The organism is Streptomyces sp. NPDC085944, assembly GCF_040686295.1.
Lineage (GTDB): Bacteria > Actinomycetota > Actinomycetes > Streptomycetales > Streptomycetaceae > Streptomyces > Streptomyces salinarius.
Genome location: NZ_JBFBJX010000009.1, coordinates 1 through 57,671, shown reverse-complemented (window position 1 = coordinate 57,671; position 57,671 = coordinate 1). Strand labels below are relative to the sequence as shown.

General features: G+C 70.4%; 47 protein-coding genes and 1 pseudogene (1 of these 48 running past the window's edge). 25 read left to right on the top strand and 23 right to left on the bottom strand.

Annotated features, from left to right (window positions below):
• On the top strand, nt 1-778 hold the end of the coding sequence (gene dcm, locus AB0P07_RS19275; protein ID WP_365552111.1) for a DNA (cytosine-5-)-methyltransferase. The gene continues 1,205 nt to the left of window position 1, outside the view; 778 of the gene's 1,983 nt are visible here — the last part of the coding sequence; its start codon lies off the left edge, out of view; it ends in the stop codon at nt 776-778.
• On the opposite strand, the gene AB0P07_RS19270 is transcribed toward dcm, so the two are convergent.
• On the bottom strand, nt 693-1,187 hold the full coding sequence (locus tag AB0P07_RS19270) for a very short patch repair endonuclease (protein ID WP_365552110.1): 495 nt from the start codon (nt 1,185-1,187) through the stop codon (nt 693-695). The two genes, dcm and AB0P07_RS19270, sit on opposite strands and share 86 nt — an antisense overlap.
• 55 nt (nt 1,188-1,242) lie before the next feature.
• Between AB0P07_RS19270 and AB0P07_RS19265 the strand changes: the two genes are divergently transcribed.
• Complete coding sequence (locus AB0P07_RS19265) at nt 1,243-1,431, top strand: AbrB/MazE/SpoVT family DNA-binding domain-containing protein (RefSeq protein ID WP_365552108.1); 189 nt, start codon at nt 1,243-1,245, stop codon at nt 1,429-1,431.
• A 19-nt stretch (nt 1,432-1,450) separates the two neighbouring features.
• Here the strand turns inward: AB0P07_RS19265 and AB0P07_RS19260 are convergent, their stop codons facing one another.
• From AB0P07_RS19260 to AB0P07_RS19230, 7 genes are all read right to left on the bottom strand, one after another.
• Nucleotides 1,451-3,460, bottom strand: coding sequence for an AIPR family protein (locus AB0P07_RS19260; protein WP_365552106.1), 2,010 nt, complete (start codon nt 3,458-3,460; stop codon nt 1,451-1,453).
• Complete coding sequence (locus AB0P07_RS19255; RefSeq protein ID WP_365552104.1) at nt 3,453-4,463, bottom strand: PD-(D/E)XK motif protein; 1,011 nt, start codon at nt 4,461-4,463, stop codon at nt 3,453-3,455. Before AB0P07_RS19255 ends, AB0P07_RS19260 begins: the two co-directional genes overlap by 8 nt.
• Nucleotides 4,460-7,243 (bottom strand): Z1 domain-containing protein, encoded by a 2,784-nt coding sequence (locus AB0P07_RS19250; protein WP_365552102.1) that lies wholly within the window; start codon nt 7,241-7,243, stop codon nt 4,460-4,462. Before AB0P07_RS19250 ends, AB0P07_RS19255 begins: the two co-directional genes overlap by 4 nt.
• A gap of 63 nt (nt 7,244-7,306) precedes the next feature.
• Complete coding sequence (locus AB0P07_RS19245) at nt 7,307-8,782, bottom strand: ATP-binding protein (protein WP_365552469.1); 1,476 nt, start codon at nt 8,780-8,782, stop codon at nt 7,307-7,309.
• Nucleotides 8,783-8,969: 187 nt separating this feature from the next.
• Nucleotides 8,970-10,517 (bottom strand): hypothetical protein, encoded by a 1,548-nt coding sequence (locus AB0P07_RS19240; protein WP_365552100.1) that lies wholly within the window; start codon nt 10,515-10,517, stop codon nt 8,970-8,972.
• A gap of 101 nt (nt 10,518-10,618) precedes the next feature.
• Nucleotides 10,619-12,517: a hypothetical protein gene (locus AB0P07_RS19235; protein ID WP_350889822.1), complete on the bottom strand. Its 1,899-nt coding sequence runs from the start codon at nt 12,515-12,517 to the stop codon at nt 10,619-10,621.
• Entirely contained in the window at nt 12,517-15,972 is a 3,456-nt protein-coding gene (locus tag AB0P07_RS19230; RefSeq protein WP_365552098.1) for a helicase-related protein, read from the bottom strand. Before AB0P07_RS19230 ends, AB0P07_RS19235 begins: the two co-directional genes overlap by 1 nt.
• A 728-nt stretch (nt 15,973-16,700) precedes the next feature.
• Here AB0P07_RS19230 and AB0P07_RS19225 point away from each other — a divergent pair.
• Together AB0P07_RS19225 and AB0P07_RS19220 are read left to right on the top strand one after the other, a co-directional pair.
• Nucleotides 16,701-16,979 carry a helix-turn-helix domain-containing protein gene (locus AB0P07_RS19225; RefSeq protein ID WP_365552097.1) on the top strand — a complete coding sequence of 93 codons (279 nt, stop codon included), beginning with the start codon at nt 16,701-16,703 and terminating at the stop codon, nt 16,977-16,979.
• 127 nt (nt 16,980-17,106) lie between these two features.
• Nucleotides 17,107-18,369 (top strand): site-specific integrase, encoded by a 1,263-nt coding sequence (locus tag AB0P07_RS19220; protein WP_365552095.1) that lies wholly within the window; start codon nt 17,107-17,109, stop codon nt 18,367-18,369.
• 405 nt (nt 18,370-18,774) lie between these two features.
• Here AB0P07_RS19220 and AB0P07_RS19215 read toward each other — a convergent pair.
• Nucleotides 18,775-19,245: pseudogene (locus tag AB0P07_RS19215) on the bottom strand (DUF6328 family protein); the annotation flags it as partial.
• Between the two features lie 800 nt (nt 19,246-20,045).
• Between AB0P07_RS19215 and AB0P07_RS19210 the strand changes: the two are divergent.
• Nucleotides 20,046-20,513, top strand: a complete 468-nt coding sequence (locus AB0P07_RS19210; protein ID WP_365552094.1) for a hypothetical protein — start codon at nt 20,046-20,048, stop codon at nt 20,511-20,513.
• Nucleotides 20,514-20,548: 35 nt separating this feature from the next.
• Here the strand turns inward: AB0P07_RS19210 and AB0P07_RS19205 are convergent, their stop codons facing one another.
• Nucleotides 20,549-20,908: an STAS domain-containing protein gene (locus tag AB0P07_RS19205; RefSeq protein ID WP_365552092.1), complete on the bottom strand. Its 360-nt coding sequence runs from the start codon at nt 20,906-20,908 to the stop codon at nt 20,549-20,551.
• Between the two features lie 283 nt (nt 20,909-21,191).
• Here AB0P07_RS19205 and AB0P07_RS19200 point away from each other — a divergent pair, with 283 nt between their 5' ends.
• From AB0P07_RS19200 to AB0P07_RS19180, 5 genes are all read left to right on the top strand, one after another.
• Nucleotides 21,192-22,730, top strand: coding sequence for a PP2C family protein-serine/threonine phosphatase (locus AB0P07_RS19200; RefSeq protein ID WP_365552090.1), 1,539 nt, complete (start codon nt 21,192-21,194; stop codon nt 22,728-22,730).
• Nucleotides 22,727-23,836 carry a cobalamin B12-binding domain-containing protein gene (locus AB0P07_RS19195; protein WP_365552089.1) on the top strand — a complete coding sequence of 370 codons (1,110 nt, stop codon included), beginning with the start codon at nt 22,727-22,729 and terminating at the stop codon, nt 23,834-23,836. Before AB0P07_RS19200 ends, AB0P07_RS19195 begins: the two co-directional genes overlap by 4 nt.
• A 24-nt stretch (nt 23,837-23,860) precedes the next feature.
• A complete protein-coding gene (locus AB0P07_RS19190; protein WP_365552087.1) occupies nt 23,861-24,262 on the top strand; it encodes an STAS domain-containing protein in 402 nt (133 codons plus the stop codon).
• A gap of 228 nt (nt 24,263-24,490) precedes the next feature.
• A complete protein-coding gene (locus tag AB0P07_RS19185; RefSeq protein WP_365552085.1) occupies nt 24,491-24,988 on the top strand; it encodes a MarR family transcriptional regulator in 498 nt (165 codons plus the stop codon).
• Nucleotides 24,989-25,618: 630 nt separating this feature from the next.
• Nucleotides 25,619-25,888, top strand: coding sequence for an ATP-binding protein (locus tag AB0P07_RS19180; RefSeq protein WP_365552083.1), 270 nt, complete (start codon nt 25,619-25,621; stop codon nt 25,886-25,888).
• A gap of 115 nt (nt 25,889-26,003) precedes the next feature.
• Here AB0P07_RS19180 and AB0P07_RS19175 read toward each other — a convergent pair whose 3' ends face one another.
• On the bottom strand, nt 26,004-26,684 hold the full coding sequence (locus AB0P07_RS19175) for a pyridoxamine 5'-phosphate oxidase family protein (RefSeq protein ID WP_365552081.1): 681 nt from the start codon (nt 26,682-26,684) through the stop codon (nt 26,004-26,006).
• Nucleotides 26,681-27,859, bottom strand: coding sequence for a globin domain-containing protein (locus AB0P07_RS19170; RefSeq protein ID WP_365552079.1), 1,179 nt, complete (start codon nt 27,857-27,859; stop codon nt 26,681-26,683). The genes AB0P07_RS19175 and AB0P07_RS19170 overlap by 4 nt, the downstream gene beginning before the upstream one ends.
• A gap of 389 nt (nt 27,860-28,248) precedes the next feature.
• On the opposite strand from AB0P07_RS19170, the gene AB0P07_RS19165 reads away from it, so the two are divergent.
• The gene (locus AB0P07_RS19165) at nt 28,249-28,674 is read left to right on the top strand and encodes a DUF6003 family protein (RefSeq protein ID WP_365552078.1); all 426 of its coding nucleotides are present in this window, start codon (nt 28,249-28,251) and stop codon (nt 28,672-28,674) included.
• 36 nt (nt 28,675-28,710) lie between these two features.
• Here AB0P07_RS19165 and AB0P07_RS19160 read toward each other — a convergent pair whose 3' ends face one another.
• The 3 genes from AB0P07_RS19160 to AB0P07_RS19150 form a co-directional block, all read right to left on the bottom strand.
• Nucleotides 28,711-29,877, bottom strand: a complete 1,167-nt coding sequence (locus tag AB0P07_RS19160) for a PP2C family protein-serine/threonine phosphatase (RefSeq protein ID WP_365552076.1) — start codon at nt 29,875-29,877, stop codon at nt 28,711-28,713.
• Between the two features lie 305 nt (nt 29,878-30,182).
• Nucleotides 30,183-30,836 (bottom strand): 3-oxoacid CoA-transferase subunit B, encoded by a 654-nt coding sequence (locus tag AB0P07_RS19155; RefSeq protein WP_365552074.1) that lies wholly within the window; start codon nt 30,834-30,836, stop codon nt 30,183-30,185.
• A gap of 2 nt (nt 30,837-30,838) precedes the next feature.
• Complete coding sequence (locus tag AB0P07_RS19150) at nt 30,839-31,624, bottom strand: CoA transferase subunit A (protein WP_365552072.1); 786 nt, start codon at nt 31,622-31,624, stop codon at nt 30,839-30,841.
• 192 nt (nt 31,625-31,816) lie between these two features.
• Between AB0P07_RS19150 and AB0P07_RS19145 the strand changes: the two genes are divergently transcribed.
• From AB0P07_RS19145 to AB0P07_RS19120, 6 genes are all read left to right on the top strand, one after another.
• The gene (locus tag AB0P07_RS19145; RefSeq protein WP_365552070.1) at nt 31,817-33,064 is read left to right on the top strand and encodes a substrate-binding domain-containing protein; all 1,248 of its coding nucleotides are present in this window, start codon (nt 31,817-31,819) and stop codon (nt 33,062-33,064) included.
• Nucleotides 33,065-33,068: 4 nt separating this feature from the next.
• A complete protein-coding gene (locus AB0P07_RS19140; RefSeq protein ID WP_365552069.1) occupies nt 33,069-33,866 on the top strand; it encodes an ABC transporter ATP-binding protein in 798 nt (265 codons plus the stop codon).
• Nucleotides 33,863-34,621, top strand: a complete 759-nt coding sequence (locus AB0P07_RS19135; protein ID WP_365552067.1) for an ABC transporter ATP-binding protein — start codon at nt 33,863-33,865, stop codon at nt 34,619-34,621. The genes AB0P07_RS19140 and AB0P07_RS19135 overlap by 4 nt, the downstream gene beginning before the upstream one ends.
• Nucleotides 34,621-35,508, top strand: coding sequence for a branched-chain amino acid ABC transporter permease (locus AB0P07_RS19130; protein ID WP_365552065.1), 888 nt, complete (start codon nt 34,621-34,623; stop codon nt 35,506-35,508). Before AB0P07_RS19135 ends, AB0P07_RS19130 begins: the two co-directional genes overlap by 1 nt.
• Nucleotides 35,505-36,632, top strand: coding sequence for a branched-chain amino acid ABC transporter permease (locus AB0P07_RS19125; protein ID WP_365552063.1), 1,128 nt, complete (start codon nt 35,505-35,507; stop codon nt 36,630-36,632). Before AB0P07_RS19130 ends, AB0P07_RS19125 begins: the two co-directional genes overlap by 4 nt.
• A gap of 268 nt (nt 36,633-36,900) precedes the next feature.
• Entirely contained in the window at nt 36,901-37,827 is a 927-nt protein-coding gene (locus tag AB0P07_RS19120; protein WP_365552467.1) for an alpha/beta hydrolase, read from the top strand.
• Here the strand turns inward: AB0P07_RS19120 and AB0P07_RS19115 are convergent.
• From AB0P07_RS19115 to AB0P07_RS19105, 3 genes are all read right to left on the bottom strand, one after another.
• The gene (locus AB0P07_RS19115; protein WP_365552061.1) at nt 37,820-39,814 is read right to left on the bottom strand and encodes a GAF domain-containing protein; all 1,995 of its coding nucleotides are present in this window, start codon (nt 39,812-39,814) and stop codon (nt 37,820-37,822) included. The genes AB0P07_RS19120 and AB0P07_RS19115 overlap by 8 nt on opposite strands.
• Nucleotides 39,815-39,989: 175 nt before the next feature.
• On the bottom strand, nt 39,990-41,393 hold the full coding sequence (locus AB0P07_RS19110) for an MFS transporter (RefSeq protein ID WP_365552059.1): 1,404 nt from the start codon (nt 41,391-41,393) through the stop codon (nt 39,990-39,992).
• A 195-nt stretch (nt 41,394-41,588) separates the two neighbouring features.
• The gene (locus AB0P07_RS19105) at nt 41,589-42,416 is read right to left on the bottom strand and encodes a 3-hydroxybutyrate dehydrogenase (RefSeq protein ID WP_365552057.1); all 828 of its coding nucleotides are present in this window, start codon (nt 42,414-42,416) and stop codon (nt 41,589-41,591) included.
• A 293-nt stretch (nt 42,417-42,709) separates the two neighbouring features.
• On the opposite strand from AB0P07_RS19105, the gene AB0P07_RS19100 reads away from it, so the two are divergent.
• Both AB0P07_RS19100 and AB0P07_RS19095 read left to right on the top strand, forming a co-directional pair.
• On the top strand, nt 42,710-44,170 hold the full coding sequence (locus AB0P07_RS19100; protein WP_365552056.1) for a PHB depolymerase family esterase: 1,461 nt from the start codon (nt 42,710-42,712) through the stop codon (nt 44,168-44,170).
• A gap of 153 nt (nt 44,171-44,323) precedes the next feature.
• On the top strand, nt 44,324-45,565 hold the full coding sequence (locus AB0P07_RS19095) for a hypothetical protein (RefSeq protein WP_365552054.1): 1,242 nt from the start codon (nt 44,324-44,326) through the stop codon (nt 45,563-45,565).
• Nucleotides 45,566-45,699: 134 nt separating this feature from the next.
• Here AB0P07_RS19095 and AB0P07_RS19090 read toward each other — a convergent pair whose 3' ends face one another.
• Complete coding sequence (locus tag AB0P07_RS19090; protein WP_365552052.1) at nt 45,700-46,749, bottom strand: LLM class flavin-dependent oxidoreductase; 1,050 nt, start codon at nt 46,747-46,749, stop codon at nt 45,700-45,702.
• Between the two features lie 316 nt (nt 46,750-47,065).
• Between AB0P07_RS19090 and AB0P07_RS19085 the strand changes: the two genes are divergently transcribed.
• Together AB0P07_RS19085 and AB0P07_RS19080 are read left to right on the top strand one after the other, a co-directional pair.
• Nucleotides 47,066-48,094: a glycoside hydrolase family 11 protein gene (locus AB0P07_RS19085; protein WP_365552050.1), complete on the top strand. Its 1,029-nt coding sequence runs from the start codon at nt 47,066-47,068 to the stop codon at nt 48,092-48,094.
• A 38-nt stretch (nt 48,095-48,132) separates the two neighbouring features.
• On the top strand, nt 48,133-49,149 hold the full coding sequence (locus AB0P07_RS19080; protein ID WP_365552048.1) for a polysaccharide deacetylase family protein: 1,017 nt from the start codon (nt 48,133-48,135) through the stop codon (nt 49,147-49,149).
• 115 nt (nt 49,150-49,264) lie between these two features.
• On the opposite strand, the gene AB0P07_RS19075 is transcribed toward AB0P07_RS19080, so the two are convergent.
• Nucleotides 49,265-49,603 (bottom strand): MazG-like family protein, encoded by a 339-nt coding sequence (locus tag AB0P07_RS19075; RefSeq protein WP_365552046.1) that lies wholly within the window; start codon nt 49,601-49,603, stop codon nt 49,265-49,267.
• A gap of 35 nt (nt 49,604-49,638) precedes the next feature.
• A complete protein-coding gene (locus AB0P07_RS19070; RefSeq protein ID WP_125632199.1) occupies nt 49,639-50,181 on the bottom strand; it encodes a DoxX family membrane protein in 543 nt (180 codons plus the stop codon).
• A gap of 121 nt (nt 50,182-50,302) precedes the next feature.
• Between AB0P07_RS19070 and AB0P07_RS19065 the strand changes: the two genes are divergently transcribed.
• Entirely contained in the window at nt 50,303-50,629 is a 327-nt protein-coding gene (locus AB0P07_RS19065) for a nuclear transport factor 2 family protein (RefSeq protein WP_102928549.1), read from the top strand.
• Between the two features lie 238 nt (nt 50,630-50,867).
• Here AB0P07_RS19065 and AB0P07_RS19060 read toward each other — a convergent pair whose 3' ends face one another.
• Nucleotides 50,868-51,737, bottom strand: coding sequence for an SDR family oxidoreductase (locus tag AB0P07_RS19060; protein ID WP_365552043.1), 870 nt, complete (start codon nt 51,735-51,737; stop codon nt 50,868-50,870).
• Between the two features lie 132 nt (nt 51,738-51,869).
• Here AB0P07_RS19060 and AB0P07_RS19055 point away from each other — a divergent pair, with 132 nt between their 5' ends.
• The gene (locus AB0P07_RS19055) at nt 51,870-53,552 is read left to right on the top strand and encodes an alkaline phosphatase D family protein (protein WP_365552041.1); all 1,683 of its coding nucleotides are present in this window, start codon (nt 51,870-51,872) and stop codon (nt 53,550-53,552) included.
• Here AB0P07_RS19055 and AB0P07_RS19050 read toward each other — a convergent pair.
• Nucleotides 53,539-54,588: a Gfo/Idh/MocA family oxidoreductase gene (locus AB0P07_RS19050; RefSeq protein WP_365552039.1), complete on the bottom strand. Its 1,050-nt coding sequence runs from the start codon at nt 54,586-54,588 to the stop codon at nt 53,539-53,541. The genes AB0P07_RS19055 and AB0P07_RS19050 overlap by 14 nt on opposite strands.
• A gap of 92 nt (nt 54,589-54,680) precedes the next feature.
• Here AB0P07_RS19050 and AB0P07_RS19045 point away from each other — a divergent pair, with 92 nt between their 5' ends.
• Entirely contained in the window at nt 54,681-56,087 is a 1,407-nt protein-coding gene (locus AB0P07_RS19045; protein WP_365552037.1) for a multidrug effflux MFS transporter, read from the top strand.
• A gap of 77 nt (nt 56,088-56,164) precedes the next feature.
• Complete coding sequence (locus AB0P07_RS19040; protein ID WP_365552035.1) at nt 56,165-57,211, top strand: serine hydrolase domain-containing protein; 1,047 nt, start codon at nt 56,165-56,167, stop codon at nt 57,209-57,211.
• Nucleotides 57,212-57,671: the final 460 nt, after the last annotated feature.

Below are 57,671 nucleotides of genomic sequence, written 5' to 3'. Positions count from 1 at the left end.
GGCTGCCGCGGAGGCCCTGCTGCCCGTGGTTGACCAGCAGCCGACCGACGGTGGACTCCAGCCCCACTGGCGCACGGTGCGAAGGGATCTGACTGCCTGGGCCGAAGCGCGGCGTGAGTCGGAGGACTGGTACCAACTTCCGGGCAAGCAGATGTCCGGCTTGCAGGCCGCCGTCGTAGCCATACTGTCCGGGACCCGGATCCAGCCCGCGCAGCTGGCGGAAATGGTTGAGGCCGTGCGGGGACAGACGTCCCTTAGCAAGGCCGCGCTCGAGACGCTTACTGCGGCGGCGCCCTCCGAGGCAGCGAAGGCCCGGGTCGCCCGGCTCACCGCGGTGATCGATCAGTCGAGCGTCTGGGCCGACGAGGAGAAGGTCCGCGAGCAGTTGAAGCTGAAGCCGGCTGAGGCGACGGTGTACCGGCTGCTGGTCGGCGAGGACCTCCTGTGGGTCGGGCAGGGGGCGCTGCGTGTGGCCGCCCGTCTGCACGGCAGTGATTCGGATCGCACGAACAGGCTGAGCGACGGTCGAGTGGATCTGGTTAAGCTCGTCGGAGCCGGCGAGGACGCGCCTCTGCGTATGGCGGCGCTCCGGCTCATCGGAAGCAGCTTCTGCCGGGCCAAGGAGCCGCTCTGCGAGGTGTGCCCCCTGAGCAAGTACTGCGTCGCCAGGGAGAGGGTCTCGGGCGACCTGTTCACGGACGCGTTGACCGGTACCCACGGACGGGAGACGGCGCCGACCCAGGCTCGGAAGCCCGTTCGCACAGCTGGGCGACGCTGAGCGCAGCGCGCTCGACGTCCGCCCGGATCTCGCACTCCCAGACACGGACTACGGTCCACCCGGCGGCCTCGGCTGCTGCGGTGTTCCGCTGGTCGCGCTCCTTGTTGGTCTCGATCTTCGCCTCCCACAAGGCGGCGTTCGGGCCGCGGAAGGTCTTCGGGCCGTGCACAGGACATCCGTGCCAGAAGCACCCGTCGACGAACACCGCCACGTCGTACCTGGGCAGGACGAAGTCCGCCGTGCAACGGGCAGCCACCTTGCGCTGTAGACGGAACCGGAGGCCGAGCCGGTGTACGGCACGCCGGAGGGCCACCTCCGGTTTCGTGTCGCGGGCGCGCCGACCACGCAGATGGCCGCTCAGCTCTGTGCTGACCCACTCCGCTCCCGTGGTGTCCTCACGTGCTGCCATGCCTCAGCCCCAGCCCGTCGTCGGCCTACGAGTGCGAGGGTGCCACACTCGTCCCATGCTTCGTGAACCTGCGGAACTCCGTGTCGACGATCAGGGCCGCGTCGAGCTCCCCATCGGCCTGCTCGCGGAGGCGGGCATCGCACCCGGGGCGGATCTCCTGGCCTTCAGCGACGGAGACGGACGGATCGTGCTCCGCCGCGCCGAGGACGCCATGAGGGACCTGCTCGCGCGCGGGGAGCTCTGAGGGCCGGGACGAGTCGGACCTACGGTCCGGGGACGAACCCGAGTGAAAGCGCCTCGTTGCGTGCGTGCAGTGCCTGTACCGCCTGCGGCTCGGGAACCTCCTGTTCGAGCTCGAGCCGCCGACCGACGTACTGCGTGAGCTGCCGCTGCGATGGATCCAGGTTGTGCGTCTCCTTCGCCCATCGCTCTATGGCGTACCACTCGTCCGCTGGGACCGACGTCACCTCGTCGCTCGCCCCGCGATCGCCTTCCGCTCCGCCCGCGAGGGCCTCGTCGTCCAGCGGGTGATCACGGAGCTCGGCCTTCAGAGCGTCAGGCACGGACCAGGGCACGCGGGAGACGGCGTCCCAGCAGGCGGGCTTCTTGGCCCACTCGCCCACGTGGTTGCCCTCACGTGGCTTGGTGACGACCCGCATGACCCGGGGACACAGATCGTCGATCGCGGCTTCGAGGGCCGACGAGACCCTCTGTTCACGCCAGATCCTGTCGAGATCGATGCGCTGTTCCGTGGCCAGCGCCAGACGGGCCATGGTGTAGGTCGTGATCATGCTCTTGTAGCTGCCCGCCTCGTGGTTCGCCGCGACGCGGTCGACTGCCTTGAAGAGGACTGCCATCGCGATCACACGCTGGCAGTAGCGGACGTCGACCCGAGGGGGCGCCTCGCCGATCCGGTCCATGAACGCGACGAAGTTCTTCTGTGCACCGCGGCTGACGCTGAACGGGAGGAGACTCCAGGAGTTGACGTACTTCGCGAGGTCCGCCTTTGTGAACTTCCGACTGGTCGGGTTGAGCTTCTTGAAGGCGCGCTGCTTCGCCGGTGTCCGGGCCTTGGCCACCTCGTCGGTGTACTGGCCGCGCGCCCTCTCGTAGAACCAGTGGGTCTCCTGGCCACTGCCGTCCGTCGCCGGCGCCCACAGAGATCGGGTGATCCGCTGGACGGCCACGTGGTACGCGTGGTTCGAGCTGAAGTCGACGAGCGTCACGCGGTTCTGGGTGTTGGAGTACTCGGAGATCATCGGGACGATCTCCGAGAGCCGCTCGGGAGAGACCTGCGTCAGCTTCATCTGGACGGCTACGTGAGACAGGTCGGCCTTGTCCCGGCTCGAGGCATAGTGCAACGAGGCCGTGGTCTGACCACCGTTCACCACCTGGAGTCCGTGCACCCGGGAGATGCTCGTGGGGGTGCCGTCCGGGCCGTGCACGAAGTCGACCTGGGACGCGGTCGCCGTGATGCCGTTGTTGTACGCCAGGAACCTGCCCGGTGAGTTCAGCAGGGTCTCCCTGATTCCCCGGTTGACCGATCCGCGGGCCTGCAGGAAGGACCGGACGTTCAACTCGAGGAGTCTGGTCCCGTACTCCCCGTACAGTTCGGCCAGTCTCTGGCCGGGGATCACGGCCATGGTCACCGAGTGGTCCGGCTCACTGCTGGGGGCCGAGACACAGGGCAGCGGAGGGTCGAACGAGACCACGATGGGCTCGCTGATGCTGCCGGACGTCTCGTGGCGGTGCAGCCGCGCCAGGTCCCATACCTCGTGGGTCACGGGAAGGCCGTCGAACTCGGTGGGCGGGAAGGAGGTGCTCGTGCCGACGCGGTTGCTGAGCAGGAAGAGCCGGATCCTCCGTACCTCGGTGAGCGCCTTCTCCACTGCCGCGCACATGTCGTACACGTCGAAGGACTCGTCGATGTGCTGACGCAGGCCCTCCCGGCACCGGCGGACGAACGTCAGCAGGCGCCTGAACGCGGTCTCCGCCTGCCCCTTCGTGAGTTTGGACTCCAGCGGGTCGAGGTCGAAGTCGGTCACGAAGAGGTCGAGGCACTCCCCGGAGTCCCCGATGCCGTATCCGTGCACGAGATGACCGTGGGCCGAGTGGTAGGCGGTGAACGTGTTGGACACGATGCCGGCCCGTTCCAGGTCCTCGAACACGCGCCGCGTGAACGCCTCCGGGGTGGTGGTCCCCTCGGCGTCGGCAGTGGCCTGGACGTCCGCGACGACGTCGTAGGCGTACTGGGACAGGTCGAGCTCAGGCATGCGGTCCCCCGATCAGTGAGGTCACCTCGTCGGTCGTGGCGCGATGGTGGTCAAGTCCCGAGGTGCTCACGTGGTACGAGCACTCACCGACCCCCTCGGGAAGATCTGTCTCGACGAGTCTCGGGAAATTCTCTCCCACGTGCCAGAAGCGCAGGTCGCGAACGGTGTAGCGAGGCTCCTCGTAGGCGGCTCGCTGGCCGGGGAGATAGCCGGCCTGCACGAGACGACCGTCGAAGGCGGCTCGGACGACAGGGCTTGTGAGCTGCTCGCGTATGCGGTCCACCAGGCGGTTCAGACTCTCTCCTGCTCCACCCCGCCGTTCGTCGAGCATCGCCAACGCCAACAGGAGCGCAGGCGTCCCGGCGTCGTCCAGCTGGCGCTCGCTGGCGATCCGGATGCTGCGGGGCCGTTTGGCGGTGCTGGCCTTCGCCTCGACGGCGACTCCGGGTAGCTGGAAGTCCTGGTTGGTTCCGCTCGGCCCCGTCCACGCGTCGACCGCCTCGGCCGGTCCGACGACGGGCAGGATGTGGTCGCGCAGCACCAGGAGCTCGCCGACAAGTCCACGACGGGCCTCAGGGCCGAGACCGTCTCTGCCGACGGCGCGAAGGAGGTCCTGCCACCGCTCGAACCTCTCCACCGCTGCTGTCAGGGCTGCTGCGGCCCCAGGGGCCTCTCGGACCGTGTCAGCCACGTCAGTGACGAGAGGGTTGAACACCTCGCGCAGCTCGTCGGCGGTGAGGACCACCTGGAGCTCGTACTCGAGACGTGACACGGCGCTCACGTTCATCTCCAGCCCGGCAGCGCGAGGCAGCTGGCGCACGGAGCGCACGATGTGGTCGGCGGAGCGGGCGTCCGCCCTGAGCACGAGCATGCGCTGCTGCGCCGGATGGGAGACGGAGAGGAAGACGTCCAACGGGGCGTCTGGGTGCAGGCGGATACGGGACCTGCCCGGGGCCCCCTGGGGTGCCTCCAGGTCACGCCACTCGGCTTCGGTGACGGTCACTCCCCGTCCTCCTCGTCGTCAAGGGCGTCAAGGCCCTCCTTCTGCCAGACGGCGTTGACCACGTACTCGGTGTCGGACTGGTGCTCGGAGCGAGGAAAGCTCACCTTGAAACCGACCAGGGGCGGCCGGGCAGGACCGTCCTCGGTCGCCGGCCGCTCGACCAGGTAGACGAGCAGCAGTGCCTGGTCCGCTCGGCGCTGCCAGCGGACGTGGTCTCCCGAAGGCGACTGGGGCACCCTCTCCCGCTTCTTGATGGCTGCGGCTTTCTGGGTCGCTTTCAGGGCGGCGTCCACCTGGTCGGGACCAAGGTCGAAGCGGTACTCGTCGGGAGGGCTGAGCAGTCGGCGGATCGTGTACCGACCGTCGTTGTCGACGTCGTTGAGCGCCGCGCGCTCCACAGGACCCAGGCTGTAACCAGAGATGTCCAGCGGGTCCTTGGCTGCTTGCTTGCCGACCAGGACAACCGTCCACTGCGGGAGCTCACCTACGGCTACGCACTGTTCGATGTACTTCGCGATGAAACGGGGGCGGACCCTTTGGGCCATGCGGTCGGTCTCGTAACGCGTGAGGAAGTCCACGATGGCGTCGGAGGGCACCTGCTTCCACGTCACGTTGGCCCCCGGTGTCGTCTGGTCGCCGGTGGCCAGGCCATCGAGTCTCCGGACGAAGTCTCCGAGTACTTTGAGGTTGTGTTCCGGGATCCCGTCGGAGACATTGAAGATCACCGTCTCCGGCCCCTCCCCGGAGTAGCTGAGCATGACCTTCGTACCCTGGCGCATCTTGTTGGCAGCCGTGACAGCGAGGCCCAGAGAGGAGGCGCGGACCTTAAGACCGAAGTACCTCGGACTGAGGTTCAACGCTGCCATTTCCTCGACCTCTCGACGCAGTTCGTCGGTCGCGGCGGTCACCTCGATGTACTTCGCCTGAAGATCGGGAGTGGTGTACAGACGGCAGAGATCCTCGTGCCCCGGCCGGTATCCGAACCAGCGTCCCATCTGGAGCAGGGTGTCGTACGTGCTGGAAGTGCGCAGGTAGTAGCTGACCGTCAGCCCCTCCAGCGTGAGACCCCGGGAGAGCTTCTGGCCTCCGATCGCGATGACCGAGAGACCGGTCCTGCGGTGCTCGTAGTAGTCGAGTGCGTCGCGGGAGGCGCCGTTGACCGTCTTGACCACGATCTTCCGTAGCGCGGGCATGAGCTGGCTCGACACGTCTTCCCAGGTGACGCGTCGGGCCTCGTCCGCGGGGAAGTGGTCCGTGGTGGGGACGAAGTCCCGCTCCCACAGGGCCCGGAACTCGGCCATGCGCTGCTGTGCCTGTCCGTACCGGTCACGGAGCGAGTCCACGAGGAGCCGCAGGTAGTCGTCCACTTGGTCGCGGACGATCCCTTGGACCGCCGTGAAGCGGGTGACGTGCACCAGCATGGAGTTGTGCACCTTCGTCTGTCCGCGCACCCGTCGTGCAGCGCTGGCGAGGACGAACGAGGCGATCGCCTCCCGGAGGGACCGCGGAAGGTCGTCGGAGGGTACGAAGGAGGATTTGTGCTTGGTCGGGATCCAGCTTTCGGCGTCGTTCACGGCACGTACGAGCGGAAGCGGGGGCACGTCCTCCTCGTCGTCGTTGTCGACCTGGAGACCGAACACCCTCTCCGGGCCCAGGTAGTTGGTCGGCGAGGGAAGGGTGCGGATAAAGCTGTCGGGGAAGAGGTCGGCGCCGAGTTCGGCGTGGTCGACGTCGGGGTCGATGTAGATGTTGGCGAACGGGGTGGCGGTGTACCCGACGTACGCCGACTTCTCGAAGCTCTTCATGAGCTCGCGGATCGCGCCGTTGGTCTTGGTCGGATCCGCGTCGGGATCGCGCTCGGTGTTGATGGAGGCGTTGTCCGCCTCGTCGTCGATGACGAACAGCGGGATGTCGCGTACGACCTTGTTCCCGCTCTCGTCCTCCGTGCCCTGGACCTCGGTCACCCACGTCCGCAGGTATTCGAGGATCTTCCAGTGCTTCTTGACGACGAGGACGACCGGAAAACGGCCGAGCGGGAAGTTGACGGCGTTGGCCGCCTGCCGGCCGAAGTCGCCCTTCTCGGAGCTGTTGGTGGGGGACGCGATGTCGAGCTTCTTGGCGCCCGGCATCCTTCCAGCGCCCATGAGACGGGACTTACCGTTCTGGTTGGACCGTTGTTGGTGCTGGGTGTCGAAACCCAGGAGCCCCTCGTCGAGACGTAGTTGGGTCTGGCTTCGGAGGTCGTTGTGGATGCCGGCGAGGATGACCACAAACTGGTACCCCGCGTCCACGGCCTTCGCGGCGAGTCCGATGTACTGGCCTGTCTTGCCCGACTGGACCTGTCCGATCACCAGGCCCGTCCGGCGCCACGAGCCGACACGGCGCGGGTCCTCGAGCTGGCTCAGGACCTCGTCCGTGCTCTGGTCCAGTCGGCGCACGACGAGCGGCGGGAGGTTGCGGACGTCCTCCAGGTAACGGCGGTAGCGTTCCCAGAAGTCCCAGGCCCGGTCGTTCTTGGCTTCGGGCAGCCAGGGCTCGTGTCCGCTGTCGCTTTCCAGTCCGGATGAGCCCTCCTGGAAGACCGCCGTCAGGACCTCGATCTCCTTGGCCAGCTGGTCACGGTCGAGGACCTCTCCCTGGCCGGCCAGCATCCCGAAGATGACGGTGACCGCGTTCTGCACCTCGTCCGGCGTCGGCTGGCGGTCCTGCGACAGTAGTGCGAGAACCAGGCGACGGGCCTTGGCAAGGGACTCGAGAGAGTCCTCGGGTGTGGAACTCACAGCAGACCTCCGGCTGGGCGGGAACGTCATGGGGCAGGCTAGGGGCGGGCACTGACAACGGGCTCACCCGTTCCAGAAGCCCTGCATCTGGTCGAAAGGGGGCATCGTCCGGAGGCGTTCGCGAGCGGCCGCAGGTGAGCGGCCGTCCGAGACCAGTGCCTCGTAGATGCGTTGTGCGACCTCCGTGGCCTCGGCGTCGGCAGGCCCGGGGCCCCCGAAGGGCTCGGGGTCGTCGCTGGTGTCAGTCTCGTGCATCACGCGCAGGGCGGTGACCGGCACCGTCTCCTCAAGCAGACGGATCAGGGCACGTACGTCATCCGAACCGGCACCGCCAGAGCGCAGAGCTGCCTTCACCAGAGGGTGGCCCCGGTTGATCCGGCAGGTGACCTGGTCGTCGACACGGCGAACGTTCCACGCGTACACGAGCGGATCCCCGTGTGTGCGCGCAGCGATCTGCCCCCGGTGTCGAAGCACGTCGGCGGCCCTTCTCCTGGCCTGCAGGGCGATGCGCCGTAGATGAGAACGCAGTGCGACGGGCGGGACGACACTGGACTTCCGGACGTCGACCCCCCATTCGGCATCCGTCTCGGCGGGGATGTCCACGGCGATCCGTGCCAGGTTGTACTTCTCCTCGCGGCGCAACCCGCGCTGTCCGAGCCAGTCACCGGCAAGGATCAGTCGGTCCCGGCGGTACACGTAGAACCCCTGCTGGTCGAGCCACCCACGCGGGCCGCCGGCCTTCTCGTACTCGTCCGGGGCGAGCCTCTGGGCGCTGGGGAGGACGAACGCTTCCACCCGTACGGAACCCGCTTCCAACCGCAGACGCTCGACAGGCAGCGGTTGTACGGACGGATGACGGGACAGGAACGGATCCCAAGGCTCGACGGGGCTGCCCGACACACGCAGGTTGCGACGTCGACTTCCGGTGAGGAACCTGCCGAAGACCATGCCCAGGTGGGACTCCGTGCGGGCGGCCTCCGCGTAGAACTGCTTCTGGGTCCGCTCGTCCTCCACCGTCACCGCGTCGACGTGGTAGCCGTTGAGGCGCCGCCACAACACGACGGTGCCGTGGTCCGCTTCACCTCGGATCCTGTCGAGCAACTCGCTGGTCGTCTCGTCAGCGCCGCGTAGCAATCGCCACTCGCCCGACCTCTCGACGACGTCGAGGTCCCACGTGCGCACGTGCCATTCGCCGGCGGTGGCGGTGGCGACGGTGAGCTGCCGGGCCTGTGAGAACGAGGCTGACTTGAGGCCGACGCCGAAGCGGCCCAGATCCGTTGCGCTTCGGGGCGTCGCAGGGCCTCGCGCGGCCACGGTCATGGCAGTCACGAGCTCGCCGGCGGTCATCCCGGCACCGTCGTCGGCAACGGCGATCCAGGAGTCCTGCCCGGCCCAGGTGAACTCGACGTCGATCGTGGACGCACCCGCGGAGATGCTGTTGTCCACGAGATCCGCGATGGCGGCAGGCAGGGAGTACCCGAGCGAACTGAGCGAGGCGACCATGCCCGCCGGCTCCGGAGCTGCTATGTCGTACGTCACGCCGAATATCCAGCCTGTTTCCGGTTTCTGATACTGGTTGCGATTATCCACGTATGCCGTTCGGTCCCTGAGCGGGTGGTCGAGTGGGGTGTCCTGCCGACGCGAGGCCACGTGCAGGTTCCATACGCCTCTTCGTGTGCTGCGGAAAGGTGCCGCGGCTTGTGAAGCGACAGAGGGTGGTGCCGTTCTACCGGAACCGTGGGCGCCACCCCACTATTGGGGACACCTGGAGCGCATCCATGTGTACTTGGCACCGGCCCACGGGAAGCGATCTCTTCACCACGTTGTAGTGCAACCCCTCGGTAGGGAGATCGGGTCTCGTCAGGGCTGTCACCAAGGCGTCGAGGTCTGGAGGGGTTCCCAGGGCCTGTACGTAGCGGAGAGAGGTGGCGTGCATGTCCGGTGCCGGGAGAGGGCGAAGACCGAGTTGTTGGGGCGTGCCGACACACCAGGTCCAGTCGATCGAGTCGAACGGTGGCCAACCGGCCGGCAGCTCGGCTGCGGCCGTGGCCGCCCGCAACTCTCCTCTTACACGGTCCAGCTGCCGGGCAGCGGAGGTGACCCAGTTCTCGACCTTCATGACCTCATGCAGGGAAAGTGCTTCGATCGGCCACTTGATCTCGAGGCACAGACCAAGACGCCTGGCCGGGTCCACGACGACCACGTCCAGATCACCAGCAGACCTGCCGTCGGTCCTGACCACCGGGACCCGTTCCGCGACCAGGGCGCCGGGCGTCGTGCGCAGCCAGGCGGCCCATGCCGCTGCGCGCTCGCCCTGTTCCCTGCCTATGCGACCGAATTCCCCGGAGGCATGGGCGGCCGAGCGAAGCATGATCGGGTCCACGGCCCTCGGAGTCACGAGGGGCGGGCAGACGATGAGGACGTCGCCGTGCCGGATCAGCGGGGAGGTCCTGCACGAGCGCCCGGTCCGGTAGGTGAGTCTTTCCACAACCAGAGCGTGGTGCGCCTCCGAGACGTCCGGGCACATCTCCGCGAGAACGGCCATCAGCCGGGTGTCAGTCAGGTGGAAGAGCGTCGTCTCCAGCCGGGAGAGCCTGTGCGCCGTCTGCTCGCACAGGGAGGCGATTCCCATGATCACTGCCAGGACGCTGATCATGTCGCCGGCGGTCATCCCTTCACCCAGGGGGAAGGAATCAGGCACCTGTCCTTCGGGCACCGACTGCCGGTATGCCTCGATCGTCGTGGAGGCACGCTGGACGGTAGCGCGCAGGACCTCTGGTGGCGGGCTGGTCCGGGAGTCGACAGGCCGAGTGGAGATCCATCGGCGCTCCGTCTCGGACAGCTCCGGTAGCTCTGTGGGACGTGCGTCGCGTTCGAGGAACATGTCGGCTACCTCGGCCGATGCGTTCCAGCGGTGGCGTATCCGGAAGTTTCCCCTGGTCATCCGTACCTGGTATCCCCCGCTCCGCACGCCGGTCTCCACTAGGTCCAGCCGTTGGGCCGCCGCCGCGGCGAGGACGATCTCGGCGGCGTCCTTCTCCGAGCACGTGCCCGTGCCGACGGGGTAGTCGTGGTGCCAGGCGACGAGCTGGGCGAGGACGCTTTCCCACGGCAGGTCCGTCATCATTCCTGTGCTGATCTCCATCGCGCGGACTTTCGTCGCCGTCCGGAGAAGGTCGTAGATCCGCTCCGGTCCGGAGCTCCAGCCACGTAGTGAGCGGACCTGGTCACGAGCGCTGGTGATGGTGTCCAGCAGGTCCAGTTCGGGTTTCACTCGTGCTCCACTTGTGGACGATCGGCGTTCGACGGGCCCTGCGACGTCTGGCGGGGCCGGGGTGGGGAGGGCAGAGGACGGGCCCTCCCCACACCGGACATTCACAGGGTGGGGTCCCAGTACCCCACTTTCGAGCCGTCCGGGGAACCGAACAGGTGCCAGCGGGAGAGATTCCTGTTCCAGGACTGACAGGCCGTCTCGGGGAGCTGGAGGCAGCCGTGGTCGGCACCCTCGTTCGTGATCATGCAGTTGGGGTCGTACAGACAGGAGTCGTTGTCGACGGCCCGGCTCACGACCGCGTCGAGGTTCTGCTCGAGTACGGTCCGCATGGCACCGAGGCTGAACTCACTACCGCCGTTGGGATAGACGGCGAAGGCCAGGTCGTACGGGAACAGGTACTCGGACAGACTGGTCTCGCTGTACCCACTGTCGACTGCCAGCGCCCGCAGGAGCTGATGCGACAGGGAGTGGAGCAGACCGAACAGCTCGTGGACGGGCAGGTCGGGATGTCCCGGTGCCGGGCGGGTCTCGTGGGAGAGGGCCTTGCCGTCGCTCGGACCGAGCTGGTGCACCAGCCACTGGGCGACGCCGCCAGCGTCGTCGAGGACGCGTCTACTCACGAGCTCGTTGCGGACCAGCCAACGGCTCACCCGTTCCCTGTCCACCGGGAAGAGCAGCGCCTCCGCCTGTGTGGGGTGCGCGTAGAGCAGAGTCCTCTCGGGGGTGCCCCGTGAGGCGCGCCCCCGGTAGGGCACGAGATCCGCCTCCTCGGGGCTGAAACCCGTCCGGCTGTAGCCGATCGCGAGGTAGGTGATCGGGAGATCGCTCACCAGACAGGTGTCCAGGCCGAGGCCGGCAGTCGCAAGGACCTCGGGGTAGCGCTCGTAGAGAGCGCGGCGCTCGGCGTTGCGCGCCTCCCGTTGGAGGCGGGGGACGCCCAGGCGATCCAGGTTGAGGACCCGACGGTAGGTGTGCAGCTCGGCGGCGAGCCCCCGTGCGTCGTCGCTCTCGGTGTCGAGTCCGAGAGCCTTGCCCACCCGCTCCTTCAGATGGTCCACCTCGACGGGCATGAAGCGCGCCCGCAGTGCACGCGCCTGGTCGTGTAGACCGGCCTCCTCCATCACACGGATGCTCTCGACGACCTCGTCGGGGACGTCCACCGTGTGTCCGTCCGTGAGTCGCCGGAACTCCTCCTCGGTGATCTCACCGAGCCACCAGCCGAGCACGGCGGCCGTGTACAGGGGGTTGCCCTGGCGGGTGGCCTCTTCGGTCGTCGTCACGTTCACCAGCGTCAGGCCTTGGCCCACATGCGCGGTTCCCGCCGTGTGGAGCAGGGGGTGCATGAACTTGTCCGGGTAGCTGCAGGACGAGTTGCTGCAACTCCACTGCACACCCAGTGGGAAACCGCAGGTCATGCACTCCCAGCGGAAGTCACGGAACCGGCTTGCACGGTCGTCCAGCCTGAACCGGGTGTGTCCCCTCGGGCACTTGCTCGGCGGGTACATGGGCGACATCTCGCCGCACCTGTGTGCGAACACGAACTGGAGCTGCCGGTTGCCGACGGCGTTGCCGCACGCGGGGCAGGCCGGCGGCCAGTCGTCCGTTCCCGGCCGGGGGTCACTGGCCGACCAGACGTGTCCGCACCCGCCACTGGCACAGCGCACCACCCGGGGCCAGATACGGCAGAAGACCTTGCCGGGTACCACGACCTCGTAATGGCGGTCGGCGAGCCGGTCCTCGTCTCCGGGAAACTCGGGTGCCCGGTCGGAGCCGGCGGCGAACGCACGGCCGGCGGCCCGCCACCTGCGTACGAACCGCATGGCCTCTTGGACCAGATGCTCGCGGTCGAGCGAGGGGCCGTCGAACTCCTCGTCCCGTCCGAACTGCACCACCTGGGCGGTGTAACCGCCGCGGTGGTCGAAGGTCTGGCCGGGACGGTACCGGTAGAGGACCTGGCCCCGGTCGCGGGCCATGTCGTCGTTCCTCGGGTTGAACGCCATCACGACCTCCTGCCGTCGGACACGACGTGGAACGGGATGCCCTCGGAGACATCTCGGAGACTCGTCATGGGCCGGTGTTCGAGACCCAGGTAGTCGCCTGTGGCGCGGTATCCGCGGTTGTTGCCACCGGAGAGGCCGGCAGAGGCCCCGGCGGAGCGGAGGCTGGCCAGTGCATGCTCCACCATGTCCTCGAGATCACTGTGGAGCTCCTGGCCCTCCGGGCGGTCCGACTGGAAGACCGTGTGAAGTGCCGCCAGCAGTTCGGTGAGCTGGACGCCCTCGAGCCCTCCGAGCGATGGATCACGGAGCGCGGCCTGCATCTTCGAGAGGTCGTGCAGGTGCCCTGGCCCGTTACCAGCCCGCCACCAGTCCCGGTTGCCGATCTGGAGCAGGTGGCCCATCAGTATCCCTGGGAGGGTCTTGCGTACGGCGAAGCGGCTCCAGCGGTTGATGGCCACCGGCTCGACCATCCGGTCCAGGTACTCGTGGAACTTGCCGTGGTACCGGTAGTGAGACCGGTCCCGCTCCCTCACCGGGTTGAAAAGCATGAAGACGAGGCCGTGGTACGCACGGCCGACCCGCGACGACGCCTGGATGTACTCGGCCATGGACCTGGGCATCCCGTTGAACAGCATGAGGTTCAACCGGTCCACGTCGACCCCGTGGCTGACCATGCTCGTCGCGACGACCATGCCCGTGCTGCCGTTGGTGCTGCCCAGGTCGTCCAGGACACCACGCACCTCGTCCAGACGCGTCTCGCCCTTGAGCTCGGCTACGCGGAGATCGGGGAACCCCTCCCTGCGCAGAGCCTCGTTGACCTGGGTGTCCAGCGAGCGCCGGATACGACCGAAGTCCACGAGGGTCGTCGCATACGTGAGGCTCGTGCGGTACAGGTCGACGACTGCGCGGAGCTCCTCCTCCGGCCAGGCTTCGAGAGCCGGAGGAAGATCCCGGCGCTGGTCGAGCTTCCACAGAGCCCGGTGTGCAGACGTCAGGATCCTGACCAGCGTCATCTCCGCCGTACCCCGTGTCGGCATGACTCCGACGAAGCGGCGCAGGGGAAGCTCGCGGTCGAGGCGCCAGTAGAAGCTCTCGTCGAGGTCCGGGCCGGGAAGGGGTACCACCACCGACCGCAGGCCGAAGAGGTGTTCGCTCTGGCGGTCCTCGCCACGGATGGTCGCGGTGGTCGCGACCACCTTCATCCGGACGGCCCGTCCGTCGGGGCGCTGCCGGGCTGTCAGCGTGCGCTGAACCTCCGCCAAGAGCCCTTCGTAATGCCCCGAGAACGCACCGAGTTCCTCGTTCACCATGTGGAGTTCGTCGATGATCTCCAAGGACGGGGAAGGGTCGTAAAGGGGGGCCGGCAAGGACGTGGGAGGCGACTTCGGATGGCCTGGGGCATGACGCTCGTGGCACTTGCCGCCTCGACCGAATCCGTGCGGAGTGCACCAGCAGTCGACGTCCCCGAAGAGCGCGCCGAACCGGTCCGACAGTCCGATGTTCGCGAGCTTGTCCAGAGTGCCGACCACGACGGTGGGGAGGTAGCGGTAGATCTCGGTGTCCACCACGACGATCGGGAGGACCTTGCCGCACCGTTCGTTGCCACAGACGTGTTGCAACCTGAGGCGGTGGGGATCGGGCGGCGGGATGCGCACCGACCGCTCCCTGCAATAGGGGCAGTCATGCACCAGCCGGAACGCGTGCCGCTCCGTCTCGCTCGACCGAAGGCGGTCGAGCGTGCGGTCGGCGGTCAGGGAGTTCGGAGTGTTGCCGCCGCCGGCGTAGAACCCGATGAAGAACGGCCACCCGGGGTCACCGCCGATCTCCTTGAGCCTGTCAGCATTCCGGTCCCGGACAGTGTCCGCGGCAGCGACGACGTCGAGTTGCCGCTGCGTCTGCTGCAAGGTGAGCAACCTGAGGGGGAATCGGCACCAAGCCGAGACACCGACCGTCTTGCCCCTGGCGCGGTCGTAGAACATGCACACCAATACCAGTCCGAGGTACGCCTCGGTCTTGCCGCCTCCGGTCGGGTACCAGACGACGGTGGCTGCCTCTGTCGGATCCACGCCTTGGTCGTCACCCCAGAGCCCGGGGGAGAAGAGGTGCTGCGGGTGCTCCCGCCAGGCCAAGGCGCCGAGCTGGCTGACGATGGCCACGAGCTGGAACAGCCGCCATCCCCGACTTGGCCGCTTCCGAAGCCGGTTGAGCTCCGTCATGGACTCGTTCGCGAGCTGGAAGGCCAGCAGCAGACGCCTGTCTCGTCGCAACCACGCGATGCCGTCGCGGAGACGAGAGACCTCGAGCGCGGCGGCCCGTCGGTCGGCATCCTTCCGATCGGCCAGTCCGGGCCTGTCCTTGAGAGCTGCCGTGCTCCATGCCGGCGAGTCCAGGTACGCCTCCATCTCGTCGGCGAGATCATCGAGAACCGGGAGCGGGTCGGCCGCAAGCGCCTCGTATCCCCATCGTTCGTCGGTCCGTGGCACGGCGCGGTGGGTGTCGTGTTGCGGAACGGGCACACTGCGCACACCCACGAGGCGTCCGTCAGGCGGCCAAGACTCGACACCGCAGTTGTTCGCGTACGCCCCGAGCTCTCCGGAGTAGCGATAGGCGTCCGCACCGAGGTCCATCGTGATCGGCAACAGACGGTCGCCTTCGACTTCCAGGCCCGCGCGGAACAGGGCGTTGTCCCTGGCCTCGTCACGGCGAGTACGACCGGCGTTGCTGCCCCGACCTTGGACGGTCACGACGGGGTCCTTGGCGAGGTTCTGGAGTGTAGCCGTCACACGGAGCCGACCGGAGGCAACCAACCTTGACGTGACGACCACGCGTGCGGCGGGGGACGGCACCACGGGGTCCCCGCCCACCTCCCGGGCCAGCCACTGTTCGAAGGCATCGTCGTCCGTCATCGCGCTAGGAGGAACCAGGCGTTCTCTGCGGTCGTTCCCGACGCGACGGTCGATCCGCGGGTCGCAGAGAGCCAGCTCGACGGCCTCCGTGAAGGCGTTCCGGAACTCGGCTTCCAGGGTCTCCCGCAGTCCAGCCTCCTGCCCCAGGACGATCTCCACAGGGCCGACCGTCACGCCCAGTCGCTTGAACAACGGAGCCAGCCGGTACGGCTCCTCGCGCTCGCCGGCCCACTCCAGCTGCTGGACTCGGGTCGGCAGCGCCGAGTAGTAGAAAGAGGCTTTGGCCTTGACCGTGACGGAGCTGGCGTTCTCGGCCTCGAACTCGAATCCGAGGCTGTCCGGAGTGGTGCGTCCATACCGTGGAGCGGCGCCGCCCGGCTCGACGGTGTGGGGGCCGAGGCTCTCCATGAAATAGCGGGCACTGGGAGGTTCGCCCAGGCATACGTCGCCTTGGGCCTCTCCGGTCGCGTCGCTGACCACCGCGCTCACGAGGTGCTCGACGAGCGCTGTCTGCTGGGCGACGCTCGGCTCGAACGGGGGAGTAGTCACGGCGCCTCCCCAAGAGGCTGGGCGTGTGCCGCCGGAAGGGGGGAGGTGCTGCAAGAGGATCTGACGAGGCAGATGCCGTCGCTCGGAAACTGACGACGGGGGAGCCGAATCGGCTCCCAGGCGCGTGCCGGGGATGGTGAACATGCCGAACCGGCCCGCAGGACAGGGGTGTCCACGGGGTCTCCATGGTCCGCGAGTCAGAAGCCGCCATGGCACGACGCCATGGCCGGACGTCTTCTGCTTCTCCGGACCTGAGCAGCATGGGCTCAGGTGAAGCGAAGCCACAAGCCGTTAACCCAAATTGGTCAAGTCTGTCTCGAACGATTCGACTTCCTGCCTGAATTGATCGAACGCGCCGATGGGCTCCTGCTCGGAGCGGTCGATGCCCCGTCCCCTTCGACCGTGAACGGGGCTGTCGGCCTCTGCCCCAGGGGTTGGACTGCGCCGCTCTCTCCTGGCCGCTTCGGCTCCCGGTCTTGGCCGTCGCATGTCGTCAGCTCGGGCTCGCGTCCTGTACCTCGACGGTCCTGTGCGTCATGGGAACACGGGGCTCGCCAGCGTGATGGTTCCGAAGGCGCGTCTGATACCACAGATGCGGCGGCCGCGCCAAACCTCCCGTTCTCCGGATCCTCGTGGTGCTTCCAGCAGCTACCCACACGCGTTCCCGCGTAGATGGCTGTGAATACGGGACATCCCCACCATCGGCAGCGTTTACCCGGAGATACGAGATGCGCAACCAGCCGGAACCTGTCATCGAGGCAGCCTTCCTGAACGTCCAGAACGCCGCGATGTACATGGGCATCACGGTGAACACGCTCTACGTCTGGCGCCACCGCCGGCAAGGGCCGCCCAGCTTCCGGATGGGCCCTGGCGGAAGGGTCATGTACCGCCGGGACCTGCTCGATGAGTGGCTCAGCGAACAGCAGCAGGCGGACTCGCGGTCGAACCCGGCCCTGGACCCGCTGAACAGGGCCCCGCGGCAGCGTGAGCGTCGCCGGGCTGTCTGACCTGGGAAATCGGGTCAGAAGAGTTCAGCAGCACTCGGAATTTCATGCACACGGAGATCGTCTGTGTGTCTGATCGCGGCGCAGGTGGCACCGAGAGAACCGCGCCCAGGCCAAGGAGAAGACGCGCATGGCGGGCTACATCGAGGACCGATGGCTCAGGAAGCGGCCGAACAAGGAGACGGGCAAGCGCGAACGTACTGCGCTATGGGGCAAGTGCACGCGTTACCGCGTCAAAGGGATATCGGGGATCCGTGATCGGTCCTTCGATACGGTCGCGGACGCCAAGGCGTGGCTGGCCGAGGCTCAGACCGACGCACGTCGAGGAGACTTCGTCGACGCGCGAGACGGTGCGATCAGCCTTCGCGAGTACGTCGAGAAGCACTGGTGGCCCTCCCAGGTGCACCCCGCTCAGACGCTGGAAAGTATGAGGCACCGGATCTGGGGGCAGGTGCTGCCGCAGCTCGGAGATCTGGAGCTCAGGGACATCGGCGTTGCGGAGCTGCGCAAGTGGTCGGCCGGCGTGCAGAGGGCGGTGGCGTCGAGTACGGCCTACGTCGCGTGGGTGTACCTCAAGGCGATCATGCAGGCCGCGGTTGAGGACAAGCGGTTGTACCGCAACCCGTGCAAGGGCAACAGCTCGATCAAGCCGCCGAAGAAGCCGGAGCGCAAGGCTCGCGCCTGGGAGCAGGATCGTGTCGACGCCGTACGGGAGGCACTGGCCGACCGCTACCGGATCATGCTCGACCTCGGCGTCGGATGCGGACTTCGGCAGGGTGAGGTGTTCGGCTTCAGCCCGGGTGATATCCATGGCGACTTCGTGCATATAGAGCGGCAGATCCTCATGTACAAGTCGCAGCTATACTTCGGCCCGCCGAAAGGTGGCAAGGAACGCGACGTGCCTCTGCCGAAGGTGCTCGCGAAGCGGCTCCTCACCCACCAGGAACGCTTCGAACCGATCGACCTCACCCTCCCGTGGCTGGATCCCGAGGAGCCCGACCTCGCCCGCGAGGACAGGCGCAAGGTGACCGTCCCGCTGCTCGTCTACACCGGGCGGCGCGGCGCGATCAACCGCACCACCTGGAACACCAAGGCGTGGAAGCCCGCGCTCGCCGAAGTGGGAGTCATCCCGCCGCTGCCCGAGCGGCAGCCGGGCGAGAAGCCGTCGCGCGTGTGGGAGCCGAGTCGTGAGCACGGCTTCCACGTCTTGCGTCACACGTACGCCTCGGTGATGCTCGAAGCCGGTGAGTCGATCGTCTCGCTCGCGAATTGGCTGGGGCACTCCGATCCGGCGTTCACGCTCCGGACGTACACCCACTTCATGCCGCAGGCCGGAGCGCGAGGACTGTCCGCCATCGAGGCATGGTTCACGGACTCGGCCGAAAGTCCCTGAGAGGTCCCAGAGGACGAAACCAGCCGCCGGATCCCCGCAAACATGCAGGTCAGAGCGTGATCGCTCCCTGAGTGGAACAGAACCCGGCGTACAGCCCGACTCGTCTGCCGCCCACCGCCGCCCTCCGCGGCTCGCCCGGGTAAGGTCGCCCGGCCTGTGCCGGAGGCCCTTTCCCCGGGCCGACCGTGAGTGATGCCACTCCTGTGGACCGGTCTGGTACTGGGCGCGGCGGTGGTGTCGGCGTAGAGGGGAAAGAACTGGTCGAGGCCCACGAGGCCCACGAGGCGCAGGATGCGCAGGGTGTTGTCGGGGCCGGCGGCGAGGACCAGCGTGGCATGGGCCGCGGTGGCTTGGTCGTGGGCGGCGATCTTGAGTGGGCTCCGCCCTACCAGGCTTGCGGCGACCTCATGCCGCGTCGTCGTCGGAACGACGGCGGAGCCAGACGGGCAGGCCGTACCAGCACAAGGCGAACCACAACATGACTCCACCGACCAGGAGTTCGGCGAGAACGCCCGGTACGACGACGTGGAGGAGGAGTAGAAGGGTGCCGCCGATCGTCAATGCGAGGAGCACCATTCCGCACACCATCAGTCGGCCCGCAACCTTGACGATGTGGGCCTTCATTCGCTGCCCGGACAGAAGCCGGTGGATGGACACCGGCGCGATCAGTGCACCGGTACCCGAGGCGCCGAGTACCACTGTGATCACGTAAACGACGTGGTCGAACGTCTCCAGCCTGTGGAAGTACGGCGTGAAGGCCACGCTGAGCAGGAAACCGAAGAGAATCTGCACGCCCGTCTGCGCGACTCTCGTCTCCTGCAGGATCTCGTTCCACTTGCGATTCAGACGTTCTCGCTCCGGCTCTCGCGGTGACTGGGCTCTGTGCTGTTCGCCTTCCCGGCAAGAGGGGCACTCGTGCTGCGGGGCGTGCGACGCCGACGGGCCGGCCAAGGTCATGGCGTTCCTCCTCCTCAGAGACCCTAAGGTGCCCGTCCTCAGCGATTTCACGTCGTCATGGAGTTCGAAGTGCCTTCGGATCCCCGGTTGAACGCCGGATGAGGCGTGCGCGGAAGGAGCACCGAACACCGCCAGGGCAAGTCCGATGACGACGACCGTCTGGTTCCGTACGCCCATCGGTTTGCCGCCAGTTGTCTCGAACATCTCCCTGGGACTGGCAGCGCCGGCCCGTGCGAAACGGGGCGCGAAGATGGTGCTCTTTTCGGCCATCTTGTCGCCAATACATCTCATCTCGAACACCGCTTTTGCCCGGGCGGCTGCGCTGAAGCGGCCTAGAGCCGGAGGTGGTCCGTCCACAAGTTCAGATATCAGGGGCGGGCCATGTGCGGGCTGCTTCACTCTCCGTGCACGCGCGGTGTCTGCCGTGGTCTGTGCACCCCTTGCGTAGTCGCGGGCGGGTGCAGCAAACGGGCGGTGGGCAGGACGGGTTCTGAGCCCTTGATTGGTCTCGGGCACGCTCGACGCCCACGTACGGTGAGGGCGGTTCGCCGCGCCGCGCGCCTGTCACGGGAAGTGTCGGAGTTGCCGGCGACTGGTCCCAGGGTGTGGCAAGATCGGCCGAAATGTTTCCCCTAGGCAACAGTTGAAAGCTGCATGCTCACCGCCGCCTCCCTAGAGTTCGGCCGGCGGTCCGTGAACGGCCCCCGTCTGGAGGGCGTGTGCTGCGTTACTGGAAACGAAGACGATCGAACACGGAGGGCCAGGACGGAGGTCGGGCGAGGGAGCGAAGTGGAGAGCTGAGGGCCTTCGGGCTCAGCCAACGCGAGATCCAGGCCGTCGCCCGACTGATCGGACACACTCACCACCTCCTGGCGCAGCGCAGCGGCAGCGACGACGACACCCTCCGCAGCGCGAGCGGAGCCGAGTTGTTGTCGCTGCTCTATCCCCGCATCGGTCTCGTGATCGCTCGTGGCGGCAGCGGAGCAGCGATGCAGGTCGCCGAGATTCGGCACGTGGAGGCGGCGATCCTCAATCTCGAGTCGTACGGCGGTCACGAGACGGTCCTGTGCGAGGGGTACACACTCCTCGCGAGGTTGCAGGAACTCGCAGGTGAGGCCTGTGAGGCGCAGTTGGTCGACGGTGTCCTGGCGCTTCCCGGTCAAGCGCCACACATATCGTGCTCGTAACTCGTTGCCGGGGGTGGGTGGAGCGACCGCGCAACTCAGTGTCGGGTATCGACCTGCCGGACAGCCGCGTCCACGGTATCGGCGAGCGGTAGGTGGTCCGCGGTGCCGGTGATCTTGAACAGGCGCGTCACCGCCGGACGGAACGGTCCGGCCACGGCGAACGGCCGGCCTTCGGCGGTGTGTCTCTGCTGTGCCTCCAGGAGTAGGTTGAGAAGGCTCGAGTCGGCGAACTCGGTTCCCGAGAGGTCGACCACTGTCATGGCGGCGTTCGCGCGCAATGCGCGGGCCACGGCCTCATGGAGCTCGTTGACCGCGTCGACGTCGAAGTCTCCGGCGACCGCCACCACGAACGCCCGTTCGCTCTCTCTGGCTGTGACCAGCTGTTCGTCGCTCATGCTCCGCACTCTGCCAGCTCGAACGCCAGGGCTCCAAGAAGGCTTCGCGGCGAAATCGCTCCGGGAGGGTGTGAGGGACCGCCGCGGGTACACGTCCGTCGTCGATGCGGGTTGCTCGGCCGCCCGGTTTGGGTGATAGTTGTCATTCGGCAAGTGACGCGCTCGTCAGATGTGAGGTGAAGGGCCGGTTTCCGGCCCGTCCATGGCTACTCTCCCAGAGGGTGTCGGTATGACCGCCGCCGGTGCGGTGGGTCCCGCGGGCGCACCCTTTCCAGTGGTGGTCATGGACGAAGCGGGCCGCGTCGTCGAGCTCAACGACGCGGCCTCGGCTCTCCTGCCCGCCGCGCGCATCCATGAGCCGCTCTCCTCGCCCGCGTGGCTCGCATCCGCCCATCACGCCGTAGAGCACCGTGAGCCCAGTGGTGAGGTCGGTGATCGCTACTTCTCGGCGCAGAGGACCAGCCTCGCCGACGGCGGAACGGCGTGGTGGCTGGTGGACGAGACAGCCTACCGGTCGGTCGCCGCAGAGCTCGCCACGGAGCGAGAGCGCACCCGCTTCCTGGCGGAGGCTTCCAGCGCCCTGCTCGCTTCGCTCAACCTGGACCGCTGCATGGAGGTGACGGCGACCCTGGCCGCCGCGCACCTCGCCGACGCCGCGCTGGTCATCGCCCCGACCCGGGCACGGAAGCTGCCGGTGGTCGTCTGTGACCATCTGGGACACCTCTCCCGGGCCACCGTGTCCAGCAAGCCGGAGGCCGTGCCGGGACTCGCCGAGGCGCTGCGCGGTTTTCCGCCGGTGCCCTCGCGGTGGATAGATCCCGCCACCGCCCCGGACTGGCTCGTCCCCGAGGGCTTCGGAAGAGTCGGCTCGCTCGCCATCACGCCCCTTCCCGGACACGGAGTGCCGGCCGGTGCGCTGATCCTGCTGCGCCGGGCGCGGCAGACCAGCTTCACCGAATCGGAGGAGGCGTTCGCCGGGCTGTTCGCCGCACGGGCGGGCGCCGCGATGTCGGCCGCGCGACTGTACGCCGAGCAGAACGTCGTTGCGGACACCCTGGTACGTGCCCTTCTCCCGCCCTCACTGCACCAGGTGGAGGGCGTGGAGTTCGCCGGCGGTTACCGGGCCAGCGTGGAGACCGAGCTGATCGGCGGTGACTTCTACGACGTCCACCCGCCGGGCGAGGACTGCCCCGAGACCCTCGCCGTGCTGGGAGACGTGGCGGGCAAGGGGCTGGAGGCCGCCGTCCTCACGGGCAAGATCCGCAACACGCTGCACGCCCTGTTGCCGATGGCCGACGACCACGCCCGGATGCTGCGGCGGCTCAACGACGCGATGCGCGGCAGTGACCGGGTGCGTTTCGCCACACTCGTGCTCGCCTCCGTACGACGTGAGGACCGCGACGTACTGCTGCGACTGACGTCGGCCGGCCATCCGGTGCCGTTGATCGTGCGCCGGGACGGCCGGGTCGAGGAAGCCGACACCGGGGGCACGTTGATCGGAGTGCTGCCCACGATCAGTTCCCGCACCACGCACGTGCGCCTCGCCCCGGGCGAGACATGCCTGCTCTACACCGACGGCGTCACCGAGGCCAGGGGAGGTCCTCTCGGCGACGTCATGTTCGGCGAGCAGCGCCTGAAGCGCGCCCTGGCCCAATGCGCCGGCATCCCCGCCGCGGCCGTCGTCGAACGCGTCCAGATGCTCACCGACGAGTGGATCGGAGAAGGCCGCCACGACGACATCGCCGTCCTGGCCGTCACCGCACCCCGCGGAGCGCATCTCAGCGCCGTGGACGGGACGACGCGAGGCAGGTACACCCCATGACGACCACCTCCGGCTCCGGCCGTGACGGGGAGCCCGTTCGCCACCGTGTGGCAGCCCGGCTCGCCGCTCCCGAGCGCGCGGAGCAGGCCGTGGAATGGACGGACAAACTCTGGACGGCCGTCCGGGCGGCCGACGAGTACTCGGCTCTCGACGTGATCGACAACGCGCTGGGGGCCGGGTTGGCGGCGGAAACCGTGCTGCTGGACGTGATCGGCGCCGTCCAGCACAAGGTGGGTGTCGAGTGGGCCGCCAACCGCATGAGCGTCGCCGACGAGCACGCCGCCACCGCGATCAACGACCGCGTCATCGCGGCCCTGCCCAGGCAGCGCCCGGCCACCTCCCGCGGCAGGCTGACCGTCGCCTGCGTGGACAAGGAATGGCACGCGCTGCCGGCCCGCCTGCTCGCCGAGACGCTGCGCCTGCGCGGCTGGCAGGTGGGCTACCTCGGGGCCCAGGTGCCCACCGCGCACCTCGTCAGCCAGATCCACCGCAGCGGGGCGACCGCCGTGTGCCTGTCCGCCGCCCTCCCCACCCGTCTGCCCCTGGCACACGCCGCGATCACCGCCGTGCAGGCCGTCGGTACGCCGGTCATGGTCGGCGGCCTCGCCTTCGGCACCGACGGCCGTCACGCCCGCAGCCTGGGGGCCGACGCCTGGGCACCCGAGGCCCGTGCCGCCGCCGACCGGCTCGCAGCGGGTCCCTTGCCCCGGCCCCGGCCGCCGCACCAGGCCGTCGACGACCTGCCGCACCTGGCGGACCAGGAGTACACCATGGTCGCCCGCTCCGCGCGCGGCCTCGTATGTGAGACGTTCCAGCGCCTGGAGCGGAGCTTTCCCGCGATGCGCTCCTACGACGAAGAGCAACGCGAACGCACCGCGGAGGACCTCGCCCACATCGTTGACTTCCTGGCCGCCGCCCTCTATATGGACGATGCCGAGATCTTCACCGGTTTCCTCACCTGGACCGCCGAAGTCCTCACCGCCCGCGGTGTCCCGGCCCATTCCTTGCTACCGGGCTTGGATCTGCTGGAGGAACAGCTCCACGACTTCCCTCGCGCCCGTGCCGTCATCGGCACCGGTCGCGCCGCGCTCGCCACCCGATCCTGACCCCCTCGAATCCGGAACCAACCCGTGCCCACGACCCCTGAGACAGAACCCCTCCGGACCCTGCCCTCCACCGATCCGTACACACTGCGCCCGGCCCTCGACGGCGACTTGGACCACGAGGTCGGCGACGAGGTGCTCGACCGGGCGCGGAAGGCGCTGAGAGGCTGTGAGGGCGTGCGGAGCCTGCGACTGAACTGCCGAGGACTGGAAGTGGCCGACTCCACGGGTCTGAGCGTCTTGTCGCAGCTGCGTCGCGACGCCCACGAGGCGGGCGTCCGCTTCCACCTGGACGACACGCGTCCAATCCTCGAGCGTCTGCTTCGCAGCACCGGAACTTACGACTACCTCACGTGTACCTCCGCGGCCTGCCCGCCCTCGGACGCCGAAGCGGCGATCGGGACGGGGGAAGGGGGATCGGGCGGTTAGCCGTGGGAGAAGGCTGTCGGGCTCGGCTGCCCGGCGGCAGCCGGACCGCGCAGCGACAGGGGGACGGCCCTCGTGGGAGGATATGGTTTACGGGCGCCCTGGCCGCGGTCACGGGAAGGCGGCCGGAGCAGAGGGCGGTGCGCACCAGCCGGAACCCCGGAAGCGGGGATGTGCAACCAGTTCAACCCGTGATACGGGGATGATCATCCCAACGGAGTGTTTCACGCCATGAACTCGCCAGCCACCCCGCCCTCGCCCCGGTCCTGGGAAGCGGCCGAAGCGGCATGTGAAGTCATCGAACTCCTCGAGGTCCTGTGGGAGCGCGGTCGCGATGCCACCCAGGTCACTCCGGTGTCCTCCTCGCAGCTGCGGGTGCTCTACAGCCTTGAGCGGCAGGACGGCATCAACCTGCGCGCGCTGGGCGAGATCCTCGGGGCCTCCCCGCCGTCGGTCAGCCGCCTGTGCGACCGGCTGCAGGCGATCGGCTTCGTGGAGCGGACCCCGAGTCCCGTGAGCCGCAGGGAGTTGATGCTCCACCTGACCGCGCGGGGTGAGACCTATCTGCGCGAGCTCAGGGCCCGGCGTGAGGAAGCGCTGCGATCGCTGATCGAGACCATGCCTCGCCCTTCCCGGGCGGCCCTGCTCAAGGGGTTGTCGGCCTTCCGGGACTCGGTGGAGGGCACCGCGCTGGTCCGCCGTACCGACCAGGCCGACAGAACGGCCTGAAGCGCCGGTCGGGCAACCTCCCGTCTCCGTATCGGTTCCGCGACCGGTGGGCCCACGCCTCTGGAGCGAGCGCACGGAGTAGTCGGCCAGGCGAAGGGTGACGTCCTCCGGTGTCGGGTGAGGCTCGAGGCCAGCACATGCGGCAGGGCATGGGGTGCGCCGGCGCGCAGTGCCCGCGTGACCGCGGCGAACCTGTTCACGAGCTCCTGTTCTCCGGCCCGGGCAGGAGTCACCGGATGCCGCTTGCCTGAAGTGTGCGTCGCCTGCCGGAGTCACGGTGGTGACGGGGCTTCGACCTGGGGAGCCTACGTCCTTGTCCGCGGTCCGGCCCGTCCACCCGGCCCCGGCGGCTCAGTGCGCTCCGGGGCCTTCTTCCGCCGCGTTGCCGGCCGTGGGCGTCGCACCCGGCGGCTCACCCGTGGGCGGCCTCGGGCGCCGCTGTGACGGTACGGTGAGTGGCAACGCGTGCCGGGCGAAAGGGATGCGAAAAAACCGCCTACGGAGTGGGTGGGCGAGGCGGCGCAGTCCGGAGTTCCGGGTTCCCGGCTCGTCCCCCGGACGACCGCGCGCGTTGTACGGCTTCGGGCCGCGCGGAGCCGTCAGTGCAGATCGGAGTGCCCGTTGATCACGATGACGTCGTCCGACGGCACCGTCGGGGACGCGCGGCGTGCCGCGACAGCTTTCGCGGCCCGGGAACGGCCGGAGGCCGATCTCGGTGCTCTGGCGCTCGTGGTCTCCGAACTGGTCGCCAACGCCTCCCGGCACGCCGGTGGCGCCTTACCGTGTGCAGGGACGGTCAGGCTGTCGTTGTGGACGTCGATGACCGGAGTCCCGCCGTACCGACCGCCCGCCGGGCGAGGCCGACGGGCTCGGCGGCCACGGGCTGAACATCGTCCGTGAACTCTCCGGTCCGGTGGAGATACTTCCCCGCGCTCACGGCAAGACGGTCCGGGCCCGATGGACCGCCGGTCGGCAGACGCGCGGCACCGCCACGGAGTCGGACTCCGGCAATCTCTCAGGTCTGGTCGGGCACGAACCGTAGTCGCTCGTGCTGCCTGGCGGGCAGTTCGCGACCGGGGTCCTGATCCCCGGATCGGTGGCGGTCGGGTGCGGGGGAGACGAAGTAGTCGCTGTCCTTCGGCCGGTTCGTCAGGCCCCTGGGTCTGGGCGCCGGTTCGAGGTGCGGTATGTACTTCGAACACTGGACGTAGGCTTCGTCCACGGTGAGGTGGACCCACAGGGCGGGCTTCCGGCTCTGGGCAGTGTCGGTGGGCAGGTGCGGGTACCGGCGTCGCTGCTCGGCGTCACCGACCACCTGGGCGGTTCCGTTGACGTGGAGCCCTATGTGGTGATGGGTGAAGTCGATGAAGAGCAGGCCCAGGTGCGGGTTCTCGACAATGTTGCCATTGCCGGCGTGGACTCCGTTGCCCCGGTATTCGGGGTACGTCAAGGTGCGTGCGTCGAGAGTGACGACGAAGCCGGGAGGCCCGGCCCGGAATCCGGTGTCGCAGTTGCCGGCCGCGTCGGCGGTCGACAGGAAGACCATGGTCTGCCGGCTGATGAAGTCGAGCATCTGCGCCGTCAGTTGCGGCCGCACCTGCCGGTCGTAGAAGTCGGCGGCACGGTCGCCGGTCCGCAGATGGCTCTGAAGGAGGCGTTCGCCGGCGGAGCCGGGGCCTGCTGGCAGGTCGTTCATGTGTAGTGGTCCTCTTCCTGCTCCTGATGTGCCGGCTCCAGCGGATCGTCCAGTACCGGGACGCCCGACGAGTCGTGGTGGATGCGGGAGGCGGGCATTCCGCACCGCCGGAGTGCCTGACGCGTGGCAGCGATCATGCCGGGAGGCCCGCTGACGAACGCTTCCGCGTGGTCCCACGAACCGGCCGTGGCGATCACTTCGGGGAGGAAGCCCTGGGCGCCGGGGACGTGTTCGTGGGAGACGGCGGCCCGGGCCGACAGCCAGTGGTGGCGTTGCGCCATGCGAAGCATGTCGTTGAATCCGTAGAGCTCGTCGCCCGTGCGTGCCCCGACGAAAAGAGTCGCACGCCGTTCCGGCTGTTCCCGGTCGGCCGCGAGCTGCTCGATCAGTGCTCTGATCGGAGCGAGACCCGTGCCTCCCGCCACGAACAGCAGATCCCGTGCGGAGGCGTTCGAAAGCAGCATGTCGCCCTCGGGAGGACCGAGGTGCACGACGTCGCCGACCCGAGCCCGGTAGACCAGCGCGTGGCTCACGTGGCCGCCGGGCACATGCCGGATGTGGAAGGTCAGGGTCGAATCGAGCCGCGGGGCGTTGGCGGGGGAGTAGTGCCGCCACACACGGGGCCGCCACGGGGTTTCCATGCTGACGTACTGGCCGGCCTGATAGGGGTAGGCGGGCTCCGTCACCACAGTGATCTCTGCCAGGGCGTTGCCCAGGTGGCGGTGCTCGACGATGCGGGCCGCCCAGACCGCAGGGCGAAGTCGGGCGTCGTCGTCCGCGGCGAGAATCATCACCTCGGACGCGATCCCGTAGGCGCGCTCCCAGGCCCGAGCTGTCTCCGGCGTCCAGGCCGGCCCCGCATAGCGGGCGAGCGTCTCCAGCAGGCACTCGCCCACAGCCGCGTAATGTGCCGTCACGGTCCCGAACTTGCGGTGATCGCGGCCGAGTCTGGAGCAGAAACGGGCCAGGTGCTCGGGGGAGTCGACGAGATCCACGATGCGTAGAAGAGCCCGCAGAAGACGGTCCCGCTGCACGTCCATGTCCTCCGGGAAGAGGCCGCGGACGCCGGGATGGCGCATGAACAGGATGGCGTAGAAATAGACGGCCAGGTCTTCGGCCTGCGGCTCCACCACCGTGAGGCTGCGGCGGACGAGATCGCACTCGTGGGGGCTCAAGGGCTGGGGAAGAGCGGCTGCCGCCGGCGAGCCACCGCGACAACCCCCGACGTGAGAAGGGACGGTGTCCGGTGTCACACGGCGCCCCGCCGGTCGGTCGGCAGCGGTCTGACCGTCGTGTTGCCGCGCTGACACCGCACGTTGCTCTCGTCTCCCATTAGTGCCGGCTGACTGGAGATCTCACTGCTGATCATTTGTTCGACCGCAACGTTTAGTGCATGAGCGGCACGTCTGGCAAACGAGTGACGCGCCTGAGCCAACACTGAGCACGATCATGCCGAACCTCGTCGCGCGGGGCATCCCGCCCCGTTGGCCTGCGGCACGAGTGGACGGATTCCGCTAGCATCGCGGTGCTTCGCTCCGCATCCCAACGAGAGCTGACCGTCACCATGGCTGAGACCGCCTACCTGTTCGTCCTGCCCGACCCGCAAACCGGCCTGGGGGCGCCGGTCGTGGCGGTGGGTGAACTCGAGTGCATGGATACCCCCGCCGTGCTGGCGTGGCTGCACGCCCACGATGTCACGGCGAGCAGTGACCTGCTCAGGGTGCTTCCCCAGGAGGCGGACGGCAGTATCCCCGAAGCTGCGGAACGCCTGCCCATCCCTCTCAGTGCGGAGGAGGCCGACCGGGTGCGCGGGGCTTGTGCGCCCCGCTCGACCGCAGAAGTCGAGGCGGAACTCCGGGCTTTTCGCCATACGAACGACGACCGTGAGCGTATGGTCAGCCAGGCTCTGGCACGAGGTGTCCCCGCCCATCGCATCGCGCAGCTCACGGGCCTGGATCCCGCGGAGGTCGCCCAGATCGCCGGCGCCTGACGGGTGATGTCCCGCCGCTCGGCCGCTCGCGGGCGCTCAGGGGCGCCCGTTCCAGTCGAGGCACACGACCAGCGCGTCGTCGTCCAGCGGGGTCTCTCCCCGGTACGTCGCGAGCTCGCGCAACACGGCTTCGGGCACCTGGGCGGGCGGAAGAAGCCGGGTGGCGTTCAGCGACCGAGCGAGAGCTCGTTCTCCGTACGTCTCGCCGACGGAGGAGGGGGTGTCGTACACACCGTCGCTGCTGATCAGGAGACGGTCACCGGGAAGCACTTGGAAGTGCTCGCACTCGTACGGCGTGTCCTCGAACATGCCGAGCGGCAGCTGGGCTTCGAACGGTACTGCCCTCACGAGCTTGTCCCTCAGCTGCCAGAGCCGGGGCGACCCCGCGTCCACGGCCTGGACGTCGCCGGTCGCGAGATCGAAGCGGAGCAGCAGGACCGAGACGTAGGCCGTACCGCGGTACTGCGCGTATATCGCCTGGTCGGCGAGGCATGCCTGATCGGCCAGGCCGAGTCCGGCGCGTCGGGCGTTGCGCATGGCGTTGACGGCCAGGTTGGTCAGAAGGGCGGCCTGGATGCCTTCGCCCATGCCGTTGGTGACGGTCAGGGTGAGTTCGTCCGCGGAGGCAGACCAGTCGAAGTTGTCCCCGAAGATCGAATACGCGGGTTCGAGGTGGCCTCCGAGGGAGAACTCGGGGCGGGAGCAGGCTCGCCCCGGCAGCAACTGCCACTGCATCTCGGCGGCCAGTGTGAGCCGCGCGGCCCGCCTGGCCAGCACGTACAGATCGGTGTCGCGCTCCGCGACGAGGATCTCGTGACCCAAAACGTCACAGATGTGCTGTATCTCCGGGATCAGGGCCTCGGCGTAGCGGTCCTCCGGCAAGGTGACGGACAGGACTCCCATACGGTCGCCCCGAACGGTCACCGGGAGATGCACGGTCACCGTCTGCTCGTCGGGGTCGGCACGCACGTACGGCTCCTGGGACCCGAACGCCCGCCCCTGCGGGCTGGCGTGGATCATGACGGGTTCCGTGGTGAGGGGCACGGGCTCGACTGCCTGCAGTGACCTCATGCCGTAGTCGACGAGGCGCAGCTCGGCGCGCACGACGCCGTAGTGCTGCACGAGGGCCGCCGTGACGACGTCGAGCAGGGCGTTCGGCGTCGCCCCCCGCAGCGCGTGCTCGACCGCGGTAAGTCTGTCCACGCTGTCCTGCTTTCCCTGCGCACCGGCCCCCCGGACGTCGCAGGCGGTGCCCTCTTCCACTGGCTGGCCCGAACAGCCGACTCCGCTCATTCTACTTCCCGCTGCCCGTCATGTCGTACGGCACGACGGCCCCCTGGCGGCGAGGGGTCTCACCGTGCAGTCGGGCAACGGTCCTCCCGCGACCGTCACGCAGAGCTCGCCTGGGCCCCGGGATCCCGATCGGCGGAAAGGACGACGAAGCGAAGGCGAGCAGCCACGTGAAAGGCACCGGGCGCCGCACGTCGGAGCGCCGGCGGGGCGTTCCCTCAGGCCGCTGAGGAGGAGGTGTCGGGGAGCAGCAACTCCGCGTCCGACGCCGCGCGCACCTCGTCCACCGACACCCCCGGAGCCGCCTCCACCAGGCGCAGCCCCCGCGGGGTGACGTCGAGCACGGCCAGGTCGGTGATGACGCGGTCGACGACCCGGCGGCCCGTGGCGGGCAGGGTCAGCTCTTCCACGATCTTGGGGGAGCCGTCCCTCGCCGTGTGCTCCATGACGACGATCAGGCGGCGGGCGCCGTGGACCAGGTCCATCGCGCCGCCCATGCCCTTGACCGTCTTGCCGGGGACCATCCAGTTCGCCAGGTCGCCGCGGGCCGAGACCTGCATGGCGCCGAGGACCGACACGTCGATGCGGCCGGCGCGGATCATGCCGAAGGAGAACGCCGAGTCGAAGGAGGAAGTACCGGGGACGGTGGTCACCGTCTCCTTGCCGGCGTTGATCAGGTCGGGGTGCTCCTCACCGGCGTACGGGTACGGGCCGACGCCCAGGATGCCGTTCTCCGAGTGCAGCACCACGTGCACCCCGTCGGGCAGGTGGTTGGGGATCAGCGTGGGCAGGCCGATGCCCAGGTTGACGTACTGGCCGTCGCGCAGTTCACGGGCCGCGCGGGCGGCGAGGCGGTCGCGGTCCAGGGGCATGGTCAGTTCTCCTCGGCGACAGTGGTGGTGGCGATGCGCGGGCCGCGGACCGTGCGGCGTTCGACGCGCTTGTCCAGGGACGGGTCGGCGGCGACCACCCGGTCCACGTACACGCCCGGCAGGTGGACGGCGTCCGGGGAGATTTCGCCGGGACCCACGATCTGTTCGGCCTCCACGACCGTGACGCGGCCCGCCGTCGCGCAGAGCGGGTTGAAGTTGCGTGCCGCCGCGTGGAAGACGCAGTTGCCGTGCCGGTCCGCGACCGCCGCCCGCACCAGAGCGAAGTCGGCTGTGATGGCCTCCTCCAGCAGGTAGCGGCGACCGCCGAACTCCCGGACGCTCTTGGGCGGGGAGGCCACCGCGACGCCACCGTCGGGGGAGTAGCGCCAGGGCAGGCCGCCCTCCTCGACCTGCGTGCCCACACCGGCCGGTGTGTAGAACGCCGGGATGCCGGCACCGCCCGCCCGCAGCCGCTCGGCGAGCGTGCCCTGCGGGGTCAGCTCCACCTCCAGCTCACCGGCGAGGTACCGGCGGGCGAACTCCTTGTTCTCCCCCACGTACGAGGACGTCATCCGGGCGATCCGGCCCGCCACCAGGAGCAGGCCGAGGCCCCAGTCGTCGACCCCGCAGTTGTTGGACACGACGCGCAGCCCGCTCGCCCCGCCCCGGGCGAGGGCGCCGATCAGGGTCGACGGGATGCCGCACAGGCCGAAGCCGCCGACCGCGAGTACCGCGTCGTCGGGGATGTCCGACACCGCGTGCGCGGCCGACTCCACCACCTTGTCCATGCCGTTTCTTCTCCGTCCGCGTCGGGGTGCTGCTCGCTTTCCACCCTTGCGGCGACCGTCGTCCCCGGCCATGTGTGTCCATGCCATGGCCGGGCGTTCAGGAGCGGCGACCGGTCACATGCCGCCCGTCGCACGGCGCCCCTATCGTTCCGGCAACCACGCGCCGCTTCACCTTCCAAGGAGCCGGTCATCATGCGTTTCACAGGCACAGGCACAGGCACACCCGTTGTCAGAGGCAGAGCGCTCGGTGGCGCCCTCGCCCTGTGCGTCGCTTCGGCCCTGCTCGTCGGCTGTTCCTCGGCCGGTACCGCCGGCACCGAGGCCGACGGCTCCGGCGGCGACGCACCCGTCAAGGTGGGCCTGGTGTACTCCCGCAGCGGGCTGCTCGCCGCCTACGGCAAGCAGTACGCGGAGGGCTTCAAGGCCGGCCTTGCCTACGCCACCCACGGGACGAACAAGGCCGGCGGCCACCCGATCGAGGTCACCGAGCAGGACGACGCCGGCGACCCGGCGAAGGCCGTCGCCGCCGCGAAGTCCCTCATCGGCAAGGGGTACAAGATCCTCGCCGGTACGACCGACTCCGGCGTGGCCCTCCAGATGGCGCCCCTGGCCGCCCAGAACAAGGTGCTGTACATCAACGGCGACGCCGCCACCGACGCGCTCACCGGCGTCAACGACTACACCTTCCGCTCCGGCCGCCAGTCCTACCAGGACATCCTCGCCGTCAGCGCTCAACTGGGCGCCGCCAACGGCAAGAAGGTCACCGTCCTCGCCCAGAACTCCGCCTTCGGGCAGGCCAACGTCGCCGCCGTGAAGGACGTCCTGGGCGAGAAGGGCGCCACCGTCGACTCCGTGCTGGCCCCGCCCAGCGCCACCGACCTCACCCCCTTCGCCCGCCAGGTCAAGGCCGGTGAGCCGGACCTCGTGTTCGTCGCCTGGGCCGGCGCCACCGCACCCGCCCTGTGGACGGCACTGAACCAGCAGGGCGTACTGGACGCCGGCAAGGTCGTCACCGGGCTGGCCGGCACCGCGTCGTACCCGGTCTTCGGTAGCGGAGCAGCCAAGATCTCCTTCCTCGCCCACTACTTCCCGGGAGCCGGCGGCGGCAACCCGGTGGAGAAGGCGATGCTCGACGGCATCACCGAAGCAGGCGGCACCCCCGACCTGTTCAGCCCCGACGGCTTCACCGCCGCCCAGATGATCGTGCACGCCATCGAGTCCGGCAGCGCCACCGACACCTCCGCCATGGTCGACGCGCTGGAGGGCTGGACCTTCGACGGCCCCAAGGGCGAACAGCAGATCCGCGCCGAGGACCACGCCCTGCTGCAGCCCATGTTCACCGCGCGGCTCAAGGGCGGCGGCGCCGACGCGAAGCCCGAGCTGACCGACACCGTCCCGACGGCGTCGGCCGCCCCGCCGGTGCGGAAGACGGCGGGCTGAGCGGATGGCCACCCCCGACACGACTTCCGAGCGGGCCGCGGACGCCCCCGGCCCCGCCCCGGCGCCCGTGCTCCGTCTCCGCGACGTCGGCTGGACCGTCGGCGGCGCCACCATAGTCGACTCCGTGTCCTTCGACGTCCACGACGGCGAGTTCCTCGCCTTCATCGGCCCCAACGGCGCCGGCAAGACTTCCCTGTTCAACCTGGTCAGCGGCATCAGCCCGGTCTCCCGGGGCACCATCGCGCTCGACGGTGCCGACATCACCCGCGAGGCCGCCTACGCCCGGGCCCGGCGCGGACTCGGACGCACCTTCCAGACCTCCAGCCTCTGGCCGGGCATGACCGTCGCCGACCACGTCGAGCTGGCGGCCCAGGCCGCCGAGGGCGGCTCCTACCGCGTCTGGCGCCGCGCCGACGGCTACCCGCGGCAGGTCGCCGACGTGCTGGCCCGCACCGAACTGGCGCACCGCGCCCACACCCCCGCCGACGTCCTGTCCCACGGCGAGAAGCGCAAGCTGGAGCTGGCCGTGCTGCTCGTCGGCGAGCCCCGGCTGATGCTGCTGGACGAGCCGATGGCGGGCGTGAGCGCCGAGGAGGTGCCCGCGCTGACCGAGCTGATCCGCTCCCTGCACCGCGACGAGGGCCGCACCGTGCTCATGGTCGAGCACCACATGGACGTCCTGCTGGACCTCGCGGACCGGCTCGCCGTCATGCACCACGGCACGCTGCTCGCCCTGGACGCACCGCAGGCCGTGATGGACGACGCCACCGTGCAGCAGGCCTACCTCGGGGAGGGGCTGTGAGCGCAGCCGCACCGTCTCCCCTGCTGACCGTGCGCGACCTCCAGGTCGTCGTCGGCGGCCGGCACATCCTGCACGGCGTCGACCTCGACGTCGCCGCCACCGGCACCACCGCCCTGCTCGGCCGCAACGGCGCCGGGAAGACCACCACCGTGCGAGGCGTCCTCGGCCTCGTCCCGCGGACCGGCAGCGTACGGCTGGACGGCGAGGAGACCACGCACCTGCCCACCCACGCCCTGGTCCGCCGGGGCATCGGCTACGCCCCCGAGGACCGCGGCGTCTTCGCCGCCCTGTCCGTCGCGGAGAACCTGCGGCTGGCCGAGCGGGCCGGGGCGGGCGAACCGGCGTACGACCTGGTGTACGAGCTCTTCCCCGAGTTGCGCACCCGCGCCCGGCAGCCCGCCGGCACCCTCTCCGGCGGCCAGCAGCAGATGGTCGCCATCGCCCGCACGCTGCTGAACGGCAACCGCCTGATCGTCGCCGACGAACCCACCAAGGGCCTCGCCCCCAAGGTCGTCACCGAGGTGGCCCGGGTGCTCGAGCGCGCCGCCGAGGCCGTGCCGGTGCTGCTGGTGGAGCAGAACCTCGCCGTGGTGCGCCGCCTCGCCCGGCACTGCGCCGTGATCGCCGACGGCCGCACCGCCCACCGCGGCCCCGCCGCCGACCTGCTCGACGACGCGGACGCCGCCCGCCGGCTGCTCGGCGTCGGGCACGCGCACCGGTCCGAAACCGTCCCGAGCCAGGAGGCGGAAGCCTGATGTCCACCGTCGTTCTGCTCGTCCTCACCGGACTCGGCCTGGGCGCGCTGTACTTCCTGGTCGCCTCCGGCCTGTCGCTCATCTTCGGGCTGATGGACGTGCTCAACTTCGCGCACGGCGCGCTGATGTCCGTCGGCGCCTACGGCACCTGGTGGGCCGCCTCCGGTCACCTGCCCGGCGCCGGTTCCGGCGGACTCGGCTTCGTCCTCGCCGTCGCCTTCGGCACGGCCGTGGGCACGGTCGCCGCGGTCGTCCTCGAACTCGCCGTCATCCGCCCGCTGTACACCCGTCCCCGGGAACAGATCCTCGCCACCGTGGGCGTCGGCCTGGCCGTGCCCGCGCTGCTCTCCGCGATCTGGGGCGCCGACGCCAGGCCCTTCCCCTCGCCCGACGCCCTGTCCGGCACCTTCGGGCTGCTGGGCGCCCGGGTGCCGCTCAACCGGCTGGTGCTGATCGCCGCCGCCGTGCTGGTGCTCGTCGCGCTCAAGGCCTTCCTCGGCCGTACCCGGCACGGGCTCGTCGTCCGGGCGGGCGTCGAGGACCGGGCCATGGTCACCGCCCTCGGCATCGACGTACGCAAGGCGTTCACCCTGGTCTTCGCCCTCGGCGGGGCGGCGGCCGCCCTCGGCGGCGCGATCGGCGGCCTCTACTTCGGTTCCGTCGATCCGGAACAGGGCACCTCGCTGCTGATCTTCGCCTTCGTGGTCGTCGTGACGGGCGGCATGGGCTCGCTCACCGGTGCCGCACTGGCCTCCGTCGCGGTCGGGCTCGTCCAGCAGTTCGCCAACTACTACACCACCGACGGTCTCGGCGACCTCGCCGTCGTCGTCCTGCTCGCCGCCCTGCTGCTCGTCCGGCCGCGTGGGCTGACCGGGAGGCTCGCATGACCACCGCAACCGAGCCGCGCGGCACGGTCCGCACGGCGGACCCCCACCTCGCCGGCCGCACCGGCCCGGTGCGCCGGGCAGCCCGCTGGTGGCCGGCCCCGATGCTGGCCGTGCTGCTCGTCGCCCCCTACAGCGCGCTGCCGCTGCCGGGACTCCTCGACGGCCCCGTCGGCAGCCCCGGCAACCTCCAACTCCTCGCGCTCTGCCTGGTCTTCGGCGCGCTCGCCACCGGCTACGACCTGCTCCTCGGCCGCACCGGCCTGCTCTCCTTCGGGCACGCGCTCTACTTCGCCGCGGGCACCTACGTCACCAACACCGTGATGCTGGAGGCGGGCCTGCCGTTCGCCGCCTCCGCCGTACTCGGTCTGCTCGCGGGCGTGGCCCTGTCCGCCCTGCTGGGCGCGGTCAGCCTGCGGGTGAGCGGCATCGGGTTCTCCATGGTGACCCTCGCCTTCGCGCAGGCGGGCTCCATCCTCGTCCAGCGCGACCCGGGCGGCGTCACCGGTGGCGAGGAGGGCAGGGCCGCCCCCGCCGACCGGCTGCCCGCCTCACTCGTCGGCATCGACCACACCGCCAACCTGTACTGGGTCGCGCTGGCCTACCTGGTCCTCGTCCTGGCCGTCGTGCACTGGGCGGTGCGCTCGCCCACCGGCCGGGTCTGGGAGGGCATCAAGGAGAACGAGCGCCGGGTGGAGATGCTCGGGCTGCGGCCCTACGGCTTCAAGCTGATCGCCTTCGTCCTCGCGGGCACCCTGGCCGCGCTCGGCGGCATCGTCTACCTGCTGCTCACCGGCGGCGCCACCCCGCAGACCACCACCTCCGACTTCACCCTGTCCCTGCTGGTGATGGTGGTGCTGGGCGGCTCCGGCACCCGCTGGGGCCCGATGCTCGGCGGCGTCCTCTACACCTGGGCCGACCACCGGCTCGGCGACCTCGCCGGTTCCGGCGCCGTCGCCGGCCTGCCCGCCGTGCTGCGCGTGCCGCTGTCCCAGCCGCTGTTCCTGCTCGGGGCGCTGTTCGTCGCGGTGATATACCTGCTCCCCGGCGGCGTGGTGCGGCTGCCCGCGCGCCTGCGCGCCACCCGCACCAAGCGTGCCGCGACCGACCGCGAGGAGGCACCGTGAGCCGGTCCGTGGCGGCGCGCCGACCCGGCGGGCCCGGCCACGCACGGCCCCGGCCTCCCGCCGTACCGGGAGTCGCGGGTGCCGGCGACGCGCCGCCGTGCGCGGAGCGGCGGGCCCCGGCCGTGCGCTGCCCGGCGGCCCGGACCGCCTCCGTTTCGCCCAGCACCTCGCGGGCCGCTCCGCTCCGCCCGCGACCGACCGACCGCAAGGAGGCTCCCGCACCGTGACGGACACCCCGGGACACGAACCGACGGACCCCACGACCGGCCTGGCCGCCGACAGCCCCGGTTTCCCGCCGTACGGGTCGCCCTCGCCGTACGAGGAACTGCGGGTGCCCGTGGCCGGCGGCGAACTGGCCGTGCTGCGCTGGCCGGCCACCCGGCCGGGCGCGCCGGTGGCACTCGCGCTGCACGGCATCACCGCCAACGGCCTGACCTGGGCCCGCGTCGCCCACCACCTCGCCGGCCGTGTCACCCTGCTGGCGCCGGACCTGCGTGGCCGGGGCGCCAGCGGCACCCTCCCCGGCCCGTACGGCATCGCGGCGCACGCCGACGACATGGCCGCCGTGGTGCGGGCGCTGGACGTCGGACCGGTGGTCCTCACCGGCCACTCCATGGGCGCCTTCGTCGCGGCCCTGACCGCCGTACGCCACCCGGACCTGCTCTCGGCCCTGCTGCTGGTGGACGGGGGCGTGAGCTTCCCGGTCCCGGCCGGGCCGAGCCCCGACGCCATCGTCACCGCCGTGATCGGACCCGCCATGCGGCGCCTGTCGATGACGTTCCCCGACCGCGCGGCCTACCGCGAGTTCTGGCAGCGCCATCCCGCCTTCGCCGGTGACTGGTCGCCGTGGGTGGACGCCTACGTCCAGCGCGACCTGGTCGGCGAGGAACCCGAACTGCGTTCCCCGTGCCGTCTCGACGCCGTCCGCGTCGACGGCACCGACCAGCTGGGCGGCGCGGTGGCGGACGCGGTGCACCGGCTGCCCCGCCCGGCCGAACTGCTGTGGGCGGAACGCGGGCTGATGGACGAACCGCAGGGCCTGTACGACCAACAGCGGCTGGCCGCCGCCGGTGTCGACCGCACCCCGCTGCGGCCCCGGCCCGTCCCGGGCACCAACCACTACACGATCGTCGTCGGCGACGAGGGCGCCCGTGTGGTGGCGGGGCGCCTGCTGGTTGCGGCGGGCGTCAGCTGAGGGACAACAGCCGCAGGCGCAGGGCGAGTTGCAGTTCCAGGGCGTTCTCCGGGCTGTTCCAGTCCGGGCCGAGGAGGGCCTGGACGCGGTCCAGGCGCTGCACCACCGTGTTGATGTGCACGTGCAGCTCCTCCTTGGCCCGGGTCAGGCTCCCGCCGCAGCCGAAGTAGGCGCCCAGGGTGCGCACCAGCTGGGTGCCGCGCCGGTCGTCGTACTCCAGCAGCGGCCCGAGGGTGGCCCTGACGAACCCCTCCACGTCGTGGTCCTCGCCCAGCAGCACCCCGAGGAAGCCGAGTTCGCCCGCGCTCCCGCCGGCTCCCCGGCGGCCCAGTACCTTGAGCGCCTGCAGACAGCGCGCGGCCTCGGCGTGGGCGTCGGCGAGGGCGCGCGGTCCGGCGGCGGGCCCGGCACCGGCCACCGTGACCGGGGCGCCCACCAGGTGGGTGAGCTGCTCGGCGGCGGCGCCGGCCGCGTCGCCCGGCGTGGCCCCGCCGTCCGGGAGCAGCATGACCGTACCGGCGTGTTCCGCGCTGACACCGTCGCCGCCGAACAGGTACTGCACGGCGGCGCCCGCCAGCCGGTCGCGCACGTCCGGGTCCGTCGAGGCGACCAGCACCAGGTGCGGACGGTTCAGGTCGATGCCGAGATTGCGGCCACGCGCCACCAGACCGGCGGGGTCGCGGTCGGGCGCCGTGAGCAGGTCGGTGATCAGGTCGCCGCGCACCCGGTTCTCCGCCTCGGCGACCGAGCGGCGCAGCAGCAGGAGCAGCGAGGTGACGACGCTGCTCCGCTCGAACAGGCGCCGATCGGGGCCGTCCAGGTCGGGGCGCCCCGACAGCACCAGGCTGCCCAGCATCTCCTGCCCGGCCAGCACCGCGCACACCCAGCGTCCGTCGTGGACCACGGCATGGGCGGTGGCGCGCGACTCCTCGGCGGCCCGCACCAGGGCCGCGGCGTCGTCGGTGCCGTCGGTGCCCTTCGGGTCGTCCGTACCGCGGGTGCCGTCCGTACCGCTCGTGCCGGCCGGCGTGCTCCCGCCGGCGCCCCCGGTGCCGTGCGCGGTCGGAGTGAGCGGCCATCCTCCCGCGTCGAACACCGTGACGTCGCCCTCCAGGAGGTCCGCGACGGCCGCGGCCACGTCTGCCACGTCACCGCCCCGCAGCACCAGGTCGCTGAGCCGGTCGTGGGACTCCTCGGCCCGCTGCATGGCGGCCGAGCGCTCCCGGATGACGGCGTTGGCCTCGGCCAGTTCGGCCAGCGCGACCCGCGCGTCGGTCATGGCCTTCGCCGTGTCGATCGCGATGGCGGCGTGGTTGGCCAGCGAACACAGCAGGGCCACCTCGTCCGGGGAGAAGGTGCGCGGCGTGCGGTCGGCGGCGAACAGGGCGCCGATCACCTTGCCGCCGCTCCCGGAACCCAGCAGCAGGGGAACGCCGAGGATCGCGACCAGGCCCTCGTCCAGGACACCGGCGTCGATGCTGTGCGTGTGGTGGAAGCGTTCGTCCGTGCGGTAGTCGGGCGTGGCGTAGGGCCGCGCGGTCTGCGCGACCAGGCCGCCGAGGCCCTCGCCGAGCTGCAGCCGCAGGTTCTGGAACAGCTCGGACACGGAGCCGTCGGTGACCCGCATGAAGGTGTCGCCCGCCTCCTCGTCGGGAAGCGTCAGGTACGCCGTGTCGGTGCCGAGCAGCATGCGGGCGCGGCGCACGATGGACCGCAGTACCGCGTCCAGGTCGCGCAGCGCCGCGAGGTCCCCGGCGGTGTCGAACAGGGCGGTGAGTTCCGCCTCCCGGCGCCGGTGCTGCCGCAGCGCACTGCGCACGCGCAACGCGGCCTGGGTGGCCTGCTCGATCTCCGCGAGGTCGTCGCCGTCGACGCCGCCGCGCCGCGCCTCGGTGGCGACGGTGCCGAAGTCCTCGGCGGGGGCATCGGAGGCCAGGAGGTCGAGGAGTCGGCGCAGGTGGGCGGCGACGGACGTGTTCTTGGGCATGGGCGGACCATTGTGAGGAAGGCGGGCGGCTCCCGCAAGGGCGGCGGCGTGAGAGGCAAGAGGCAGGGTGGGGGTCGGGACGTGCGAGGCATGTCAGGAGGGGGCGGGAAGACCGCCCCCTCCTCTCGCTCCCTCCTCCAGCCCCTCCTTCTTGCCCACGGTGGTCAGCGGCGGCTCAGGTGGAGGCGGTTTCCTTCGGGTCGGCGGCCGGACGGGCCGCCGTTGCGGGCCCGGCCGGCCCGACCGCGGCCAGGTCCGTGCCGCGGGTCTCCCGGGCGGCGACGACGGCGATCACGGTGACGACCGCCGACAGTGCGACGTACACGGAGATCGGGACGGAGGAGCCGTAGGAGCCCAGCAGCGCCGTGGCGATCAGCGGTGCGGGGGCGCCGGCCGCGACCGACGAGAGCTGGGCGCCGATGGAGGCGCCGGTGTAGCGCATCCGGGTGGCGAACAGCTCGGAGAAGAACGCGGCCTGCGGGGCGTACATCGCGCTGTGGAAGACCAGCCCGACGGTGACCGCCAGGACGAGCGCCGGGAACGACCGGGTGTCCAGCAGACCGAAGAACGCCCACGACCACGCGCCCACACCGATCGCGCCCACCAGGTAGACCGGCTTGCGGCCGACCCGGTCGGAGAGCGCGCCGAACAGCGGGATCAGGCAGAACTGCACCGCCGAGCCGATCAGCACCGCGTTCAGCGCGGGCTGCTTGTCGATGTCGAGGTGTTCCACGCAGTACGTCAGGACGAAGGCGGTGATCACGTAGTACGAGATGTTCTCCGCCATGCGGGCGCCCATCGCGACCAGGATGTCCCGCCAGTGGTCGCGGACGACCGCGACGAACGGCAACTGCTCGGCCTGCTGCTTCGCCTCCCGCTCCTTCGACCTGGCCAGCGCCTCCTTGAACAGCGGGGACTCGTCGACGGACAGCCGGATCCACATGCCGACCATGACCAGGACGCCGGAGAGCAGGAACGGCACGCGCCAGCCCCAGGAGTTGAACGCGTCGTCGCTGAGCACGGTGGTCATCAGGGAGAGGACACCGACGGCCAGCAGATTGCCCGCCGGCGCGCCGCTCTGCGGCCACGAGGCCCAGAAGCCGCGGCGCCGGGCGTCGCCGTGCTCGGACACCAGGAGCACCGCCCCGCCCCATTCGCCGCCCAGCGCGAAGCCCTGGATCAGGCGCAGCGTGGTGAGCAGCAGGGGAGCGGCGACGCCCAGCGTGTCGTAGCCGGGGACGCAGCCGATCAGAGTGGTCGAGCCGCCCATCATCAGCAGGCTGATCACCAGCAGCTTCTTGCGGCCCAGGCGGTCGCCGAAGTGGCCGAAGACGACGGCGCCGACGGGGCGGGCGGCGAAGCCGATGGCGTAGGTGAGGAAGGAGAGCAGGGTGCCGGTGAGCGGGTCGGACTCCGGGAAGAAGACCCGGCCGAAGACGAGGGCCGCGGCGGAGCCGTAGAGGAAGTAGTCGTACCACTCGATGGTGGTGCCGACGAGACTGGCCGCGACGACCTTGTGGAGGCCGGCCGGTTTCTTGGGGCTGCCTGGTTCGTTCACGGCGGTGTGAGCGCTGGCCATGTGTGTCACCGTCTCGGGGCGATAAGGGTCGGATCCGCCGGGCTCGGGGGACGTCGGGGACGGTCGAGCGGGTCCGGGGGAGTGGGCGGTGGGGGGTGGGTCGAAGGGATTACTGCCGGGGGCGGACAGCGGTGGTTCGGTGGGTTCTCAGCGGTGGTGCCGGCGGGCTCCCAGGTGGTGCCGGCCGGCGGTTTCTCAGTGGGCCGTCCAGCCGCCGTCCAGCGGCAGCGAGGAGCCCGTGACGTAGCCGGTGTTCTCGGCGCACAGCCACAGGGCGGCCCCGGCGACCTCGGCCGGCTCGATCAGCCGCTTGATCGCGGTGCGTTCGAGGAAGACCCGCTCGACCACCTCACCCGCCGGGATGTCGTGGGCGAGCGCCTGGTCCGCGATCTGGTCCTCGACGAGCGGGGTGCGGACGTAGCCGGGATTCAGGCAGTTGCTGGTGACGCCGTGGGCGGCACCCTCCAGGGCGACCACCTTGCTGAGCCCTTCCAGGGCGTGCTTGGCCATGACGTACGCCGACTTGTAGGGGCTGGCCCGCAGGCCGTGCACCGAGGAGATGTTGACGACCCGGCCCCACTGGCGCGCGTACATGTGCGGAAGGGTGCGGCGCACGATCCGGAACGGCGCCTCCACCATGACCCGCTGGATCAGGGCGAAGCGGTCCATCGGGAACGCGTGGACGGGGGCGACGTGCTGGAGGCCGGCGTTGTTGACCACGATGTCGGCGTCGTCCGGCAGGGCCTCCACCGCGTCGGGGTCGGCGAGGTCGGCCACGATCGCGGTGCCGCCGGTCGCCGCGGCCACGTCCTTGGCGGCCTCGGCGACCAGGTCCACGACGTACACCTCGGCACCCGCCGCGGCGAAGGCCTCGGCACAGGCCCGGCCGATTCCGCCGGCGGCCCCCGTGACCAGGGCCTTGCGTCCGGCCAGGAACCGGTGGGTGGGGTGACCGGGCGGGGCGGTGCCGCCCGGGCCGGGGCGCCGGTCCGGGCCCTCGGCGGGGTTCTCGGTGCTCTCCATGGCGGATCACCGTAGGAAGGATGGGTGGCCTCAGACACGTGGGACCGTCACACAATCGCGGGCCGTGGGATGGTGTCGTCCACCATTCCCTCCCTCTGCCACAACGGCGTCGTCGGCGCCATGGTCCCGACCACCACCGTGCGGGCGCCCGGTCCGGCTGCCGCGCCCATGTCGCGGTCGCCGGCGCGGTCGTACGGTCCGCTCCCAGCACGCCGGTACATCAGCGGGCGGGTGGTGTCCGCCGCCGCGTCCGCAGCAGTCCTCCCACCCCACCACTCACGGGAGTCACCCGCATGCGTTCCTTCACCCCGCGCGGCGCCTTCGCACGCTGCACCCTGGCCGCCGCGCTCGCTCTCACCGCCGGCCTGGTCACCCTGTCCCCGCTCGCCAGGTCCGCCGCCGCGGCCGACGGCCTTCAGCAGGTCACGAACTTCGGACCCAACCCCGGCAACCTCGCCATGTACGAGTACGCGCCCGCCGACCTCCCCGACAACGCCCCGCTGGTCGTGGCGATGCACGGCTGCACCCAGTCGGCGAGCGACTACCACTCCCACTCCGGCTGGCGGAAGTTCGCCGACGCGTGGGGTTTCGCGGTCGTCTATCCGCAGACCGGCGCGGCCAACAACAGCCTGTCCTGCTTCAACTGGTTCGACCCCGCAGAGGACGCCCGCGGCAGGGGCGAGGCCGCCTCGGTCGTGCAGATGGTCGAGCACGCGGCGGCGCAGTACGGCACCGACCGCGACCGGGTCTTCGTCACCGGCCTGTCCGCGGGCGGCGGCATGACCGCGAACCTGCTCGCCGCCTACCCCGACGTGTTCGCGGGTGGCGCGGTCGACGCCGGCCTGCCCGCACAGTGTGCGACCAGCCTGGCCGCCGCGTCGGGCTGCCAGTACGGCGACCAGCACCTCACCCCGCAGCAGTGGGGCGACAAGGTCCGCGACTCCTACCCCGGGTACGCCGGTCCGTGGCCCAGGGTCGCGATCTGGCAGGGCACCGCCGACCAGACGGTCGCTCCCGTCAACGGCACCGAGCTGCGCGACCAGTGGACCGACGTCTGGGGCATCGGCCAGACCGCCTCCGGCACGCGGACCCTGCCCGGCGGCACCACGGAGAGCACCTACGACGACTCCGCCGGCCGTCCCGCCGTCGCCCTCTTCTCGGTCCCCGGCATGGCCCACGGCCTCGCGGTGAGCCCCGGCACTGGCACCGACCAGTGCGGAAGCACCGGCACGTACTACCTCAACCACATCTGCTCCAGCTACTACACCGGCAGGTTCTGGGGCCTCGACACGGCCCCCCGCGACGGCGACGGCGCGCTGCCGGCCCCCGCCGGGCTCACGGTCACCGGCACCACCGACACGGGCGCGTCACTGTCCTGGAGCGCGGTGAGCGGCGCCGCCTCGTACGCCGTCTACCGGGACGGCACCCAGGTCGGCTCCCCGACGGGCACGTCGTTCACCGACGCCGGCCTGAGCGCGGGCACCGCCTACCACTACACGGTCGCCGCGATCGACCCGTCCGGTGCGGCGGGCACGCGGTCCGGAGCGGTCACGGCGACGACCACGGGCGCCGCACCCGCGTGCTACACGGCGACCAACTACCACCACGTCACCGCCGGGCGCGCCCACCACAGCGGCGGCTACACCTACGCCAACGGCTCCAACCAGAACATGGGCCTGTACAACGTCGCCGTCACCCACACCCTGAAGGAGACGTCACCCGGCTACTTCGTGCTCGCGGACGGGGACTGCTGAACCGCCGCGTCGAGCCGGCCGCTGAGACCCCGCAGGGCCGGCTCGACGCGACGATTGCCCCTTCGCGCAGCCGGTACTGCTCGGGAGTACCTGGCGGCAGGGGGAGGTGGTCGGGTAGGAAGTTCGAGACTGCACGGCATCGGAGGAGCTTCCTTGTACAGCCATCAGAGCGCCAGGACGGGCGGGGCCAAGAAGGACGCGCGTGCACCTCACCGGTCCGGTCCGGCCCTTCCCGGACCACTGCAGGGCCTGCTGGGCCTTCAGGGGAAGGCCGGCAACGCGGCGGCCGTACAGCTGGTCCGTCAGTCCGGACACTCGGAGCCTCGGCCGCAGCGGCACCGGCAGACCGCCGCCGGGTTGGGCGTGATCCAGCGGCGGGTGAGCCTCCGGGACGCGCAGAATCCGCAGAGCACGCGGGAGCTCGGCAACGAGGAGAGCGTTCGGGCGTTCCTCGGGCAGTACCACGTCTCGATCCTCGAAGGCGTCAAGACCCGCATGGGAGCCAACCTCGGTCTCGGGGCGTCAGGTCGTGTGGAGTTCGCGGCGGTTACCGTGATCAAGGGCCTCCTGGCCGACGAGAAGAACCACGTCTACGAGGACAGCAAAGCGGGCGCGGAGGAACTGGTCGACGTCATCTGCGCCCGCGTCATCAAGGCCCTCGCGGAGCCGCAGCGGGCGCCCGGTCCCGCCACTCCGAGCGCGATGCTGCGGCAGATGAACCAGCGGCAGTCGAGTGGCGGCGGTCCCGGGGCGTCCCAGGGCGGGCCGAGCTCCGGTCCGCTCGCCGACGTGCTGGCGAAGCTGGCACGGCAGAAGATGGGGGATCACACGTCGGACAGTCCGTTCCTGACGGGACTGGGCAAGGGGGCGCAGTCGGCCGTCACCAGTCGCGCCGCGGTGTTCACCGAGCCCGCGCCGAGTGCGGAGAGCGTGACGGAAGGGATGCGCTGGGCAGCCTGGGTCGCGCTCGAGGGCGAGGACAAGGTGCGCCAGGTGGTCGAGCGGGCCGCGCAGCAGGCGAGCCCGGAGGAGAGCCAGCGGCTCATGGCTCAGTTCGACGAAACGCTGGAGTCGAAGAAGCGGGAAATGGAGGGGACCGTCCTCGGCTCCGTGGCGACGAGCGGGGCGGTGGGGCAGGTCGCGAACGCCATCCCGCACCCCGGCATCAAGGCGGGGGTCAAGCTCGGGTCGATGATCCTCGGTGGGCTGGCGACGGCCAAGAAGTTCGGCGACGGCGCGGACGCCGTCCAGAAGATCGAGCAGTTCAGCCCCCAGACCTACGGGAAACTGCGGAGCGCCCGTGACCAGGCTCTGAACCAGGCCGCCGACGACTATGTGAAGCGGAGCCACGAGAACACGATGGAGCAGATGAGGGACTTCGGCCCCTTCGGGTGATCCCCGGGCACGCCCGTACGGCTTCGCAGCGCACCCGGAGGAGTGCGCGGTGCCGCGCCGGCGCCGCGGCACCCGGGCGCTTCACCCGCGCCCCCGCAGTCACGCGCCTCACCCGCGCCCCCGCAGCCACGCCCTCACTCGAGCCCCGGCATCACCCGCTCCGCGATCAGCCGCAGCTGCGCGTTCACGTCGGCCGCCCCCGCCAGGTCCCGGCCCGTGAACGCCCTCACCAGAGCGCGGTCGGTGATCGCGCAGATCACGTGGTTGACGCCGCTGGGCGCGATGTCCCGCTCGATCTTCTCCCGGCACTCCTCGGGCGTGCCCGCGACGGAGAGGCGGTCGGCGATCTCCGGGGTGGTCAGTTCGATGCCGCGGGCCAGGTCGCCGGCGCCGATCGCGTCGATGACCGGCTTCAGCTCCGCCGGGTCGACGCCGTTGCGGCGCAGTTGCTCCTCGGGCATGGAGGAGGCGTAGATGCCGACCATGCTGCGCGCCGCCTCCTTGGCGGTCGCCGAGTCGGGCCCGGTGGCGAAGACCACCCAGGCCCCGATGTCCAGCGAGCGCCAGTCCTTGCCGGCCCGCTCCGCGCCCGCCCTGATGTGCCGCACCGCGTACTCGTAGGCCTCGCGGGTGTAGCTCAGGGCGTGGTGGCAGCCGTCCGACAATTCCCCGGCCGCCTCGAAGGACTTCGGTCCGCGCATCGCGCCGAGCTTCAGCGGCAGCCGGTCCTGGACCGGACGGGCGAACGTGAACAGCCCGTCGTAGGAGAAGAACTCGCCCTCGTGCGTGATCGCGCCCTCGTCCAGGAAGGTGCGCATCACGTGCAGGGCTTCCTTGACCCGGGACAGCGGCCTGGTGCGGGACCAGTCGATGCGGTACTGGGCCAGCAGGCCGAAGTTGCCGCTGGACAGGACGCCTTCGGCACGCCCGTCCGAGAGCTCGTCGAGCGTGGCGAGGGCCTGGGCGATCAGGGTCGGCTCGCGCAGCGTCACCGGGGAGACGCTGGGGCCCAGGCGGATGCGGTTCGTGCGGTCGGCCGCCGCGGCGAAGAGGAGCCAGAGGTCCTTGTGCCAGGTCTCGTCGGCGGCGTAACAGGCGTGGAAGCCGAGTGCGTCGGCGAGCCGGATCGAGTCCAGGGACTCGGCCAGCGGGTAGTCGGGGAGCATCGCGTAGCTGAACTTCACGAGCGACCAACTTCCGTCGTGGGGAACGGTGCTCTGCCTCCACCGAGGATGTGAGGTCGCGCCGCGGCTGTCCAGAGCCTGAGTCTCGAAACTTTCGGAAGCTTTCTTCGCTCTTTCCGGCACCTCCTGTCGGATGCTTCTGTCGTCGGTGTGGTGGTGCGGGTTGTGGGCGGGATGAGCTGCAACTTCCTTTCACGCGGGGCTTCCTCCGGCATGGCGAAGGTTTCGAAACTTCTACCGAAACTGTTGACGCTTGACGAGTGCAGGCCAACACTGGCGCCGTTGTCCGCACCTCCGCAGGAGAGGAACACCCCCCATGAACCTGCTCGTCCAACCGAGGCGCCGCAGACGAGGCCCCGTCACGTTGCTGATCAGGAGTGCGTGGGCCGTCGCGCTGGCCGCGCTCGCCGCGCTGATGCTGCCGGGCACCGCCCAGGCCGACACGGTCGTCACGACCAACCAGGAGGGCACCAACAACGGCTACTACTACTCGTTCTGGACCGACAGCCAGGGCACCGTCTCCATGAACATGGGGTCCGGCGGTCAGTACAGCACCTCGTGGCGCAACACGGGCAACTTCGTCGCCGGCAAGGGCTGGGCCAACGGCGGTCGCCGGACCGTGCAGTACTCGGGCACCTTCAACCCGTCGGGCAACGCGTACCTGGCGCTCTACGGATGGACGTCCAACCCGCTCGTCGAGTACTACATCGTCGACAACTGGGGCACCTACCGGCCCACGGGCGAGTACAAGGGCACCGTCACCAGTGACGGCGGCACCTACGACATCTACAAGACGACCCGCGTCAACAAGCCCTCCGTCGAGGGCACCCGCACCTTCGACCAGTACTGGAGCGTGCGGCAGTCGAAGCGGACCGGCGGCACCATCACCACCGGCAACCACTTCGACGCGTGGGCGCGGGCCGGGATGCCGCTCGGCAACTTCAGCTACTACATGATCATGGCCACCGAGGGCTACCAGAGCAGCGGCAGCTCCAACATCAACGTGGGCGGTACGAGCGGCGGTGGCGGCGACAACGGCGGTGGCGGCGACAACGGCGGTGGCGGTGGCGGCGGGGGTGGCGGGTGCACCGCCACGCTGTCCGCCGGGCAGAAGTGGGGCGACCGCTACAACCTCAACGTGTCCGTCAGCGGGGCCAGTGACTGGACGGTGACGATGAACGTGCCGTCCCCGGCGAAGGTCATGTCGACCTGGAATATCAGCGCGAGCTATCCCAACGCGCAGACGCTGACCGCCAAGTCGAACGGCAGCGGCAACAACTGGGGCGCCACCATCCAGGCCAACGGCAACTGGACCTGGCCCTCCGTCTCCTGCAGCGCGGGATGACCCCGCCACCGCACGCTCAGAGAGGAGGAATCACTCGTATGCGTACCGGATCACGTGCCTCGTCGCGCCCCCTGCGCACCCTGGCCACCGGTGTCGCCGTCACGGCGCTCGCCGCCGCCGGCACCGCCTGGGCCGGGAGCGCCGCCCCGGCCCAGGCCGCGGCCTGCAACGGCTATGTCGGGCTCACCTTCGACGACGGCCCCTCCGGCAGCACCCAGTCCCTGCTCAACGCGCTCCGGCAGAACGGGCTGCGGGCCACCATGTTCAACCAGGGCCAGTACGCCGCCCAGAACCCGTCCCTGGTCCGGGCCCAGGTCGACGCCGGCATGTGGGTCGCCAACCACAGCTACACCCACCCGCACATGACCCAGCTCGGCCAGGCCCAGATGGACTCCGAGATCTCCCGCACCCAGCAGGCGATCGCGGGCGCGGGCGGCGGGACGCCCAAGCTGTTCCGGCCGCCGTACGGCGAGACCAACGCGACGCTCCGGTCGGTCGAGGCCAAGTACGGGCTGACCGAGGTGATCTGGGACGTCGACTCGCAGGACTGGAACAACGCCAGTACCGACGCGATCGTGCAGGCCGTCTCACGCCTCGGCAACGGCCAGGTCATCCTCATGCACGACTGGCCGGCCAACACCCTCGCCGCGATCCCGCGCATCGCGCAGACCCTGGCGAGCAAGGGGCTGTGCTCCGGCATGATCTCGCCGCAGACCGGCCGTGCGGTCGCCCCCGACGGCAGCGGTGGCGGCGGGGACGGCGGGGGAGGTGACAACGGTGGTGGCGGTGGTGCCTGCACCGCGACGCTGTCCGCCGGGCAGCGGTGGGGTGACCGCTACAACCTCAACGTGTCCGTCAGCGGGGCCAGTGACTGGACGGTGACGATGAACGTGCCGTCCCCGGCGAAGGTCATGTCGACCTGGAACGTCAACGCGAGCTATCCCAACGCGCAGACGCTGACCGCCAAGTCGAACGGCAGTGGCAACAACTGGGGTGCCACCATCCAGGCCAACGGCAACTGGACCTGGCCGACCGTGTCCTGCAGCGCGGCCTGACCGGGCCGTGACCGGACCCTGACCGGTCCGCACCCGTGACCGACTCCCACGGGTGCGGACCTCCGGGCGGACCGCCAGAGGCTACTTCCGGGGCCCGTCGGACCTCCGTGCGTGTTCACCTGCCCTGCGAGCGTCCCGCCACCCGGGCCAGGTGCCGGCCGAAGACCTCGCGGGCCTCGGGCGTCAGGGTGCGCAGCGCCACCAACGCCGTGATCGCGACGTCGCACAGCTCCGCCTGCACGTCGTCCCAGGTGTGCGTGACGCCCTTGCGCGGGTTCTGGCCGGTCGCGCCGATCACCGCCTCGGCGACCTCGCCGACCTCCTCCGACAGTTTCATCATGCGCAGCAGCAGGCCCTCCCGGCCGCGGACGGATTCGTCCGCCTCCAGCCACTTCCACAGGTCGTCGACGGTGCTCCAGAGGTCGGCTCGCGCGCCGTGCGGGTGATCGCTCATGGGGAGCAGCGTGCCACGGGGACGGCCGGGTGCGGTCAGTCGAACAGCGGTTCCTGCTGTCCCTCGGCGGCCTTCCGCAGCCGCCTGTTCCGCGCCCCCACGACCACCGTCGTGGCCGCCGCCGTCGCCGCGAGCGCGGCGGGGACCATCCAGTTGCGGTTGACCGCGTGGCCGAGGGCGTGGTCGAGGGAGAGCCGGCCGGGGCCCGAGACCGCGAGGCCCGCCGCCGTCAGGCCGAGGGACGCCGCGTACTCGTAGCCGCCGGCCTGGGCGAAGAAGCCGTTCGGGGCGTGCACCGCCGCGGCGCCGGCCATCGCGCCGACCGCCGCCGCACCCGCCGCCGGGGTCGCCAGTCCCAGGGCGAGGAGCATGCCGCCGCCCGCCTCCGCGAGGCCCGCCGCGGTGGCGCTGGCCCGGCCGGGTGCGTAGCCCATGGCCTCCATGGCCTGGCCGGTGGCCTCGATCCCGCCGCCGCCGAACCAGCCGAGCAGCTTCTGCGACCCGTGCGCCGCCAGGACGCCGCCGGTGCCGAGCCGGAGCAGCAGCAGGCCCAGATCACGCCGGTCGAAACAGTTCACGTCGGCTCCCTCGTACGCTGTGGGTGGCTCACCCGCCCACCGTCGCCCCTCCGCGCCACGCGGGCCCGTCACGGGCGGCGTTCGGGTGGCGGGGGCGCGGAGCCGGTGTGACGCTGCCGCCATGACGATTCAGACCACGCGACTCAGCGACCCGGCCGTCCGCGCCTTCGTCACCGCCGTCAACGCCCACGACCGCGAGGCCTTCCTCTCGCTGCTCGCCCCGGACGCCACCATGGCCGACGACGGAGACGACCGGAACCTCGACCAGTGGATCGACCAGGAGATCTTCTCCTCCAACGGCCACATGGAGGTCGACAACGAGTCGAACGGCGGTCGCGCCCTCATCGCCCGCTACCGCAACGACACCTGGGGCGAGATGCGCACCCGGTGGGACTTCACCGTGGACGAGGAGGGCCGGATCGCCCGCTTCGAGACCGGGCAGGCGTAACTGGGAAAAGAAACAGAACAGAAGCGGAAACGGTGCGGCAGCCGTTCCGCCCACCGGTGCGACCGGTGTGGTGGAACGGCTGCCGCCTCCCCCCTCGGTATGGCCCATGGAGCGTTGTCGAAGGGTCTTGTGAAAGACCAACGCTTCAAGTGTGAAGTTCTGGTGAAGGAGATTTGAGCATACGTCCTCCACCGGCCGCAATACCGCGGATTGTGAAATTCCGATCGTGTGAACGGGTTCAGCCGCGCCCCACGTACGGCATCGCCGTCGCCAGGACCGTCGCGAACTGCACGTTCGCCTCCAGGGGCAGCTCCGCCATGTGCCGCACCGTGCGCGCCACGTCGGCGACATCCATCACGGGCTCGGGTGCCGTCTCCCCGTTGGCCTGCAGCGCGCCGGTCTGCATCCCGGCCGTCATGTCGGTCGCCGCGTTGCCGATGTCGATCTGGCCGACCGCGATGCCGTAGGGGCGGCCGTCCAGCGACAGTGACTTGGTCAGGCCCGTCAGCGCGTGCTTGGTCGCGGTGTACGCCACCGAGTGCGGGCGCGGCGTGTGCGCCGAGATCGAGCCGTTGTTGATGATCCGGCCGCCCCGCGGGTCCTGCTCCTTCATCTGCCGGTACGCCGCCTGCGCGCACAGGAACGCCCCGTTGAGGTTGGTGTCCACCACGTGCCGCCAGGCGTCGTAGGGCAGTTCCTCGACCGGCACGCCCCCGGGGCCGAACGTCCCCGCGTTGTTGAACAGCAGGTCCAGACGCCCGAACCGGTCGCGCACCGCGCCGAACAGGGCCGCCACGTCCTCCGGGCGTGACACGTCGGCGCGGACGGTGAGCGGTGTGCCTCCCCCAGTGCCTGAACGGCCTGGGAGGTACCCCCAGCCCGCCGGTGCCACCGCGGCCGTCTCGGCCAGGGGCTCGGGACGGCGGCCGGCCAGGGCCACCGACCAGCCGGCGGCGAGCAGTTCGACGGCGACCGCCCGGCCGATGCCGGAACCGGCGCCCGTGACGACGGCCACCTTCCGCGTGCCGGTGCGCCCTTCGCCGACGCGTTGCTCGTGGCTGCGTTGCTCGTCGGCGCGTTCCTCGTCGCTCGTTCTCACGGTGTTCATGACTCGGCAGCGTACGGGTCGCGGAACATGCGGAACTCATTCGTCCGACATGTGATCGCCATGTCCGCGCCAAGCCCGGGTCGCTCCCGGCCCTTCGAATTCCCCTTGCAACCACCGCAAGGGGAGGAACGGATGACACCCGCGAACCACCAGGTCCCGACCCCGGTCCCGACCCCGGGCTCGGCCCGGTCGCAGTCCTCGCACGCGCCCGAACTCCGTGCCGCCGCCCGCAGCCTGGGCCGCCGCCGCTTCCTGACCGTCACCGGCGCCGCCGCCGCGCTCGCCTTCTCCGTGAACCTGCCGGCCGCCGGCACCGCGAGCGCCGCCGAGCTGGACGCCGCGCAGCTGACCGCCGACCCCTTCACGCTCGGCGTCGCCTCGGGCGACCCGCAGCCCGACTCCGTACTGCTGTGGACGCGCCTGGCCCCGGTCCCGTACCAGGCCGACAGCGGGCTGCCCGCCAAACGCGTCGAGGTGAGCTGGGAGGTGGCCCTGGACGAACGGTTCCGCCGCGTCGTCAGAAGGGGCCGGGCCACCGCCCACCCCGAGTTCCACCACACCGTGCACGTCGAGGTCGGCCACCTCGCGCCCGGCCACGTCTACCACTACCGCTTCCGCGCGGGCCGCTACGTCAGCCCGGCCGGCCGGACCCGCACCGCGCCCGCGCGGCACAGCCGGGTCGCCGACCTCACCTTCGGCCTCGTCTCCTGCCAGAAGTACGACCAGGGGTACTACACCGCCTACAAGCACCTGGCCCGGGAGGACGTCGACGTCGTCTTCCACCTCGGCGACTACCTCTACGAGTACGCCGTCAACGCCACCGGCGGCTCCCGCGCCTACCCGGCCGGCACCCTGCCCGCCCACTTCAACCACGAGACGGTGACGCTGGAGGACTACCGGCTGCGGTACGCCCTCTACAAGTCCGACCCCGACCTGCGGGCCGCGCACGCCGCGCACCCGTTCGTCGTCACCTGGGACGACCACGAGACCGAGAACAACTACGCCGACGAGACGCCGGAGAACAGCGTCCCGCCGGAGGAGTTCCTCATCCGCCGGGCCGCCGCGTACCGCGCCTACTGGGAGAACATGCCGCTGCGCAGGCCCCAACTGCCCGACGGCCCCGACCTGCGGCTCTACCGCCGTCTGCACTGGGGGCGCCTCGCCCAGTTCGATGTGCTCGACACCCGCCAGTACCGCTCCGACCAGGCCTACGGCGACGGCTGGCAGTTCCCCGGCCCCGAGTCCGAGGACCCCGCCCGCACCCTCACCGGCGACGCCCAGGAGCGCTGGCTGATCAACGGCTGGCACCGGTCCGACGCCCTGTGGAACGTGGTGCCCCAGCAGGTCACCTTCTCCCAGCGGTACAACTCCACGAGTACGCCGTCCAAGGTCTCCATGGACTCCTGGGACGGCTACCCCGCCTCCCGCGAGCGGGTGCTGGCCGGCGCGCAGGCCGCCGGGATCGAGAACCTCATGGTCCTCACCGGCGACGTGCACGTGCACTACGGCTTCGACATCAAGCGCGACTTCGACGACCCGGACTCCCGCACCCTGGGCACGGAGATCGTCACCACCTCGATCACCAGCGGCGGCGACGGCTCCGAGGAACCGTCCAACTGGGACACCCTCATGGCCGCCAACCCGCACCTGAAGTTCTTCAACGGGCGGCGCGGCTACGCCACGGTGTCCCTGGGCCGCCGGTCGGCGCGGGCCGACTTCAAGACGGTGTCCCACGTCAGCACCGAGGGTGCGCCGCTCACCACCGCCGGGTCCTTCGTGACGGAGGCGGGGGAGCCGGGGCTCAAGCCGGCGTGACGAGCGGCTCCGCCGTGTCTCCGGATTCCCCCGGCCCTCCCGTCTCTCCCGGGTAGCGGACGCCGACGCGGTCCCGGATCGCGTCGAGCGTCCGCATCACGGCGAGCGTGCCGTCAAGGGGGACCAGCGGCGACTCGCTCTCCCCGGCGCGCAGGGCCCGCATCACCTCCTCGGCCTCGTGCCGCAGGCTCTCGCGGGGGCCGTCGGCCGGGTCGGCCCGGAACTCCTGCGGGTCCCGGCCGGTGCGGTGCAGCACGAAGTGGTCCGGGAAGAAGAAGCCGTTCGGTACGTCGATGCGGCCCTCGGAGCCGGTGATCGACGCGGAGTTGGGCGTACCGCCGGTGATGGAGCAGTGGAGGGAGGCGAGGGCGCCGCCGGCGTAGCTCAGCAGCGCACCCGTCTGCAGATCGACGCCCTCCTCGGAGAGCACCGCCCGTGCGGCGACGTCCGACGGCTCACCGAGCAGCAACTGCGCGAACGACACCGGGTACACCCCCAGGTCGAGCAGCGCGCCGCCGCCCTGCGCCGGGTCGCGCAGCCGGTGCGCGGGCGGGAAGGGGCCCGCGAGGCCGAAGTCCGCCTGGAGGCTGCGGACCTCGCCGATCGCGCCGTCGTCGACCAGCGTCTTCAGGCGCCGCACCAGCGGGTTGCAGAACATCCACATCGCTTCCATGAGGAAGACGTTCCTCTCACGGGCGAGCGCGACCAGTTCCGCCGCCTCGCGCGCGTTCAGCGTGAACGGCTTCTCGCCCAGCACGTTCCGGCCCGCCTCCAGGCACAGGCCGGCCGCCGTCCGGTGCGCCGAGTGCGGGGTCGCGACGTACACCACGTCGACGTCCTCGTCCCGCGCCAGCGTCTCCCAGCCGCCGTACGCCCGCGGTATCCCGAACCGCTCCGCGAACGCCTTCGCCGACGCCTCGGTCCGCGACGCCACCGCCACGACCTCCGCGTCCGGCAGATCGACCAGATCCGCCGTGAAACGCGCCGCCATCCCGCCGGTCGCGAGAATCCCCCAGCGCACCTTCTGCCCGGTCACCGCTGCCACCCTGCCCCACCCTCGCTCAGGTTCGTTCAAACGCGTACGAGCTGAGAGCATAGGCGGCGGATCCGTATAAGAGGGAGGGGCACATGCCCGAGCGCGGGCCGTCCATACCGCATCGGTCACCGGACATGACCACGCCGCCAACGCCGTCATCGCCGTCGCCGTCATCGTCACACGTGAACACCGGGGAGCCCGTACGGGCGGCCGGACCGGGAACGGGGCCGGCCGCCCGTACGTCGGCCGCCACCCGCCGCATCGGTCTGCTCGTCACCTTCATCCTCGGCAGCCTCACCGCCACGCCTCCGCTGGCGATGGACATGTACCTCCCGGCACTCCCGGAGGTCACCCGGTCCCTGAGCGCGCCCGCCGCCACCGTCCAGCTCACGCTCACCGCCTGCCTGGCCGGCATGGCCCTCGGGCAGATCGTGGTCGGCCCCATGAGCGACAAGTGGGGGCGCCGGCGTCCGCTGCTGGCCGGGCTCGCCGTCTACGTCGTCGCCACCGCGCTGTGCGCCGTCGCGCCCACCGTCGAGGTCCTCGTCGCCTTCCGGCTGGTCCAGGGACTCGCGGGCGCCGCCGGCATCGTCATCGCCCGCGCCGTCGTACGCGACCTGTACGACGGTGTGGCCATGGCCCGCTTCTTCTCCACCCTCATGCTGATCTCCGGCGTCGCACCCGTCGTCGCGCCGCTCATCGGCGGGCAGATCCTGCGCTTCACCGACTGGCGGGGCGTGTTCGTCGTCCTCGTCGTGGTCGGCGTGGTGCTCGGGGTGGTCGTGTGGGCCAGGCTGCCCGAGACGCTGCCCGTCGCGGAGCGGCACGCGGGCGGTGTCGGCGACACCCTGCGCGCGATGCGGGGGCTGCTCGCCGACCGCGCCTTCACCGGGTACATGCTCGCGGGCGGATTCGCCTTCGCCTCGCTGTTCGCCTACGTCGCGGCGTCGCCGTTCGTCATGCAGGAGATCTACGGGGCCTCCGCGCAGACGTTCAGCCTGCTGTTCGGCCTCAACTCGATCGGGCTCGTGGTGGTCGGGCAGATCAACGGCAAGATCCTGGTCGGACGGGTCAGGCTGGACCGCGTGCTCGGCCTCGGCCTCCTCGTCGTGATCGCCGCCGCGACCGCGCTGCTGCTGATGTCCCTGGGGGTCTTCGGCGAGGTCGGGCTCGGGCCGGTCGCCGCCGCGTTGTTCGTGCTGATGTCCGCGATGGGCATCAGCCTGCCCAACACCCAGGCCCTCGCCCTGATGCGGGTCAAGCAGTCCGCCGGCTCCGCCTCCGCGCTGCTCGGCACGTCCTCCTTCCTCATCGGTGCCGTCGCCTCCCCGCTGGTCGGGATCGCCGGGGAGGACACCGCCGTACCGATGGCCGTGGTCCAGCTGGCGGCGGCGGCGGTGGCGCTCGGCTTCCTCGTGACCATGTGCCGTGGGCAGGGGGCGGGCAAGGGAGTCGGCAGAGGAGCAGGCAAGGGAGTTGGCAAGGGAGCGGACAACTGAGTGCTCCGAGACTGCGCGGCGACACCCCGGAGCGGGCCGGACTCGATCCCGAAGGACTCCGCGGTGTCGTCGCCCAGGTGCACGACCTCACGGCCGGTGAACGCCCCTGGGCCGCGGGCGCCGTCGTGGCCGTCGGGCGCGGGCCCGTGCTCGCCGTCGAGAAGGCGGCGGGGTGGGCGGTGCGTTACGCCGCCTACGAGCCGTACAGCGACACGGGCGTGGAGCTGCCGGCGGACTCCCGGGTGCCGATGAGTGTCGACACGCCCTTCGACCTGGCCTCCCTGACGAAGCTGTTCACCGCGGTCGCCGCCGTGCAGCAGATCGAGCGGGGCACGCTCGGCATCGACGCGGAGGTCGCCGCCTACCTGCCGGACTTCCGGGCCGCGGCCCGGCACCGCGTCACCGTACGGCAGCTGCTCACCCACACCTCCGGGCTGCGGCCCGAACTCCCGCTGTACGACTGTGCCGACGACGAGGAACGGCTGCGGCGGCTGCGCGCGGAGCCGCCGGTGGGGGTGCCCGGTACGTACTGCTACTCCGACCTGAACATGCTGATCCTGCAGCAGGTCCTGGAGCGCATCACCGGCCGCACCCTCGACGTGCTCGTCCGCGACGGGATCACCCGGCCGCTGGGCATGACGGCGACGCGCTTCGGGCCGTGCCCCGGCGCGGCGGCCACGGAGGACCAGCGGCGGCCCTGGGCCAAGGTGGACCGGGGGATGCTGCGCGGGGTCGTCCACGACGAGAACGCGTGGGCGCTGGGCGGGGTGGCCGGTCACGCGGGGCTGTTCTCGACGGGGCGGGACCTCGCGGTCTTCAGCCGGACGCTGCTGGCAGGGGGCTCCCACGGGCCGGCTCGCATCCTGGGACCCGACTTCGTGGAGCTGCTCTTCACCGAACCGGGGCTCGGCTTCGTCCTCGACCAGCCGTGGTTCATGGGCGAGCTGGCGGGGCGCGGGACGGCCGGCCACACCGGCTTCACCGGCACGATGCTGGTCCTCGACCGCGCGACGGACACCTTCGCCATCCTCCTCGCCAACACCGTCCACCCCCGCCGCCGCCCCGCCTCCAACGGCCCACGCGCCGCACTGTGCACGAGGGTGGCGCGAGCGGTACGGGTCTGACCAGGGGGTGCCTGCGGCGCCGGTGCGGGTGCCTCCGGCGGTGGTGCGGGGTGCCTGCGGCGCCGGTGCGGGTGCCTTCGGTGGTGGTGCGGGGTGCCTGCGGCGGCCTGTGCGGGTGCGTGGTGGTGGGGGGTGCCTGCGGAGCCGGTGCGGGGTTCGGTGCGGGGGGCGGGTGCCTGCGGCGCCTGTGCGGGTGCCTCCGGCGGTGGCGCGGGGTGCCTGCGGCGCTTGTGCGGGGTTCGCGGTGGGTGGTGCGGGGTGCCTGCGGCGCCTGTGCGGGTTCGGTGGGGGGCCGGGGTGCCTGCGGCGCCGGTGCGGGTTGGGTAGGGTGCGCGTAGCGCCTTGGGTTCGGTGGGTGGGTCGGGGCCGGGTCGGGGGGTGTCCGTCCTCGGAACGGCGCGGAATCGGTCGGCCACAGATCTTCCCCGGTGTTGACGCGCCAACCGCTGCGGGCGGACAC

Coding starts and splice junctions, on each gene's coding strand:
- AB0P07_RS19105 (WP_365552057.1), bottom strand. CDS start 42,416: ATGGAGAGCACCGAGAACCCCGCCGAGGGCCCGGACCGGCGCCCCGGC.
- AB0P07_RS19055 (WP_365552041.1), top strand. CDS start 51,870: ATGACACCCGCGAACCACCAGGTCCCGACCCCGGTCCCGACCCCGGGC.
- AB0P07_RS19045 (WP_365552037.1), top strand. CDS start 54,681: ATGCCCGAGCGCGGGCCGTCCATACCGCATCGGTCACCGGACATGACC.
- AB0P07_RS19235 (WP_350889822.1), bottom strand. CDS start 12,517: ATGGCGTTCAACCCGAGGAACGACGACATGGCCCGCGACCGGGGCCAG.
- AB0P07_RS19110 (WP_365552059.1), bottom strand. CDS start 41,393: ATGGCCAGCGCTCACACCGCCGTGAACGAACCAGGCAGCCCCAAGAAA.
- AB0P07_RS19270 (WP_365552110.1), bottom strand. CDS start 1,187: ATGGCAGCACGTGAGGACACCACGGGAGCGGAGTGGGTCAGCACAGAG.
- AB0P07_RS19175 (WP_365552081.1), bottom strand. CDS start 26,684: ATGAACGACCTGCCAGCAGGCCCCGGCTCCGCCGGCGAACGCCTCCTT.
- AB0P07_RS19125 (WP_365552063.1), top strand. CDS start 35,505: ATGACCACCGCAACCGAGCCGCGCGGCACGGTCCGCACGGCGGACCCC.
- AB0P07_RS19060 (WP_365552043.1), bottom strand. CDS start 51,737: ATGAACACCGTGAGAACGAGCGACGAGGAACGCGCCGACGAGCAACGC.
- AB0P07_RS19225 (WP_365552097.1), top strand. CDS start 16,701: ATGCGCAACCAGCCGGAACCTGTCATCGAGGCAGCCTTCCTGAACGTC.
- AB0P07_RS19260 (WP_365552106.1), bottom strand. CDS start 3,460: ATGCCTGAGCTCGACCTGTCCCAGTACGCCTACGACGTCGTCGCGGAC.
- AB0P07_RS19075 (WP_365552046.1), bottom strand. CDS start 49,603: ATGAGCGATCACCCGCACGGCGCGCGAGCCGACCTCTGGAGCACCGTC.
- AB0P07_RS19150 (WP_365552072.1), bottom strand. CDS start 31,624: ATGGACAAGGTGGTGGAGTCGGCCGCGCACGCGGTGTCGGACATCCCC.
- AB0P07_RS19140 (WP_365552069.1), top strand. CDS start 33,069: ATGGCCACCCCCGACACGACTTCCGAGCGGGCCGCGGACGCCCCCGGC.
- AB0P07_RS19130 (WP_365552065.1), top strand. CDS start 34,621: ATGTCCACCGTCGTTCTGCTCGTCCTCACCGGACTCGGCCTGGGCGCG.
- AB0P07_RS19265 (WP_365552108.1), top strand. CDS start 1,243: ATGCTTCGTGAACCTGCGGAACTCCGTGTCGACGATCAGGGCCGCGTC.
- AB0P07_RS19115 (WP_365552061.1), bottom strand. CDS start 39,814: ATGCCCAAGAACACGTCCGTCGCCGCCCACCTGCGCCGACTCCTCGAC.
- AB0P07_RS19220 (WP_365552095.1), top strand. CDS start 17,107: ATGGCGGGCTACATCGAGGACCGATGGCTCAGGAAGCGGCCGAACAAG.
- AB0P07_RS19085 (WP_365552050.1), top strand. CDS start 47,066: ATGAACCTGCTCGTCCAACCGAGGCGCCGCAGACGAGGCCCCGTCACG.
- AB0P07_RS19165 (WP_365552078.1), top strand. CDS start 28,249: ATGGCTGAGACCGCCTACCTGTTCGTCCTGCCCGACCCGCAAACCGGC.
- AB0P07_RS19065 (WP_102928549.1), top strand. CDS start 50,303: ATGACGATTCAGACCACGCGACTCAGCGACCCGGCCGTCCGCGCCTTC.
- AB0P07_RS19155 (WP_365552074.1), bottom strand. CDS start 30,836: ATGCCCCTGGACCGCGACCGCCTCGCCGCCCGCGCGGCCCGTGAACTG.
- AB0P07_RS19195 (WP_365552089.1), top strand. CDS start 22,727: ATGACGACCACCTCCGGCTCCGGCCGTGACGGGGAGCCCGTTCGCCAC.
- AB0P07_RS19180 (WP_365552083.1), top strand. CDS start 25,619: ATGACGTCGTCCGACGGCACCGTCGGGGACGCGCGGCGTGCCGCGACA.
- AB0P07_RS19145 (WP_365552070.1), top strand. CDS start 31,817: ATGCGTTTCACAGGCACAGGCACAGGCACACCCGTTGTCAGAGGCAGA.
- AB0P07_RS19200 (WP_365552090.1), top strand. CDS start 21,192: ATGGACGAAGCGGGCCGCGTCGTCGAGCTCAACGACGCGGCCTCGGCT.
- AB0P07_RS19185 (WP_365552085.1), top strand. CDS start 24,491: ATGAACTCGCCAGCCACCCCGCCCTCGCCCCGGTCCTGGGAAGCGGCC.
- AB0P07_RS19080 (WP_365552048.1), top strand. CDS start 48,133: ATGCGTACCGGATCACGTGCCTCGTCGCGCCCCCTGCGCACCCTGGCC.
- AB0P07_RS19100 (WP_365552056.1), top strand. CDS start 42,710: ATGCGTTCCTTCACCCCGCGCGGCGCCTTCGCACGCTGCACCCTGGCC.
- AB0P07_RS19205 (WP_365552092.1), bottom strand. CDS start 20,908: ATGAGCGACGAACAGCTGGTCACAGCCAGAGAGAGCGAACGGGCGTTC.